The following is a 57010-nucleotide window of genomic DNA, read 5'->3' on the forward strand; positions in this document are numbered from 1 at the left end:
GGCCTCTCTCCACGCAAAGGCGCGGAAATCAGTTCTTCGCGTAGTATTCGACCACGAGGTTCGGTTCCATCTGCACCGGATAGGGCACATCGCCCAGGCTCGGGGTGCGGACGAATTTCACGATCATCTTGGAATGATCAACCTCAAGGTAATCCGGCACGTCCCGCTCGGTCAGGGCGACGGCTTCCAGAACCAGCGCCATCTGCTTGGACTTCTGCCGCACTTCGACGATATCGCCTTCCTTCACGCGGTAGGAGGCGATGTTCACGCGCTTGCCGTTCACGGTCACATGGCCGTGGTTCACGAACTGGCGGGCCGCGAAAATCGTCGGCACCAGCTTGGCGCGATAGACCACCGCATCCAGACGGCGCTCCAGCAGGCCGATCAGCATCTCGCCGGTATCGCCCTTCACCCGCTCCGCTTCCGCATAGATCTTGCGGAACTGCTTTTCGGTCAGGTCACCGTAGTAACCCTTCAGCTTCTGCTTGGCGCGCAGCTGCGTGCCGAAGTCCGACAGCTTGTTCTTGCGGCGCTGGCCGTGCTGGCCGGGGCCGTATTCGCGCTTGTTCACCGGGGATTTCGGACGGCCCCAGATGTTCTCGCCCATGCGGCGGTCGATCTTGTACTTGGCAGAGGTGCGTTTCGTCACCGCTGATCTCCTTCGATTGTTCGGCTTTCGGCTTGCCCGAAAACCGGTATCCACTTTTCGGGCCTCAGCCCGCCGAAGGGCGTTGTCCTTTGGTCCTTCGGACCCGACAGGCTTCCCCTTGCGGGGGCCACCAACACCAATGAAAAGCCCCGGCCTTTCAGCCGGGACCGGGGGCTTATACAGCCGCATCGGGCAGAGTCAACAGCCGCCTCACGCGGCGATGTCATGGCGCAGAAGCGCCGCCTCGCTGGCCGAAAGGTTGCGCCGCGCGTAATCGCCATAGGCTTCCGGCGTCCGCATCACGCCGGGCACCACGCGCAGCAGATCCTCGCGCTGGTCCGGTTCGATCATTTCCAGCGCCGTGTTCGACGGATGAAAACTCTCCGTCTCGATCCCATTGGCAAAGACGATGTTGTGCCGCTCCAGCAGGATATGGACATAGGTCACCTCCCGCAGCGCATGATCCACCATGATCGACGCGTCGTTGATCAGATCCTCCGCCCGCACCAGAACCTCGGACGTCCCGAACAGCGCCTGCGCCGCCGCCCCCTTCACCAGCATCCGATGCGCCGGCGACACGATCAGGTCCGGCTCCGGCAGATCAAGGCCCAGCGCCCCGGCACGAAACCGGATCGGCCGCAGATGCGGCATCGCATAAAGCCGTGCGCCCGTCATCCGGCGATGCCCCATCCACAGCACCTGCTGCGGCCCGTCATCCTTTGTCAGCACATGGTCGCCCGGCCGCAGCGCCTGGATCAGCTTCGGCCCCTCCGGCGTCGCGATCCGCGTGCCGGGGGTGAAGCAGATCACCCCGCCCCCCTCTCGCCCGCCCGCCGCCACGCGCGCCCGGTCGATCGAGGTCCGCACGACCCACAGGTCGCGATTGGCGGGCGGCACCTCGCCCAGCATCATCACCAGCCGCGTGCCGCTGTCCGGCACCGGAATGATGGTCAAAGGATAGCTCGCCACCCCATCGGTGACGATGAACCCCTGATCCGGCAGATCGTCCTCGATCTCGGCGGCAGAGGCTTCCTCTTCCTCCTCCGCCCGGCCGACTGCCGTGCCGATCAGGCGGCGCACCATGCGCGCCGCGCGTTTCCTGATTTCCGCCGCCCCCTCGGCCGCCTCAAGAAGCAGAAGGTCCGATGCGCCATCCACCCGCACCGCCTGCCCGGTCCAGCGCCACGCGGCACCGACCGACAGGAGGTCGATAGACGCCCCCGCCACACCATCCACTTCCGTCTGCGCCCAGGAAATGACGAACGTGCCCCGAGAGCCCGCGATCATGCCTGTTTTGCCTGCTCGTTTTAGTCTTTTTCTGGCGTCAAAGCTAACAGTGATACCAACCTTTGGCTATGGCCCCTGCGCAACACTCTGCGTTTTCGCACAGATCAGAAGCGCAACCGAAGGTTGACCGCACCCAGAACCTGCCCTTCCGGCTGTTCCTCGAACTCTTCGCTCAGCCAGGTCAGGCCATAGAACACCTCGTTCTGCCCGCCCTGCCAATGCACGCCCATCCGCGCCCGTGCCCGCGTGTCCGATGGCGTGATGGGGTCACCGGCCAGGAAGAATTCGCTGTCATAGACCTCGGCGAAATCCGCGCCCATCGTCAGGCTGAACCCGTCAGCGCCGCTGATCCCGGTGCCGCGATAGCGTTGTCCCGTCGTCGTGTCGCGGATCATCAGCGCATCCCCGCCGAAACTGCCGAAGGTCACATCCCCGCCGATCCGCAGCAGGGTCTCCGCCCCCGCCTGCATTTCGACAAAGGGGCGAAGCCGCGCATCCGCGCCCAGCGCGAAGGTCCGCCCGAATTCCGCCGTCACGGTCGGCAGAACGTCATTGCCGATCTGCGTGCCGAACACCGTCGGGGTCGCCAGACCCAGTAGGTCATGCAGATCGCCATGCAGGTCGCTGATCCCGTTCTGCGGCCCCACGATCACCGCATCAAGGCCAAGGCTCGACTCGATCCCGCGCGTCTCGAAATGCGTATGCACACCCAGCGTCAGCGCGCCCACATAGCGGCGGTCCCGCGCCGCCGGGGTAATCAGGTCTGCCGGGGCGATCGTTTCGGCCCGCAGGCGGAATTCCAGGATCGCGCCGGGCTGGCCGGGCAGCGCCCCGTCCCAGGCCGGGCCACGCACCCAGCTTACGACAAGGGACCCGGTCCGCCAGCGATCCTCGCCATCGCCAATAGCGTCATTCGTCAGCAGGCGCCCCCAGCCCAGCATCTCGCGCTCCTGCGCGGCAACGGGGGCGACAAGCGCGGCGGAAAGGAAAATCGCGGCCAGGGCCGATCTGGGCAAGGTCATCGGTCAATCCAGTCGTTAGCCCCCCCAGGCCGAACAAGATATTAACCTGTGTTCGCCCGCCGCGCCACCCCATCCGGCCCCGATGCCCGGCAGGCCGAAGGCCACTGTGTCAAAATGGCAATCTGTCGGGAATGACCATTCGCGACATGCGACCTGCATCCCCGCCAGAACGACCGATCCCGCCACACATACAAGGAGAAAAAGGGGGGCATTGGCAGGTGACCATTTTCATCCCGATAAAGCGGCGCGTTCGTCAAGCTCGTCAAATTCGCTGCGTGTTCATCCGGGAAAACCTTTCTATCCGGATGGTTTAGGGCGAAATCGTCCTTGGTCGCCGTCGGTTCGTGTAGATGGTGTTCGGTTAAGCGGCTTCGGCCGCCTGTAGGCCGGCGGCGATCAGACCCCGCCTTCCGCGCCGCGGGCCGGCCGTCCGCGCCACAGCCCGACCGCCGCTCCCAGAGGCAGGGCAAGCCCCGCCACAGGCCAGACCGGCGCGCCCGGGGCCACCGCAAGGCAGGTCGCCGCCACCCCCAGCGCCAGCCCCCAGGCCAGCCCCTTCCCCTGCGGCAGGATCAGCGCCACCTGCGCCAGAACCGCCGCCGCCACCAGCAGCCGCAACCGCAGCGCGTCCTCCCCCGCCCAGAGCACCAGCCCCGCCAGCACCGCAACAAGCAGCCCCGCCGCAGCCATCCGCGCAGCCGTCACGCCCCAGACCGTTCCCCGCCGCATCATCGGCAGCGCCAGCAGCAGCAGCGCCACCGCCCACAGAACCCAATTCCCGAAAACCCCGGCCACCGCCCCCGCCACAGCGCCCTGCGCCCGGTTCACCGCCGAAAAGGCAAAGACCAGCAGGATCAGCGCCAGCGCCCGCAACACCCCCTCCGCCCGGCTCGTCAAGGGCAACTCCACCGCGCCCCGCAACAGCATCAGCGCCCCCAGCAGCAGGATGAACGCCGCCCATTGCGCCCCCGCCAGCGACAGCCCCACCGCCACCGCCGCACAGCCGATCCCGAAGACCCGCGCCCAATCCCGCTGCCGCATCCCCCTCATCCGATCCACCGCCGTCCCCCCTTGGCCATCATCACGCTCAGCACGATCCGCGCCACGTGATGCACCGTCACATAGACCACGCTCATCTGAAGCGAGAGCGCGATCAGGCTCATCTCCGCCAATCCGCCCGGCGCGAAGGCCAGGAAGACCGCCGCCACCGGCTCCTCCACCCAACCCGCCAGCACCACGGCGAACCCATAGGCCAGGCCCAGCGCCAATATCGCATTCACCACCGCCAGCCGCGCCGCCCGCCACAGCAGCGCCCCCTCCGCCCCGGCGAATCGCGCGCCCAGCCCGCAGCCGATCACCACCTGCGTCACCCCCACCAGCCAGGCCGGCGGCACGCCCTGCACCAGCCCCGCCGCATGGGCCACGGCGGAAAACAGGATCGGCCCGGTCATTATCGCCGCGGGCAGCCGCAGCAACCGCCCCACCCAGACGCCCAATCCCCCCGCCGCCAGCAGCACCGCCACCTCATAGACCGTCAAAGGCACCGCCGCCGCCGGCAGTTCCGCCCCGCTGGCCGATCCCACCATGCCCCCGGTCAGCCCCATGAAGATCAGCGGCACGAAGATGATGGTCAGGATCAGCCGCAGGAATTGCAGCACCGTCATCAACTTGACGTCGCCGCCCGCCTCCTCGCCCATCTGCACCGTCTCGATCAACCCGCCCGGCACCGCGCCGAAGAAACTCTCCAGCTTCGGCAACCCGCCCAGGCGAAAGATGGCAAACCCCATCCCATGCGCCAGCGGCAGAAACAGCAGCAGCGCCAGCATCGAAGGCCACCACGCCCCCGCCTGCCCCAGAACCTCGGGCGTGAAGGCCCCGCCGATCGCCACGCCGATCACCGGCACAAAGGCCGTCCGCAGCGTCAGGGGCAGCGTGATCGCTCGCCCGAGGGGCCGCCAGCCCGCCGCCGCGATCACCCCCGTCACCACCAGCGACCCCAGCAGCAACGCCAGCGGCAGATGCAGCAGCAGCGCCACCCCGCCCCCCGCCGCGCCAAGGCCCAGCGTCATCAGGATCGCCAGCAGATCAGCGCGCGTCACGTGCCCTCCACAGCGCGAAGACCATCCCGCCCGACAGCGCCGCAGTCGTCCAGCGGCTGGCCGTCAGACGCCACTCCGCAAGGCTGCGCGGCTCGATCAGATCGCCATAGCGGATCACCAGCCCCTCCTCGACCACGATCACGGCCAGGGCCGCGCCCCCCGCCAGCAGCGCAGCCAGACACCAACCCCGGCGCGGCCCGGCGGCCAGCAGGACCAAGGCCCCCAGCAGGGCCGCCAGATGGCACCAGACCACGCCCAGGTCTCCATACCACCGCGCCCGCAGCATCGCCGTGTCGTAGATCGGATCGCCCCGCGTGCTCAAGGGCAGCACGACCGTCGCCGCGAAATAGCCCGCCGTCACCCCGGCCGACAGCACGGCCACCCTCCAGACCCAGCCCCGCCACATCACCAATGCGGCGGCTTCACATTGGCGGCAGGCCCCTCGCCCGCCATCGCCTCGCGCTCCGCCTCCCGCTCCACCAGCAGATGCACCAACCGCGTCAGCCGCTCCAACTCCTTCGCCTGCCCGGCCACCACATCCGACAGGTCATCCACCGCCCGCATCAGATGCGCGACCCGTTCCTCAAGCTCCACCATCGCGCCCTCCGCCGCTTGCCGCCTCTTGCCCCTTCCGTTACACGGGCGGCGACAGAAAGCGAAGGTCCGACCCATGGCACAGGACAAATCCACCCGCCGCCCCCGCGCCGAACCCCCCAAGGGGTTCCGCGACTATTTCGGGGCCGAGGTGACCGAGCGCAAGGCGATGCTCGACAAGGTGGCAGAGGTCTATCATCGCTACGGCTTCGACCCGCTGGAAACCAGCGCGGTGGAAACGGTGGAGGCGCTGGGTAAATTCCTCCCCGATGTGGACCGCCCCAATGAAGGCGTCTTCGCCTGGCAGGACGAGGATCAGGATTGGCTCGCCCTGCGCTATGACCTGACCGCCCCCCTCGCCCGCGTCGCCGCGCAGTTCAGGAACGACCTGCCAGCCCCCTATCGCCGCTATGCGATGGGCCCCGTCTGGCGCAACGAAAAGCCCGGGCCGGGCCGCTTCCGCCAGTTCTACCAATGCGATGCCGATACCGTCGGCGCGCCCTCCGTCGCCGCGGATGCGGAGATTTGCGCGATGCTCTCCGACGCGCTCGAAACCGTCGGCATCCCACGCGGCGATTACATCGTGCGCGTCAACAACCGCAAAGTCCTGAACGGCGTGATGGAGGTGGCGGGTGTCCTCGACCCCACCGATCCCGACCGCTTCGCCAATGAACGCGGCATCGTCCTGCGCGCGATCGACAAGATCGACCGTCTGGGAGAGGCGGGCGTCCGCGCCCTCCTCGGCGAAGGCCGCAAGGATGACAGCGGCGATTTCACCAAGGGCGCGGGGCTTTCCCGCCTCCAGATCGATACGATTATGCGTTTTGTGGACGCACCTTACGCGATCAAGAGTGACTTGAACCAAGCCGCAGCACTTGTTGCAAAAACTGGCGGTGACACTGACGTAGTGAACAAGCTCGCCGTTGCAGGAAGCACGCTTGCTGATCTTTTTGGCCCGCCATCACCTGAAACAAACCAACTGCGGAACTTCACCGCGCTCAAAGTGCTTCGCGACATAGTTCAATCTTCTCCGCAAGGTCTCGAAGGCGTGCAGGAACTCGAAACCATCGCAGACCTGCTCGACCGCCAAGGTTACGGCCCCGACCGCATCCTCATCGACCCCGGCGTTGTCCGTGGCCTCGGCTATTACACCGGCCCGGTCTTCGAGGCCGAACTGACCTTCGAAATCCTCGATGAAAAGGGCCGCAAGCGGCAATTCGGCTCCGTCGCGGGCGGCGGCCGGTATGATGACCTCGTGAAACGCTTCACCGGCCAATCCGTCCCCGCAACCGGCGTCTCCATCGGCGTGGACCGCCTTCTCGCCGCGCTCCGCGCCAAGGGACGCAGCAGCGCCGATACCCAAGGCCCCATCGTCGTCACCGTCATGGACCGCGACCGCATGGCCGATTACATGGGCATGGTGGCCGACCTGCGCAACGCGGGCCTGCGGGCCGAGGTCTACTTGGGCAACCCCAAGAACTTCGGCAACCAGCTCAAATATGCCGACAAGCGCCAATCCCCCATCGCCGTGATCCAGGGCGGGAACGAGGCCGAAAAGGGCAGCGTCATCCTCAAGGACCTCATCCTCGGCGCGCAGATCGCGCAGAACGCGACGCTGGAGGAATGGAAGGACCGCCCCGCACAGGTCGAGGTTCCGCGCAGCGACCTCGTTGCCGCCGCCCGCAAGATGCTGGGGAAATGACAGCCAAGGCCGCCATCCGACAAGAGGCCGAAAGCCTCTTCGCCGCCTTCCGCGCCGAAGGGGCCGTCCCGGTCGAGACGGATATCCTGCAAACCGCCGAAACCCTGCTCGACCTTTACGGCGAAGACATCCGCGCCCGCGCCTATGTCACGACCGATCCCCTGCGCGGCGAAATGATGCTGCGCCCCGATTTTACCGTCCCCGTGGTGCAGGCCCATATGGCCCATGGCGCGGAACCCGCGCGCTACTGCTATATGGGCGAAGTCTTCCGCAAACAGGACAGCCCCGGCACCCGCGCCAACGAATACCTGCAAGTCGGGTTCGAACTCTTCGACCGCACCGCGCCGGAACAGGCCGATGCGCAGGTCTTCGCCCTCTTCGCCCGGCTCCTCGCGCCGCTGTCCTTGCGCGCCGCCACGGGCGACATCGGCATCCTCATGGCCGCCGTGCGCGGCCTCTCCACCACCGACCGCCGCAAGGCGGCGCTCCTGCGCCACATCTGGCGCCCCAACCGCTTCCGCGCGCTGCTGGATCGCTTCTCCGGCCGCGCGCCCATGCCCGCCGCCCGCGCCGCGCTGCTCGACCACCTCCAGAAAGACAGCCCCGAAGCACTGACCCGCGCCGCCGGAACCCTCGTCGGCCTGCGCTCGCCCGAAGACATCGCCGCCCGCGCCCGCGCCCTGATCGACGATGCCGCCACGCCGCCCATCGCCGCGCCCGAGGCGGCGCTTCTCTACGATCTCCTTTCCCTGCAAGCCCCCGCCCGCGCCGCGCTCAACCATCTGCGCGGCATCACCCCCATGCTGCCCGCCATCGCCCCCGCCGTGGACCGCTTCGCCGCCCGCCTCGACGCGCTCGACAGGCTCGGCACAGACACCGAAACACTCCCCTTCGAGGCCAGCCATGGCCGCACCTCCCTCGAATATTACGACGGCTTCGTCTTCTCCTTCCACGCCGCCGACCCCAGCCTTCCCCCCGTCGCCTCCGGCGGCCGCTATGACGCGCTGACCGCCGTCCTCGGTCAGGGCCGCTCCATCCCCGCCGTGGGGGGCGTCATCCGCCCCGGCCTCGTCGCCCGGCTGAAAGGGTCCGTCTGATGCTCAAGATCGGCGTCCCCTCCAAAGGCCGGCTGATGGAGAAAACCTTTCAATGGTTCGGCGCGCGCGGCATCGCCATGCGCCAGACCGGGAATGACCGCGAGTATTCCGGCGCGGTCGAAGGCATCGACGGTGTCGAACTCGTCCTCCTCTCCGCTGGTGAAATCCCGCGCGAGCTTTCCGCCGGTCGCATCCACCTTGGCGTCACCGGATCGGACCTCGTCCGCGACAAGCTCGCCGACTGGCCCGCCCAGGTGGCCGAACTCGCCCCCCTCGGCTTCGGCCATGCCGACCTCGTCCTCGCCGTCCCCGTGGCCTGGATCGACGTCGATACGCTCGATGACCTCGACGCCGCCGCCGCCGCCTTCCGCGCGGCCCATGGCCACCGCCTGCGCATCGCCACGAAATACCACCGCCTCGTGCGCGAGTTCCTGACGAAAAACGGCGTGGCGGATTATCAACTGGTGGACAGTCAGGGCGCGACCGAAGGCACGGTGAAAAACCTCACCGCCGAGGCTATCGCCGATATCACCTCCACCGGCGAAACCCTGCGCGCCAACCACCTCAAGGTGCTCTCCGACGGGCTGATCCACCAGTCGCAGGCGGTGCTCTTCCTTGCCCGCGCCGCCGAATGGGGCGCAGGCGATCGCGCCACCCTCGCCACCCTCTGCGCCCGCCTCGGCGTCACGCCGCCGGCCGACCTCTGACCGACGCTTGACCCCGTTCCTGCCGGACTACCTCCCTTCTGGTTAACAAAAGGGAAACCCCACATGCATCTCCGCCTCACCGCCGCCGCCCTCCTCTTCGCCCTGCCCGCCTTTGCGCAGGACCTCGCCACGGGCGAGGCGATCACCGCCGCCATCTCTGGCAACACGGTCCAAGGCTCCATGGTAGCCTCGGGTGCCTATACCGAGTTCTACGCCGAAGACGGCACCATCAAGGGCGACGGCTATACCGGCACCTGGAAGGTCGAGGGCGATACGATGTGCTTCGACTATGGCGAAGGCGCGAATTGCTGGGGCGTGCGGATCAATGGCGATCAGGTCGCCTGGATCAAGGACGGGGCGGAAGACGGCACCGGCACGTTGGTCAAAGGCAATCCGAACAATTTCTGATCCGTCGCGGATCGGCCACAAGGTGAACGCCCCCCGAACGGGGCGTTCGCGGCGTGGCCACAGTTTGCGGCACAGTTTGCGGCACAGGATCCGGCACAGCCGGGGCCCGACCCAGAAGCCGCAGCCGCAACCCGTGCCACCACCGCCCGCCGCGTTAACGCGGCCCCGGAATTTGCGTCAAATTCCACCGCGATTTCTGCGTCAGAAATCGCTACCGCAGCCCGATCTCCGCCAGGGCCTGCGCCAGTTCAGGCGGCAGCGCCTCCTCGCGCGCCCGCCCCTTGGGCAGGTCGCGCGGGCTCTCCTCCGGGTCCAGATAGCGCCAGCCCTGAAACGGCCGGCGCGGCGCGGCCTCGGTGCGGATCACCTCGGCATCCAGCACCAGCGCACAGCGCAGGATACCATCCGCGCCCTCCACTTTCTCAAGCCCGACAAGGCGTTGCCGCGCCAGGATCACCCCCTTGATGACCCAGTAGAGCGACCCGCCCGCCAGAACCTCCGCCTCGCGCTTGGGCCACATCCGCGTCACATGCACGGCACAGCCCTTGGGCCAGCGATGCCGCTGGCTCTCCTGCCAATCGGTCAGGTCCTCGACACTGTCCGCCCCGACGCAAAGCTTCAGAATATTGACGTGACCCACGATTCCCCCGGCGCTTCCGCCCTGAAGGATAGCTGTGGTTAACGTGCCTGCAAGGTTTGACGCATGCCGCCAATGCGCCTATCTTGTGCGTTCCGCCGAAAGAACCGCAAAACCAAGGAAAATCGCATGTCCCGATTCGCCGCCCCCATCGCCGAGCAGATCTGGGATATGAAATACCGCTTCAAGGAAGCCGACGGCACGCCCCTCGACGGCACGGTAGAGGATACATGGCGCCGCATCGCCCGCGCCTTGGCCGAGGTGGAGGCCGATCCCGCCCATTGGGAGGCGGAATTCTACGCCGCGCTTGAGGATTTCAAATACCTCCCCGCGGGCCGCATCACGGCGGGCGCAGGCACCGGCCGCTCCGTCACGCTCTTCAACTGCTTCGTCATGGGCACGATCCCCGACAATATGGGCGGCATCTTCGACGGGCTGAAAGAGGCTGCGCTGACGATGCAGCAGGGCGGCGGAATCGGCTATGATTTCAGCACCATCCGGCCAAGGGGGGCCGAGGTGAAGGGCGTCGCCGCTGATGCCTCCGGTCCCCTCTCCTTCATGGATGTCTGGGATGCGATGTGCCGCACCATCATGTCCGCAGGCAGCCGCCGGGGCGCGATGATGGCCACCATGCGCTGCGATCACCCCGATATCGAAAGCTTCATCGAAGCGAAGAAAGACCCCGCCCGTTTACGGATGTTCAACCTCTCCGTGCTAGTGACGGATCCCTTCATGGCGGCGGTCAAGGCGGATGGTCCTTGGGAACTCGTCTTCGACGGCAAGGTGTACAAGACGGTGCAGGCGCGCGATCTGTGGAACCGGATCATGCGCAACACCTTCGATTTCGCCGAACCCGGCGTGATCTTCATCGACCGCATCAATGCGATGAACAACCTCGCCTATTGCGAAACCATCGCCGCCACCAATCCCTGCGGCGAACAGCCCCTGCCGCCCTATGGCGCCTGCCTTCTGGGCTCCATCAACCTGGCCACACTGGTTAAGGATGCGTTTACCAAGGACGCCGCGATGGACATGGCGGCGCTCGACCGCCTGACCCGCACCGCCGTCCGCATGATGGACAACGTGGTCGATGCCAGCCGCTTCCCCCTCCCCCAGCAGGCGGCCGAGGCGCAGGCGAAACGCCGCATCGGCCTTGGCGTCACCGGTCTGGCCGATGCGCTCCTGATGATCGGCCAACGCTATGGCTCTGAAAAAGCGGCAGAAATCACCGAAGGCTGGATGCATGCCATCGCCCGCGCCGCCTATCTCGCCTCCGCCGATCTGGCCCGCGAGAAGGGGGCCTTCCCGCTGTTTGACGCCGACAAGTTCCTCTCCTCCGGCGCGCTGGCCCATATGGATGACGACGTGAAGGCCGCCATCCGCCAGCACGGCATCCGCAACGCGCTCCTCACCTCCATCGCTCCCACCGGCACGATCAGCCTCTATGCCGGCAACGTCTCCTCCGGCATCGAACCCGTCTTCGCCTATGCCTATACCCGCAAGGTCCTGCAAAAGGACGGCTCCCGCACGGAAGAAGAGGTCGTCGATTACGCCGTCCGCCTCTGGCGCGAAAAGCACGGCGACGCGCCCCTGCCGGAGTACTTCGTCAACGCCCAGACCCTGCCCCCGCTGGACCATGTCCGCATGCAGGCCGCCGCGCAGAAATGGGTGGACAGCTCCATCTCCAAGACGATCAACTGCCCTGAAGACATCAGCTTTGACGATTTCAAGGAGGTCTACATGGCCGCCTGGGATCAGGGCTGCAAGGGCTGCACCACCTACCGCCCGAACGATGTGACAGGCTCTGTCCTGACCGTCTCGGAAAGCTCCGAGAAAACCCCCGCCGAAGCCCCCGCCGCCGTCCGCCAGTCGCAGGACGGGGCCGAGGTCGTCTATCTCTCCGAACCGCTCGACCGGCCCGCCGCCCTCGAAGGCCAGACCTACAAGCTGAAATGGCCGGGCAGCGAACATGCGCTCTACATCACCATCAACGACATCGTCATCGCCGGCCACCGCCGCCCCTTCGAGGTTTTCATCAACTCCAAGAACATGGAGCATTTCGCCTGGACCGTCGCCCTGACCCGCATGGTCAGCGCCGTCTTCCGGCGCGGTGGCGACATTTCCTTCGTGGTGGAAGAGCTTAAGGCCGTCTTCGATCCGCGCGGCGGGGCCTGGATGGACGGGCGCTACATTCCCTCCATCCTCGCGGCCATCGGCGGCGTCATCGAACGCCACCTGATCGACATCGGCTTCATCGCGGGCGAAGGGCTGGGCCTGAAATCCGACCCGCAGGCCCAGGTCGTGGCGCTCACCGCCCCCAAGGGCAAGGCCTGCTCCTCCTGCGGCAGCTATGACATGCGCATGGTCGAAGGCTGCATGACCTGCGCCTCCTGCGGCTATTCCAAATGCGGCTGAGGGGGCACCCCCTCAGGCCCGCCGCGCCATCAGCCACAGGAAGAACAGCCCCCCGCACAGGCCGGTGACCACCCCGATGGGCAGGTCCTCCGGCGCCAGCGCCACCCGCGCCGCCGCATCCGCCCAGATCAGGAACACCGCCCCGGCCAGCGCCGAGGCCGGCAGGACGCGCAGATTGTCGCCCCCCACCACCAGCCGCACCAGATGCGGCATCATCAGCCCGACAAAGCCGATCAGCCCGGAAAAGGCGACCATCACCCCCGTCACCAGCGCGGCCATCACAAAGACCGCCAGCCGGAACCGCCCCACCTCGATGCCGAGGCTCGCCGCCGTCTCATCCCCCAGCGCCAGCGCATTCAACCGCCCCGCCTGCGCCCAAAGCCACAGCCCGCAGGGCAGCAGCACCGCCAGCGGCCAGATCAGGTGATCCCATTGCGCCAGCCCCAGCCCGCCCAGCATCCAGAACACCACCGTATGCGTGGCCCGCGGATCGCCCAGGAAAATCAGGATATTGGCCCCCGCCATGATGACGAAGCTGACCGCCACCCCCGCCAGCACCAGCCGGTCCGCGCTCGTGGCCTGCGCCACCCGCGCCACGCCCAGCACCAGCAGCGTCGCTACCAGCGCGCCCCCGAAGGCCATCAGCGGCACGGTCAGAAGGCCCAGGAACATCCCCGTATGCAGCAGCGCCGCGATGGCCCCGAAGGCCCCGCCCGAGGAAATCCCCAAGAGATGCGGGTCGGCCAGCGGGTTGCGCGTCACCGCCTGCAACGCCGCACCCACCAGCCCCAGCCCCGCCCCCACCAGCCCCGCCAGCACCACGCGGGGAAAGCGGATGTCCCAGACGATCGCCGCCTGACCCGCGCTCCACTCCCCCGCCCCGGCCCCCGGCAGCACCCGCTCCAGCGCCACGCCCCAGACAGTGGCCAAGGGCACCGACACCGCCCCCACCGACACGGCCATTGCCACCGAAAGCAGCAGCACAGCCGCCACGACCCCGGCCAGACCGGTCCCCAGACCGATCCGCCGCAGCCGCCCCGCCGACTGTGCCGCCTCCATCATCGGTCAGTTCCCGGCAAATCCGGCGACCAGCTTTTCCACCGCCTTGATGTTGCGCGGCCCCGGCGTCGCCTCGACATAATCCAGCACGACGAAACGGTCATTCTTCACCGCGTCGATGCTGGCAAAGGCCGGGTTCCCTTTCAGGAAGGCGATCTTCTGCTCTGCCGTCACGTCGCCATAGTTCACGATGACGATGACTTCCGGGTTCCGCTCGATCACCGGCTCCCAGGCCACCTCGGCCCAGCTCTTTTCCAGATCGTCGAGGATGTTCTTCCCCCCCGCCGCCTCGATCAGCGCAGTGGGCATCGCATAGGCCCCGGCGGTGAAGGGGGCCTCTTCCCCGCTGTCATAGACGAAGACGCGCAGCGGATTGCTCCGGTCCACCCCCGCCGTCGCCGCCTCCAGCCGCGCCGTCCATTCCGCGATCAGGGCCTCGGCCCGGTCCGAAACACCGAAGATCGCGCCCAGATTGCGGATATCGGCATACATGTCCTCCATCGAAGACCGCGCCTTCGGCCCGATATGGATGCAGCTTTCGGTCAGTTCATAGACCTTGATCCCCAAGGGCTCCAAAGTCTCGGGCGTCACCTCGCCGCCGACCTTCATCCCGTAATTCCAGCCCGCGAAGAAGAAATCCGCCTCCGCCCCGGCCAGCACCTCCTTGGTGGGATATTTGGCCGAAAGCTCCGGCAGTTCGGCCACGCCCGCGCGCATCTCCTCATCCAGAGTCTTCCAGCCGGAAATGCCGGTATAACCCGCCATCCGGTCGCGCAGGCCAAGGACCAGCATCATCTCGGTCAGGTTCACATCATTGGAAATCGCCCGCTCCGGCGCGGCGTCGAAGGTCACGCTGCGGGCGCAGCTTTCCACCGTCACCGGATAGGCCAACGCGGGCGCGGCGATCATCAGGGCAGGCATCATCAGGGCAGGCAGGGCAAGGGCGGCCAGACGGCCAGCAAAACGGCTCATGGGTCGTGTCTCACGTCTTGAGGATTACAGATGAAAGGAAAAGCGCGGGCGCGGACCGCTGCGGTCCACCACCGCCCGCACGCGGAAGGCCTCTGCCAGCACCGCCTCGTCCAGGGCGGCGGCCGGCGGGCCATCGGCAAACAGCCGCCCGCCATGCAGCACCAGCACCCGGTCGGCAAAGCCCGCCGCCAGCGTCAGGTCATGCAGCGAGGCGATCACCGTCAGGCCAAGACCCCGCAGCAGATGCAGAAGGTCAAGCTGATGCCGGATATCCAGATGGTTGGTCGGCTCGTCCAGCACGATCACGCGCGGCTCCTGCGCCAGCGCACGCGCCACCATGGCCCGCTGCCGCTCGCCCCCCGACAGGGTGGCGAAACGCCGCTCGGCCAGCCGTGCAAGGTCCATCCGCTCCAGCGCCGCCTCCACCGCCGCACCCGCCTCGGGCCGGGCAAAGCCCGCGCCCCAGCCGCGCCGATGCGGCAGGCGGCCCAGCGCCACGATCTGCCGCACGGTCAGGTCCAGCTCGCCCGGCGTATCCTGCAACACCGCCGCCACCTGCCGCGCGGCGGCATCCGCGCCCATCCGCCACAGGTCCTGCCCCATCAGCCGCACCTCGCCCCGGCGCGGCGCGTGGTGGCGATAGATCAGCCGCAGAAGCGAGGATTTCCCCGCCCCATTCGCCCCGCAGACGGCCACGACCTGCCCCTCGGGCACGGCAAAGCTCACATCCGTCAGGATATCTTCCTGCCCCTTCGGCCCCCAACTCACGCCCTGCAAAGCCACCGCCGGCACGGCATCCGGCCCAAGCGCACGCAGCACGAGTCCAGCGCCGGGATCGGCGCCGATAGGGGAAACTGGCGCGGCAAGGGGCTGCCGCAATGACGCATCCATCAGACACTCCTTCCGGGGCACCCCGCCCGGTGGTTATCGGGTCTTGATGGCAGGTCTCCTGACTCGCGGGTCTCGGCTCGCCCCGCCTTCCCGTGCCGGACCTGGCACAGTGGCTTCGGGGGTCGCTCGCCGCCTACAGTTGCGGGGGCAGTCACGGCTTGGGCGGCTGATGCCTACACCCGACCCGTGTTCCCTTTTCACCCGGCCACGCCTTTGGCCTGCCGGGAACCATCCCACACAGCATCGCCCGCGCCCTGCCCGCTGTCAAATCCGAAAGCGGCATCCAGCCGCCGCTTTGCGCCGCAGCCGCCCCATCTTGCCCGCCCCCTGCCCGACAGGCTATCCCTGCCCCGTCTGGTGCCTGCCCCAGGGCAGGAGAATCGGGAACGCGGTGCAAATCCGCGACGTGCCCAACGCTGTAAGGTGGATGGGGCGGCAACAGGCCACCGGGCAACCGGGAAGGCGCCGCACCCGCGCGAAGCCAAGTCAGAAGACCGGCCAGACGAAACCGGGGCGCCGAAGGCCGGCGGCAGCCCAGTTTCGCACCGGGATGCCCGCCGATGACTCATGCCGACCCCGCCCTCGCCCCCGCCGGCCCCTTTTCCGAATCCGAACAGGCCGCGCTCTACCGCGCCATCTTCACCCGGCGCGACGTCCGCAGCCAGTTCACCCCCCGCCCGATCGAGGATGCCACCCTCCGCCGCCTGCTGACCGCCGCGCATCACGCGCCCTCGGTCGGCCTCTCGCAGCCCTGGAATTTCCTCGTCCTGCGCTGCCCCGACCTGCGCGCCCGCATCGCCGCCGCCTTCCACCGCGCCAATGCCGAAGCCTCGGCCCTGTTCCCCGCCGACCGCCGCCCGCTCTATGACAGCCTGAAACTCCAGGGCATCACCGAGGCCCCGCTCAACCTCTGCATCACCTGCGACCGCAGCCGGGGCGGCCCGGTTGTCCTCGGCCGCACCCATGCCCCGCAGATGGATCTCTTCTCCACCGTCTGCGCGGTGCAGAATCTCTGGCTCGCCGCCCGCGCCGAAGGGATAGGGGTCGGCTGGGTGTCGATTTTCCACGAAGAGGACCTGCGCCACCTGCTCGGCCTGCCCGATCACGTCGTCCCCGTCGCCTATCTCTGCCTCGGCCATGTCGAGGAATTGCACAAGGAACCCGAATTGCAGACGCGCGGCTGGGCGCGGCGGCTGCCGCTCGACGATCTGATCTTCGCCGATGGCTGGGGCCGACGCCCCGCTCAGCCCGCGCCCTGATCCAGCCCGGCCACCCGCAGGAGCCCCGGCACATCCAGATGCGCCTCCACGTGATCGGCCAGCGCCTCCAGCGCGGCCTCCACCTCCGCCGCATGGCGGCGCGGTGCGGCGGCAATGCCCAGCCGCGCCAGATAACCCGCGCGGAAATCATCCGACGCAAACAGCCCGTGCAGGTAACTCCCCACGATCCGCCCATCCGCGCTCATCGCGCCCTCGGCCCGGCCTTCGACAAAGGCGAAGGGCCGCGCGCAATCCGCCCCCGACGTCCGCCCGATATGGATCTCATATCCCTCGACCGGCAGGCCGCTGCCCGCCTCCACCGCCCGCACCCGCTCCAGCCGCTTGTCGGGCGTCATCACCGTTTCCACCTCCAGCAGTCCCAGCCCCGCCGTCACCCCCGCCGGCCCCTCGATCCCCTCCGGATCGGCGACCGAGGCACCCAGCATCTGATACCCGCCGCAGATGCCCAGCACATGCCCCCCCCGCCGCACATGGGCGGCAAGGTCCACATCCCAGCCCTGCGCCCGCAGAAAGGCCAGATCGCCCCGCGTCGATTTGCTGCCCGGCAGGATCACCAGCCGCGCCTCGGCCGGGATCGGATCACCCGCCCGCACCATCACCAGCTTCACCCCCGGTTCGGCCTTCAACGGGTCCAGATCGTCGAAGTTCGCGATCCGCGACAGGGTCAGGCAGGCGATCACCACCCCCTCGCCCACCGGCCGCGCCAGAATGTCCTGCGCATCCTCGGCCGGCAGAAGATGCGCCTGCCCGAACCAAGGCACCACGCCGAACCCCTTCCAGCCCGTGCGTTCCTCGATGAAGGCATAGCCGTCATCGAACAGGCGCGGGTCGCCCCGGAACTTGTTGATCAGGAACCCCGCCACCATCGCGGCATCCTCAGGGTCGATCACCGCCTGCGTCCCCACGATCTGCGCGATCACCCCGCCCCGGTCGATATCCCCGGTCAGGATCACCGGCACGCCCGCCGCGCGGGCAAACCCCATATTGGCAATGTCGCCCGCCCGCAGGTTCACCTCTGCCGGGCTGCCCGCGCCTTCCACGATCACCAGATCATGGCGCGCCCGCAGCCGCCCGAAACTCTCCAGCACCGCGCCCATCAACTGCGGCTTCAGCGCCGCATAATCCCGCGCCCGCGCCGTCGTCAGCCGCTTGCCCTGCACGATGACCTGCGATCCCGTCTCGCTTTCGGGCTTCAGCAGCACAGGGTTCATGTCCACCACCGGCTCCAGCCCAGAGGCCAAGGCCTGCAAGGCCTGCGCCCGCCCGATCTCGCCCCCGTCCGCCGTCACCGCGGCATTGTTCGACATGTTCTGCGGCTTGAAGGGCGCGACGGAAAACCCCCGCCGCCGCGCCGCACGGCACAGGCCCGCCACCAGCATGGATTTGCCGACATTCGACCCGCAGCCCTGGATCATCAGCGCAGGCATGGCGGCCTCAGAACTCCACCCCCGGCTGTCCCTTGATGCCTGACCGGAACGGATGCTTCACCAGCGTCATCTCCGTCACCAGATCGGCCATCTCGATCAACTCTTCCTTCGCATTCCGCCCCGTCAGGCAGACATGCGTCATCGGCGGCTTTTCGTCGCGCAGGAAGGCCAGCACCTCGGCGATATCCAGATAGTCATAGCGCAGCGCGATGTTGATCTCGTCCAGCAGCACGAATCGGATATCCGGATCGCGGATCAATTCCTTCGCCTTCTCCCATCCCGCCCGCGCTGCGGCGATGTCCCGCGCCTTGTCCTGCGTCTCCCAGGTGAACCCCTCGCCCATCGCGTGGAACTCGCAGAGATCGCCGAAATTCCCCTCGATCAGGCGGCGTTCGCCCGTATCCCAGGCCCCCTTGATGAACTGCACCACGGCGCAGGGCATCCCATGCGCGATGCAACGCAGGATCATCCCGAACCCGGACGAGGATTTCCCCTTCCCCGCCCCCGTATGCACGATGACCAGCCCCTTGCCGTCGGTCTTCTGCGCCATCATCCGGTCGCGCGCGGCCTTCTTCTTCGCCATCTTCGCCGCGTGCCGCGCCAGTTCCGCCGCATCGTCAAGCAGGGGCATGTCGTTCCCGTCATTCATGGTGCCGTTCCTTTTCCTTGACAGTCCCGCCCCGTGTGGCAGAGGAGGACAGATAAAGGCGCTGGTGCCTGTCCATAAGGCAGGCCAAGAGGGAATGCGACCGGTTTTGCGACCCATCAGGTCACGGCACCGAAAGCAGCCGCCCCCGCGACCGTGACCGGAAAGGTCTGCCCCAAGCCACTGGCCGCAAGGTTCGGGAAGGCGGGCAGAGCGCCGGGGCGACCCCGCCCCGATATCCGCAAGCCGGGAGACCTGCCAGCGCCAGACTGAAACGCGCGGGCGGGGTGTTCCGCGACCTTCGGATGCGGGCAGCGGCAACGCGCGCCCGCCCGCAGGCCATCCCCGTCGGCACCAAGAACTCTGGGGGGTGGGATGACCACCATTCTGCACGTCTGCACCACCTGCCGCGCGGGCCTTCCCGTGCCCGAGGGCGAGGTCTGCCCCGGCCGGCGCCTGCATGACGCCCTCACCGCCGCCAATGAGGGCGGAACCGTCACCATCCGCGCCGTCGAATGCCTCTCCGGCTGCGACAATGGCTGTGCCGTCGCGCTGTCGAAACCCGGCGCCTGGTCTTACGTCTATGGCCGGATGACCACGGATGACGTGGCCGAAATCCTGCGCGGCGCCGCGCTCTATGACCAGTCCGACAACGGTGTCGTGCCGTGGCGCGACCGCCCCGCCATCTTCCGCAAGCAAAGCCTTGCCCGCATTCCCCCGCTGGAGTCCTGACATGACCGACCTGACCAAGATCCCCGTCACCGTGATCACCGGCTTTCTGGGGGCGGGAAAGACCACCCTCATCCGCCACCTGATGCAGAACCCGCAGGGCCGCCGCCTTGCCATCCTCGTCAACGAATTCGGCACTGTGGGCGTGGATGGCGACATCCTCAAATCCTGCGCCGATGAAAGCTGCCCGGTCGAAAACATTGTCGAACTCGCCAATGGCTGCATCTGCTGCACCGTGGCCGACGATTTCATCCCCACGATCGAGGCGCTGATGGCCCTCCCCCAGCGCCCCGACCACATCCTCATCGAAACCTCCGGTCTGGCCCTGCCCAAGCCGCTGCTCAAGGCCTTCGACTGGCCCGCGATCCGCTCGCGCATCACCGTGGATGGCGTCGTGGCGCTGGCCGATGCCGAAGCCGTCGCCGCTGGCCGCTTTGCCCCCGATCCGGTCGCCGTGGATGCCCAGCGCGCCGCCGATGACAGCCTCGATCATGAAACGCCGCTCTCCGAGGTGTTCGAGGATCAGATCGCCTGCGCCGATATCATCCTCCTGACCAAGGCCGATCTCGCGGGCGAAGACGGCCTCGCCGCCGCCCGCGCGGTGATCGAGGCGGAAACGCCCCGCCGCCTGCCCATCCTCCACGTCACCGATGGCAGCATCGACCCGCGCGTCATCCTCGGCCTCAACGCCGCCGCCGAAGATGACCTCGCCGCCCGCCCCTCGCACCATGACGGCCATGACGACCACGAACATGATGATTTCGATAGCGTCGTGATCGACCTGCCGGAAATCACCGATATCGAAGACCTCGTCGCCCGTGTCCAAACCCTCGCCCGCGACCAGAACATCCTGCGGGTGAAGGGCTATCTCGCCGTCGAAGGCCGCCCGATGCGCCTTCTCTTGCAGGCCGTCGGCGAACGCGTCCGGCACCAGTTCGACCGTCCCTGGGGCACCGCCCCGCGCCAGTCGCGCCTCGTCGTCATCGCCGAACATGATGACATCGACGAAGCGGCGATCCGCCGCCAATTGGGGGTCTGATCCCGCGCCATGCACGTCGTCTTCCGCGAAAGCCACGGTCTGGAAACAGCCGACACACCCTATGATCCGGGCCAGGACCCCGCCGATCTGGTGGTGCTGTCCTTTTCCGACAGCGACCTCGGCGCCTTCGCGGCAGGCTGGCACCGGGCGGGGGGAACCCTCCCCCCGACGCGGCTGCAAAACATCGTGGCGCTCCGCCATCCCGTCTCGGTCGATACCTATCTCGACCGCACGCTCTCCGGCGCCCGCGCCATCCTCATCCGCCTGATCGGGGGCGAGGCGTACTGGCCCTACGGCATCGCCTCCATCCGTGACCTTGCCCAGCGCAAGGGTCTGGCGCTGGCCATCCTGCCCGCCGATGGCCGCCCCGACCCGGCGCTGGATGCCGCCTCCACCCTGCCCGTCTCCACCCTCCGCCGCCTTCAGGCCCTCTGCGATGCCGGGGGCGCGGTGGCCGCACAGGCGGCACTGGCGCAACTGGCGCTGGCCGCAGGCCTCTATGCCCCCCCCGTTCCGGGCGACAAGCGGATGCCCGATTTCGGCTTCTACGATCCCGACCGGGGCGTTGTCCCGCCGCCCGAACCCAACGACCAACCCGCCGTCCTCGTCAGCTTCTACCGCAGCTACCTGACCGCCGCCGATACCGACACCATAGACGCGCTGATCCGGTCGCTCCGCGCCGCAGGCTTCGCCGCCACGGGCGTCTTCGCCCCCTCGCTCAAGGTGCCGGGCTTTGCCGACTGGCTCGCCCCGCACCTCGCCCGCCTGCGCCCTGCCGCCGTGGTGAACGCCACCGCCTTCTCCGCCCGCGGCGATGACGGCTCCACACCCTTCGACACGGGCGATTTCCCGGTCTTCCAGATCGCCCTGTCCACCGCCCGCCGCCGCGACTGGGCGTCGTCCGACCGGGGCCTGTCGCCCGCCGACCTCGCCATGCATGTCGTCCTGCCCGAAGTTGACGGCCGCCTCTTCGCGGGCCTCGCCTCGTTCAAGTCCCCCGGCAAACGCGACCCCGATCTGCAATTCTCCCGCTTCGCCCATCGCGCCGATCCCGCAGGAATCGCTGCCGTGACCGCCCGCGTCACCGCCTGGCACCGCCTCGCCGCCACGCCCGCCCCCGACCGCCGTCTTGCCGTGGTCCTCTCCACCTATCCCGGCCGCGCGCATCAACTGGCCCATGCCGTGGGTCTCGACGCGCTCGCCTCGACAGAGGCGCTTCTGCAAGACCTCGCCGCCGCCGACCACAGCGTCACCCCCGGCACCGCCCTCGGCGCGGCGCTGATGACCGAAACCCTGTCCTGGCCGCTGGCCGAGTACCGCGCCGCCCTCGCCACCCTGCCCCCGGACCTGCAACAGGCCCTCGCCTCCGCTTGGGGCGCCCCAGACCAAGACCCCGCCTGCGACGGCACCACCTTCCGCTTCGCAGCCCTGCGCCGTGGCAACGCCCTCATCGCCCTGCAACCCGAACGGGGCGAGGTCGCGCTGCGCGACGGCGAATATCACGACCTCTCGCGCACCCCGCGCCATGCCTATGTCGCCTTCTACCTCTGGCTCCGGTCGCAAGGCCTGCACGCCCTCATCCACATGGGCGCGCATGGCACGCTGGAATGGCTTCCCGGCAAATCCGTCGCCCTCTCCGCCACCTGCTGGCCGCGGGCGCTGATCGGCCCCCTGCCCGTCATCTATCCCTTCATCGTCAACGACCCGGGTGAGGCCGCACAGGCCAAGCGCCGCATCGGCGCGCTCACCCTCGGCCACCTGCCGCCACCGCTCCGCGCCGCCGCCCTGCCGGAAGGGATGCATCACCTCGAACGGCTGCTGGATGAATATTCCACAGCCGATGGTCTCGATCCCGCCCGCCGTGACAGGCTGATCGCCTCCATTCGAACCGAAGCACAGGCCCTTGGGGTAGAGTCCGATCTCGGCCTTCCGGCCACCGCATCCCCCGCCGAGGCCATCACCCGGATCGACCGTTTCGTCTGCGACATCAAGGAAAGCCAATATGGCGAGGGGCTCCACATCCTCGGCCGCGGCCAATGCGGCGCGGCAGAGCGTGACGGCCTCCTCCGCGCCCTTTCCGGCCGCCGCGTCGCCCCCGGCCCCTCCGGCTCACCCGCCCGTGGTCGCGCCGATGTCCTGCCCACGGGCCGCAACCTTTACGCCGTCGATCCCCGCGCCGTGCCCAGCCGCGCCGCGCAGGCGCAGGGCGTGAAACTCGCCGAAGAACTCCTCCGCCGCCACTTGCAGGATCATGGCGACTGGCCAAAGGGCCTTGTCGTCGATCTCTGGGGCAGCGCCACCATGCGCACGGCGGGCGAGGAATTCGCCATGGCCCTTCACCTCGCCGGCCTTGCCCCCGTCTGGGATGCCGGATCGGGCCGCGTCTCGGGGGTGGAGATCATCCCCCTCGCCCTCCTGAACCGCCCCCGGATCGACGTCACCCTCCGCGTCTCCGGCCTTTTCCGCGACGTCTTCCCCGGCCTTGCCACGCTCTTCGAAACCGGCGCGCAGGCCCTCGCCGAACGGGACGAGGCCCCCGAGGACAACCCTTACCGCGCCCGCGCCGCCCGCGTCTTCGGCCCCAAGCCCGGCCAATACGGCCTTGGCATGATGGCACAACTCGACGACTTCACCCCCGAGGCCCGCGCCGCGGCGGGTGAGGCATGGATTGCCGCCTCCTCATGGTCCATCGGCATCGACGGGCAATCCACGAACGACCGCGCCGCCCTCGAAACCCGCCTCCGCGCCGCCGACAGCTTCGTCCACGCGCAGGACCTGCCCGAAAGCGACCTTCTTCTTGCCGCCGATTACGCCGCGCATGAGGCAGGCTTCGCCGCCGCCCTCTCGCGCCTCGGCGCCGCCCAACCCGCGCTCTATCACCTCGACGCGACCCAACCCGACCGTCCCCGCGCCCGCAGCCTGACCGAAGAAATCGCCCGCGTCGTCCGCGCCCGCGCCGCCGATCCGGCATGGGCCGATGGCATGGCCGCCCATGGCTTCCGTGGTGCCGCCGAGATTGCCGCCACGCTCGACCACATGGCCGCCTTCGCCCATCTCGCGGGTGTTGTGCCGCCCCATCTCTTCGACCTCTACCACGAGGCGACCCTGGGCCGCGACGAGATCACCGAATTCATGGAGCGGGAAAACCCCGCCGCCCTCGCCGCCCTGCGCGACATGTTCCACCGTCTGGCCGAGGCCGGGCTCTGGGTCACCCGCCGCAATTCCATCGCCGCCACGCTGGAGGCCGCGCCATGACCCCCGCCTTCACCGTGCAAGGCTGGTGCCCCGGCGCGCTGCGCCCGATGGAGTCGGGCGACGGCCTCGTGGTCCGCGTCCGCCCCACGAATGGCCGCCTGACTACCGCGCAGGCCGCAGGGCTGGCACAGGCCGCCGCCCTCCACGGCAACGGGCTGATCGACCTGTCGGCGCGCGGCAATGTGCAACTGCGCGGCGTCACCCCATCAACCCACCCCGCCCTGATCGACGACCTCCGCGCCCTTGGCCTGATCGACCCTGACATCCTGTCGGAAACCCGCCGCAACATCCTTGTCACCCCCTTCGCCGATCCTGCCACAGATGCGCTGGCCGCCGCGCTGGCACAGGCATTGGCCGATGCGCCCCTGCTGCCCGGCAAATTCGGCTTCGTCATCGACACCGGCCCCGCCCCGATCCTGACCGCGACCGCAGGCGACATCCGCCTTGAACGCGGCACCGACGGCACCCTGATCCTGCGCCCCGACGGCCTGCCCCACGGCACCCCCGTCACCGCCGAAACCGCTGCCACCCAGGCCATCGCCCTCGCCCGCTGGTTCACCGAAACCGGCGGCGTCACCGATGGCCGGGGCCGCATGGCCGCCCATGTCGCACGCGGCCACCGCCCCGCCCTTCCCCTCACCGCGACCCCGGCCCCCGCAGCATCCCCCCCCGGCCCCGGCCTTGTGCAGCAAGGCGCCCTCGTCGCCCTCGACTTCGGCCAGATGACCGCCGCCACCCTAACCCAGCTTGCCGCCCTCGGCCCTCTCCGCATCACCCCCTGGCGCATGGTCCTGATCGAAGGCGCAACCGCCCTCCCCACCCTTCCCGGCCTGATCCTTTCCCCCGATGATCCCCTCCGCAGGGTAGAGGCCTGCACCGGCGCCCCCGGCTGCCTTCAGGCCCATGCCGAAACCCGCCCCCTCGCCCGCCGCCTTGCCGCGCAGGTGCCGCCGGGCCGGACCCTCCACATCTCCGGCTGCGCCAAGGGCTGCGCCCATCCCGGCCCCGCCGACCTCACCCTCGTCGCCACCCCGTCAGGCTTTGACCTGATCCAGGGCGGCACTGCGCAGGGCGCCCCCCGCGCCCGCGCCCTCGATGCCTCAGGCATCGACCTGAAAGGACTGTTCTGATGCCCCATATCTACGAAACCGACGGCGCGAAGATTTACGAACAGTCCTTCGCCACCATCCGGGCCGAGGCCGATCTCGCCCGCTTCTCCCCGGAAGAAGAGATCGTCGTCGTCCGCATGATCCACGCCGCCGGGATGGTGGGGCTGGAACAGCATGTCCACTTCACCCAAGGTATGGCCATCGCCGCCCGCGCCGCACTGGAATCCGGCGCGCCCATCCTCTGCGACGCGCGCATGGTCTCCGAAGGCATCACCCGCCCCCGTCTGCCCGCAAAGAACGAGGTGATCTGCACCCTGCATGATCCCGCCGTCCCCCCGCTGGCGGCACAAATGAAAACCACCCGCTCCGCCGCCGCCCTCGAACTCTGGCGCCCGCACCTTCAGGGCGCGGTCGTCGCCATCGGCAATGCGCCCACCGCCCTCTTCCACCTCCTGAACATGCTGGAAGACCCCACCTGCCCCCGCCCCGCCGCCATCATCGGCTGCCCCGTCGGCTTCATCGGCGCGGCGGAATCGAAGGACGCGCTGATGGCCGCCCCGCCCGCCCCCAGCGTGATCGTCAAGGGCCGTCTCGGCGGATCGGCGATCACCGTCGCCGCCGTCAACGCTCTGGCCAGCCGCAAGGAATGACGATGGGCCGCATCATCTGCGCCGGGCTTGGCCCCGGCGACCCGGACCTGATCTCCGTCCGCTCCGACCGCGCGATCCGCGCCGCGCGCCACGTGGCCTATTTCCGCAAGCCGGGCCGTCAGGGACAGGCGCGCCGCATCGTGGAGGGGATGCTGCATCCGCAGGCCGTCGAACTGGCGATGGAATATCCCGTCACCACCGAAATCCCCTTCGACAGCCCCGATTACAACCGCCTTCTGGCCGATTTCTACGATGACTGGGCCGACCGCCTCGCCACCCTCGCGCAAGACGGCCACGACATCGTCGTCCTCTGCGAAGGCGACCCTTTCCTCTACGGCTCCTTCATGCACCTGCATATCCGCCTGCGCGACCGCGTCCCGGTCGAGGTGATCCCCGGCATCCCCGGCATGGTCGGCTGCTGGAACGCCACGGGCGAACCGATCACCTGGGGCGATGACGTGCTCTCGGTCCTCATGGGCACCCTGCCAGAGGAAGACCTGATCCGCCACATCCGCGCCGCCGATGCACTCGCCATCATGAAGACAGGCCGCAACCTGCCCCGCGTCCGCCGCGCGCTGGAACAGGCAGGCCGGCTGGACGACGCCTGGCTCGTCGAACGCGGCACCATGCCCAACCAGCGCATCGCCCGACTGGCCGAGGTGGACGCCACCGACTGCCCCTATTTCGCGATCGTCCTCGTCCACGGCCACGGCCGCCGCCCACTGACGGAGGCCGACGAATGACCGCCCCAAATTCTTCGGGCCGCGTCACCGTCGCGGGTCTCGGTCCGGGGAACGACTCTCTCGTCACCCCCGAAGTCACCGCCGCACTGGCCGAGGCGACCGATGTCGTGGGCTACATTCCCTACGTCGCGCGCATCGCCCCGCGCCCCGGCCTGACCCTCCACCCCTCCGACAACCGGGTGGAGCTTGACCGCGCCACAGCCGCCCTCGACATGGCCGCCGAAGGCCGCCGCGTCGTCATCGTCTCTTCCGGCGATCCCGGCGTCTTTGCCATGGCCTCGGCCTTGTTCGAGGCGCTGGAAACCCGCCCCGACCGGGCCGAGACGGACATCCGCATCCTCCCCGGCATCACCGCCATGCTCGCCGCCGCCGCCCGCGCCGGTGCGCCTTTGGGTCATGACTTCTGCGCCATCAACCTCTCCGACAACCTCAAACCCTTCGCCGAGGTCGAACGCCGCCTGCGCCACGCCGCGCAGGGCGGCTTTGCCATGGCCTTCTACAACCCCCGTTCGAAATCCCGCCCCCACCAGTTCGCCCGCGTGCTGGAGATCCTGCGCGAGGAATGCGAACCCGCCCGCCTCATCACCTTCGCCCGCGCCGTCTCCACCCCCGAGGAATGCCTCTCCACCGTCACCCTCGCCGAGGCGACGCCCGACATGGCCGACATGCGCACCGTCGTCATCGTCGGCAACGCCGCCACCCGCCGCGTGGGGCGCTGGGTCTATACCCCCCGCTCGGTGCCTGCCGAAACGGTGCCGGAATGAACGATCCAGTCCAGCACCGCACCAATCTCCCCCACCACCCGCCGCGCGGGCAGGGCGGGCCGGTCGATCATCACCACGCGCAGGCCCAACGCCCGCGCCGCCGCAAGCTTCGCCTCCGCCCCGGCACCCCCAGCATTCTTGGCCACGACATGGGTGATCCCCCGCGCCCGCATCAGCGCCACATCCCCCTCCTCCGTGAAGGGCCCCCGCGCGATCACGGCCTCCGCATCGGCCAAGGGCAGCGCCCCCTCCGGCGGATCGACCAGCCGCAGCAGGTAGAAATTCCCCGGCTTCGCGGCAAAGGGCTCCAGCGTCTGCTTGCCGATGGCCAGAAACACCCGCGCCCCCCTATCAGGCAGCGCCGCCACCGCCCCCGCCACATCGGCCACAGCCACCCAGTCATCCCCCGGCCCCGCCTGCCAGGCAGGCCGCTCCAGCGCGATCAAGGGAACCCCCGCCTCCGCGCAGGCCGCCACGGCATTCCGGCTCATCTGCGCAGCGAAAGGATGCGTCGCATCCACCACATGGGTAAAGCGCCCCTCGCGCAGATAGGCCACCAGCCCCGCCACCCCGCCAAATCCCCCCACCCGCTGCGGCAGGGGCTGGGCCTTGGGCGCCTCCGTCCGGCCCGCATAGGAAAAGACCGCCTCCACCCCCCTTGCCGCCAACACCTCGGCCAGACGGCTGGCCTCGGTCGTGCCACCCAGCAAAAGAACGCGCGTCATGGCTGATCCCTGGCTTTCCATCATCGGTCTGGGCGAAGATGGACCGGCGGGCCTGTCCGAGGCAAGCCGCCGCGCCCTCGCCACCGCCACCCGCGTCTTCGGCGCACCCCGCCACCTGTCGCTTGCAGGGATAGACCCCGCACGCGCGGCGGAATGGCCCATCCCCTTCGACCTCGCCCCCCTTCTCGCCCGGCGCGGCGAACCCACTGCCATGCTCGTCTCAGGCGATCCCTTCTGGTTCGGCGCGGGCGGCTCCGTCGCCGCCCATCTGAACCCTTCCGAATGGCAGGCCCACCCCGTCGCAGGCACCTTCTCCCTCTTCGCCGCCCGCATGGGCTGGCGGCTGGAGGAGACACTCTGCCTCGGCCTCCACGCCGCGCCCTTCGCCCGGCTGCGGCCCGTCCTGACACGCGGCACCCGCGCGCTCTGCACCCTGCGCGACCCCGCGGCCCTGCCCGCCCTGCAAGCATGGCTCCGCGACAACGGCTTCGCCGCCGCCCGCCTGACCGTGGGCGAATGCCTTGGCGGGCCGCGCGAACGCCTCCGCACCGCCGCTGACGTCACGCCAGACCTCACAGCCCCCCTCGCCGTCGCCATCGACGGCACCGACCTCCCCCCCTCCGCTGGCCTCCCCCGCGCATCTGGCCTTCCCGACGCGTTGTTCGCAAATGACGGCCAGATCACCCGCCGCCCCGTCCGCGCCCTCACCCTCTCCGCCCTCGCCCCCCGGCCGGGCGAAAGGCTCTGGGACATCGGCGCAGGCTCCGGCTCCATCTCCGTCGAATGGTGCCTTGCAGGTGGCACCGCCATCGCCATCGAACCCCGCCCCGACCGCGCCGCCAATATCCGCGCCAATGCCGCGGCCTTCGGCATCGAACACCGCCTGACCGTCACCGAAGGCAGCGCCCCCACTGCCCTCGCCACCCTCCCCATCCCCGATGCCGTTTTCATTGGCGGCGGTGGCGATGCCGCCCTTCACGCCCATCTCTGGGAAACCCTCCCCCCCGGCACCCGCCTTGTCGCCAATGGCGTCACGCTGGAAACCGAAGCCACCCTCGCTGCCCGGCACGCCGCCCATGGCGGCCACCTCCTCCGCATCGACCTGGCCGAAGCCACGCCCTTGGGCCGCTTCCACGGCTGGACCGCCGCCCGCCCGGTGGTGCAATGGAGCGTCACGCGATGATCGTCGCCGGCATCGGCCTGCGCGCCGCCACCACCCTTGCCACCCTGACGGCCCTTCTCCAGAGCGCCGAGGAAACCACCGGCCACCCCGTCCAGGCCCTCGCCACCGCGACGGAAAAGGCCACCCACCCGGCGCTGACGGCCCTCGCCCGATCCCGCGCCCTGCCGCTGCATCCCGTCGCCATCGACGGCATCGCCACCCCGACCCACTCGCCCCGCATCACCGCCCGCTTCCGCACCGGATCCGTCGCCGAAGCCGCCGCGCTCGCCGCCGCAGGCCCCGGCGCGACCCTCACCCTCGCGCGGATCACCGCGCCCGACGGCATGGCCACACTCGCCATCGCCACCAGCCAAGGACCACACCCATGACCGTCCATTTCATCGGCGCAGGCCCCGGCGCGGCCGATCTCATCACGCTGCGTGGCCGCGACCTCATCGCCGCCTGCCCCGTCTGCCTCTATGCCGGCAGCCTCGTGCCCGAGGCACTCCTCTCCCACTGCCCCTCCGGCGCGCGGATCGTGAACACCGCGCCCCTCTCGCTGGACGAGATCATGGCGGAAATCCAATCCGCCCATGCCGCAGGCCATGACGTCGCCCGCCTCCATTCCGGCGACCTTTCGGTCTGGTCCGCGATGGGCGAACAGCTCCGCCGCCTGCGCGACCTCGGCATCCCCTATGACGTCACCCCCGGCGTGCCCTCCTTCGCCGCCGCCGCCGCCGCGCTGGGTGCCGAACTCACCCTGCCCGGCGTCGCGCAATCGGTGATCCTCACCCGCACCTCGGGCCGCGCCTCCGCCATGCCCGATGGTGAAACGCTGGAGAATTTCGCCAAGACGGGCGCCACCCTCGCCATCCACCTCTCCGTCCATGTCCTGGCCGATGTGCAGGAACGGCTCACCCCGCATTACGGCCCCGATTGCCCCGTCGCCGTGGTCTTCCGCGCCTCCTGGCCCGATCAGCGCATCCACCGCGCCACGCTTTCGACCATCGACCCCAGGATCGGCGACGGCGAACGCACCGCCCTCATCCTCGTGGGCCACGCCCTCGGGGCCGAAGACTTCGACGAAAGCCGCCTCTACGCAGGCGATTACGACCGCCGCTATCGCCCCGTCGGCACCTCCCCCCGCTTCCCCGAATCCGCATGATCCCGCCCGGCCTCCTCATCTCGGCCCCCGCCTCGGGCACCGGCAAGACGACCGTCGCGCTGGGCCTGATCGCCGCCTTCCGCGCGCAGGGCCTGTCCGTGCAACCGTTCAAGAGCGGGCCTGACTACATCGACCCCGCCTTCCATACCGCCGCCGCCCAATCCCGCGCCTCGGCCAATCTCGACAGTTGGGCGATGGGGCCGGACCGCCTCGCCACCCTCGCGGCCACCGCCAGCGGCGCGGATATCGTGGTGGCCGAAGGCTCCATGGGCCTTTTCGACGGCACCGCCACGCCGGGCGAAACCGGAAACGGCGCCAGCGCCGACATCGCCGCCCGCATGGGCTGGCCCGTGCTTCTGGTCCTTGACGTGGGCGGCCAGGCCCAGACCGCCGCAGCCGTGGCCATGGGCCTTGCCCGCTTCGATCCCGCCGTCCGCCTCTGCGGCGTGATCCTGAACCGCGTCTCCTCCCCCCGCCACGAATCCCTCCTCCGCGCCGGATTCGACCGCGCGGGCCTCCCCGTCCTCGGCGCGCTGCCGAAGCGGACCGACATCGCCCTCCCCGCCCGCCATCTCGGCCTCGTCCAGGCCGAGGAACTGCCCGAACTGGCCGCCCAACTCGCCGCCTTGGGAGACCTCGTCGCCACCCATTGCGACCTCGCCGCGATCCGCGCCGCCGCCACCCCCTCGCGCGCACCCTCCAGCCCGGCCAAACCCATCCCCGCCCCCGGCGAACGCATCGCGCTGGCCCGCGACGCGGCCTTCTCCTTCGTCTATCCCCACCTCATCGCCGACTGGCGCGCCCAAGGGGCCACCATCCTCCCCTTCTCCCCCCTCGCCGATCAGGCCCCCGAACCCAGCGCCACCGTCGCCTGGCTCCCCGGCGGCTACCCGGAACTTCACGCCCCCCGCCTCGCCGCCGCCGATACCTTCCGCGATGGCCTGAAAGCCTTCGCCGAAACCCGCCCCGTCCATGGCGAATGCGGGGGCTACATGGCGCTTGGTGCGGGGCTGGTGGCCGCCGATGGCACGCGCCACCGCATGGCGGGCCTTCTGGGCCTTGAAACCAGCTTCGAGAAACGCCGCATGCATCTCGGCTACCGCCTCGCCCGCCCGCATGTCGCCCTGCCCGGCCTCGCCGATGCCCCCGCGCTCCGCGGCCACGAATTCCACTACGCCACGATCCTGTCGCAGCCCGACGCCCCCCTCGCCCAAGTCACCGATGCGAACGGGGTTGCAGTCGCCGAAACCGGCTCCTACCAACACCAGCCAAAGGGCGGCCTCACCAGCGGCACCTTCTTCCACCTCATCGCCCCCGCCAAGGCCACCCCATGACCCCCGGTTTCGTCTCCTTCGTCTCCTCCGGCCCCGGCGACCCGGAGCTTCTGACCCTCAAGGCCGCCCGCCGTCTGGCCGAGGCAGATGTCATCCTCTTCGACGACCTCGCCTCCGGCCCCCTCCTGACCCATGCCGCCCCTTCGGCGGAACTGGTGGCAGTGGGCAAACGCGCAGGCCGCCCCTCGCCCAAGCAGGACCATGTCAGCCGCCTTCTCGTCGATCACGCCACAACCGGCGCGCGGGTGGTGCGGCTCAAATCCGGCGATGGCGGCCTTTTCGGGCGGCTGGAGGAGGAACTCGTCGCCCTCCGCGCCGCCGGCATCGGGTATGAGATCATCCCCGGCGTCCCCTCCGCCTGCGCCGCCGCCGCCGCCGCAGGCATCCCCCTCACCCGCCGCCTGACCGCCCGCCGCGTGCAATTCGTCACCGGCGCCGATGTCACCGGCGGCCTGCCCGAAGACCTCAACTGGCCCGCGCTGGCGGATGCCGAGGCGACGACCGTCGTCTTCATGGGCAAGCGCACCTTCCCCACCCTCGCCGCCCATCTCATCGCCCACGGCCTGCCCCCCGACACCCCCGCCCTGCTGGCCGAGGCCGTCACCCATCCGGAACAATCGCTCACCCGCCTGACCGTCGCCACCCTCGCCGCCCAACTGGCAGAGGCGCGCAGCGACCAACCCGCCCTCATCCTCTACGGCCCGCTGGCTGATCCCTGACGCCTGCGACGCTTTCGCCCCCGCCCCTGTCGCCTTCACGCTTGCCTGCACCGCGCCATGGGCGCAGAACGGCAGGGCAAGGTGCCCCGCGCGTCACGGCAAGGGGCTCAAACGGGAATGGGGAAGGGCGGACCCAATCGCGGCGCCCCCACCCCAGCCGCCCCCGCGACTGTCAGCGGCGAGCGGCCATCCTTCACGCCACTGGCCTTCGGGCCGGGAAGGCGGATGGCCGCACCGACCCGCCAGCCAGGAGACCGGCCTCGCATCAGCGCAACCATCCGCCGTCGGGTGTGACGGCAAGGAGAACGACATGCATATCGAACCCGGCCTCGTCGATGGGGCCAAATTGCTGCTGGGCTATGCCACGGCCTCGGCCGCCGCCGCCACGGGCGCCATGATCCTCACCCGCGATCTGCGCGCACAGGGGCTGTCTTCCGTCGCGGCCCGCAGTGCCATCGCCACCGTGGCGACCTTCGTCTTCTTCGAGATTCTCCCCCATGCCCCCGTCGGCATCAGCGAGGTGCATCTCATCCTCGGCTCCAGCCTCTTCCTGATCCTCGGCGCAGGCCCCGCCGCGCTGGGCCTCGCGCTGGGCCTGCTGATCCAGGGCCTCTTCTTCGCCCCGATCGACCTGCCGCAATACGGCATGAACGTCACCACGCTGCTCGTGCCCCTCTTCGCCATCGCGGTGATCGCCCGGCGCATCATCCCCGCAGGCACGGCCTATGTGGACCTGCGCTACATGGATGTGCTGAAACTTTCGGCCACCTATCAGGGCGGCGTCGTGGCCTGGGTCGCCTTCTGGGCCTTCTGGGGGCAGGGCGCATCCGCCCTGTCCGACGTGGCCCTCTTCGGCGCGGCCTACATGACCGTCGTGCTGCTGGAGCCGCTGGTGGATCTCGCCCTTCTGGCTGGTGCGCGGGCGCTGAAGGGCCGCGCCCCGCTTGCGCTGGTCACGCCGCGCCTCTACGCCTGAGGCGCAAAGGGCGTGGGGCCGATCCCGGCCCCGCGCCCCGCAACAGGACGACAGATGATCCACCTCACCCTCATCGGCATCGGCACCGGCAATCCCGATCATGTCACGGGGCAGGCGATCCGCGCCATGAACACGGCCGACCTGATCCTCATTCCGCTCAAGGGCGACGACAAGGCCGATCTCGCCGGGTTGCGCCTCGAAATCTGCCGCGCGAACCTGACGAACCCCGCCACCCGCATCGCCCCCTTCGACCTGCCGACGCGCGACCCCGCCACGCCCGATTACCTCAACCGCGTGAACGACTGGCACGACGCCATCGCCGCGCTCTGGCAGGCCGAGATCGAGAAGCACCTCGCCCAAGGCGGCGGCCCCAACGTCGCCCTCCTCGTCTGGGGCGACCCCTCGCTCTATGACAGCACGCTGCGCATCGCCGACCGCGTCGCCCGCCACCTGCCCCTCACGCTGCAAGTCATCCCCGGCATCACGGCAATTCAGGCGCTCTGCGCCGCCCATGCCATCCCGCTCAACGATCTGGCGAAACCCTTCGTCATCACCACTGGCCGCCAGTTGCGCGCCCATGGCTGGCCGCCCGCCGCCGATACGGTCGTCGTCATGCTGGACAGCGGCGCGGCCTTCGACGCCCTGCCGCAAGACGGCCTCCACATCTGGTGGGGCGCCTATGTCGGGATGACCGAACAGATCATCATCCAAGGCCCGCTGTCAGAGGTCGCGGAAACCATCCGCACCACCCGCGCCAAGGCCCGCGCCGATCACGGCTGGATCATGGACATCTACCTGATGCGCCGCAGCGCTCAGCCCAGCGCGTAGCCCGATCCCCGCACCGTGCGGATCGGGTCCTCATCGCCATGTACGCACAGCGCCTTGCGCAGCCGGCCCACATGCACATCCACTGTCCGCGTATCGACATAGATGTCGCGCCCCCAGACCCGGTCCAGGAGCTGCTCGCGCGACCACACCCGCCCCGGTTTTTCCATGAAGGCCGTCAACAGGCGGAACTCCGTCGGACCCAGCTTCAGCACCTTCTCGCCCCGGAACACCCGATGCGTCTCCGTATCCAGCCGGATGCCGTCGAACTCCAGCACCACACCCATGGTCGAAGGCCGCACACGCCGGATCTGCGCCCGCGCCCGCGCCATCAATTCCACCATCGAATAGGGCTTGATGACATAGTCATCCGCCCCCGTCTCCAGCCCCCGCACGCGGTCCACCTCATCGGCCCGCGCCGACAGCATGATGACGGGTATCCCCCGCGTCTCGGGTCGCATCTTCAACCGGCGGCAGACCTCGATCCCCGAAACCTTGGGCATCATCCAGTCCAGGATGATCATGTCGGGATGATCCTCGTCCACCAGCAGAAGCGCATCCTCGCCATTGTCGGCCTGGATCACGTCAAACCCTTCGGCCTCCAGATTATAGGCCAGCACCTCGCGCTGCGCGAACTCGTCCTCCACCAGCAGAACCTTGGGCTGCTGCACCATGATGCGCTCCATCCGTTCCTACCCTTCGGCCGCCGAAACATCCGGCACGATATCGGCCTTAGGCCGCTCGTCCCCCGGCACCGTCCCGGTCGCCAGATAGATCACCTGCTCGGCAATCGCCGTGGCGTGGTCGCCCACCCGTTCGATGTTCTTGGCGATGAAATGCAGATGCATCGCCGCGCTGATATTGCGCGGGTCTTCCATCATATGGGTCAGCAACTCGCGGAACAGCGAGTTGTACATCTGGTCCACCTCGCGGTCGCGGTCGCGGATATCGGCGGCCACCGCCACATCCTGCGCGATATAGGCGTCCAGCGCCTCCTTCAGGCGCAACACCACCGTCCGCGCCATCCGCTGCACCGTGGCCGTGGTGCCGTCCAAAGGCGCCATGTTCGACAGGACCAAGGCCCGCTTGGCAAGGTTCTTGGCATAATCCCCCGCCCGTTCCAGTGCGGCGGCAATCCGCATCACCGACAGCACCACCCGCAGGTCGCCCGCCGTCGGGGCCCGCAGCGCCAGAAGCCGCGCACATTCCGACTGGATCTGCATCTCCAGCGCGTCGATGGCGGCATCGCCCGAACGCACCTTCTGCGCCAGCGCCTCGTCGCGCTTCTCCAGCGCTTCGGCGGCATCCAGCAGCGCCTGTTCCACCAGCCCGCCCATCCGCAGCACATGGGCCTGCACGGCCTCCAGATCGCGGTCGAATGCGGTGTGGATATGGGGTTCCTTCATCGCGCGTCCTCCCTCAGCCGATCCGGCCGGTGATATAGGCCTCGGTCCGGGGGTCCTGCGGGGTGGTGAAGATCTGCCCCGTCTCGCCATATTCGACGAGGCTTCCCAGATGGAAGAAGGCCGTCTTCTGGCTGACCCGCGCCGCCTGCTGCATCGAATGCGTCACGATCACGACCGAGAACTGGCTCCGGAGTTCGTCAATCAACTCCTCCACCTGCGCCGTGGCGATGGGGTCAAGCGCCGAACAGGGCTCGTCCATCAACAGCACTTCCGGCGCCGTCGCCACCGCCCGCGCGATGCACAGCCGCTGCTGCTGCCCGCCGGAAAGGCCGGTGCCCGGGGCCGCCAGACGATCCTTCACCTCGTTCCACAGCGCCGCCTTCTTCAGCGACGTCTCCACGATCTCGTCCAGTTCCGCCTTGCTGCGCGCCAGCCCGTGGATCTTCGGCCCATAGGCCACATTCTCATAGATCGACTTCGGAAAGGGGTTCGGCTTCTGGAACACCATCCCCACCTTCGCGCGCAACTGCACCGGGTCGATGCGCGGATCATAGATGTCCTGCCCGTCCAGCGTGATGCGCCCCGCCACCTTCGCGCTCGCCACCGTGTCGTTCATCCGGTTCAGACAGCGCAGGAAGGTGGACTTGCCGCATCCCGACGGCCCGATAAAGGCCGTCACCGTCCGGTCAAGGATCGCCACATCCACATCCTTCAGCGCGTGCTTCTCGCCGTAATGCACCTGCACCCCGCGCGCCTCGATCTTGGCCTGCCTGTTGCTCACGTCCCGCTCCACCAACCGCATGTCGTTCATCGTCAGATACCCCTCACCACCGCCGCTCGAACCGCCGCCGCAGCAGGATCGCCGCCACGTTCATGATCACGAGGAAGACCAGAAGCACGATGATCGCGCCCGAAGACCGCTCGATGAAGGCCGGGTCAGACCGCGACGCCCAGGAATAGACCTGCACCGGAAGCGCCGTCGCCGGGTCCATCACGCCGCCCTCGAAGGGCCCCGCCGGATAGTTCGTGACGAAAGCCACCATCCCGATCAGCAAGAGCGGCGCCGTCTCGCCAAGCGCCGAGGCAAGGCCCAGGATCGTCCCCGTCATGATCCCCGGCATGGCCAGAGGCAGCACATGGTGGAACACAAGCTGCATCTTCGACGCCCCGATCCCCAGCGCCGCCTCGCGGATCGACGGCGGCACCGCCCGGATCGCCGCCCGCGTGGCGATGATGATCGTGGGCAGGGTCATCAACGAGATGACAAGGGCCCCCACCAGGCTCGATGATTGCGGCAGCCCCATGAAGTTGATGAAGATCGCAAGGCCAAGGATGCCGAAGACGATCGACGGCACGGCGGCCAGGTTCGAGATATTCACCTCGATCAGGTCGGTCAGCCGGTTCTTCGGCGCGAATTCCTCAAGATAGATCGACGCCGCCACCCCCACCGGCACGGTGAAGATCGCCACCAGCACCATCATGTAGAGCGACCCGATGATCGCCACGCCCAGGCCCGAAGCCTCGGGCCGCAGGTCCGATGCATCCGGCCCGGTCAGGAAACCCCAGTTGAACGGCATGGTCAGGATGCCCGCCGCCACCAGATTGTCGGCAAGGTCCAACTGCTCGGGCGTCACATTGGTATCCCGCTCCGCCGTCGCGCGCGTCACCCGGCCCTTCAGATAGCCGTCGATCCGCCCCGTGGCATAGACCGACACCTCCACCACCTGCCCCACCAGCGACGGATCGGCCAGCACCCGGTCGCGCAGCCGCGCCGGGCCGTCATCCGACAGCATGTCGCCAAGGTCCTTCTCCGGCACCCCGGCCGTGTCGATCCCTTCCGCCGCCAGATGCGCGACAAAGGCCTGCGACAGCAGCCGCTTGTACCCGATGGTCGTGACCTTCGCCATTTCCTCGGGGTTGCGGTTGCCCGCCTTGTCCACAATCACCGCATCCACCGTCACCGGGAAGGTGATCGTCGCCTGCCGGAAGGCCGACACGCCATCCATCAGGATCGTCGCCAGCATGACGAACAGCGTCGCAAGGCTTAGAACGATGGCCCCGATGCCATAGGCCTTCATCCGCCATTCCCGCGCCCGCCGCCGCTTCGTCCGCGCGCTTCCTTCCAGAAGCGACCCGCCGCGCGCCCGCTCGGGCGCCCCCGCCGTCACATCGGTCATTCGTATTGCTCCCGGTACTTCCGCACGATCCACAGCGCAAAGACGTTCAGACACAGCGTGATCACGAAGAGCGAAATCCCAAGCGCAAAGGCCACCAGCGTCTCGGGCGAGTTGAACTCGGTATCCCCCGTCAACTGGCTCACGATCTTCACCGTGATCGTGGTCATCGCCTCGAACGGGTTCAGGTTCAGCTGCGCCGCAGCCCCCGCCCCCATCGTCACGATCATCGTCTCGCCAATCGCCCGGCTCGTCGCCATCAGCACCGCGCCCACGATGCCGGGCAGCGCGGCAGGCAGCACCACCTGCGTCACCGTCTCGGCCTTGGTGGCACCCAGCCCCAAAGATCCGTCGCGCAGCGATTGCGGCACCGCCGTGATGATGTCATCCGACAGCGACGAGATGAACGGTATGTTCAGGATGCCGATCACGATCCCCGCCGTCACGACCGACGATCCCGAATTGCCCAGCCCCGTCGGCATGGCAATCCAGTCGCGCACCAAAGGCCCCACCGTCACCAGCGCGAACAGGCCGAAGACCACGGTCGGTATCCCCGCGATCACCTCGATCAGCGGCTTGACCACCGCCCGCACCCGCGCATCCGCGAATTCCGCCAGATAGATCGCGGCAAACAGGCCCACCGGCACCGCCACCAGCATCGAGATCAGGGTGATATACAGCGTCCCCCAGAGCAGCGGCAGCAGGCCAAGCTGCGAATTGCCCTGAAAGGCAGGCGACCAGGTCAGCCCGAAGAAGAAATCCTGAATGGGATACATCCCGAAGAACCGGATGCTTTCCGACAGCATCGACAGCACGATCCCCACCGTCGTCAGGATCGCGATGGTCGAGGCCAGCATCAGCAGCGCCAGCACGACGCCTTCCACCCGGTTGCGCGCCCGGAACTCCGGCCCCGTCAGCTTGATCGCATAGGCAAGCCCCGCCACCGCCAGCGCCAGAACCAGCACCGTCCGCCACAGCCCGCCGACCGTCGCCAGCCCCCGGTATTCCTGCGCCGCGGCCAGCGTCTCGGGCTGCACATCGGCCCCCAGCGCCACGCCCGTCGCGGCCAGCCGGTCGCGCACCGCGCCCGCATCCAGCGCCGACGCTTCATCGGCACTCATCGCGCCAGAAGCAATCGCCGATTCAAGCCCGGCAGCGATCCGCCGCACATCGGCAAACAGCAGCGTCCGCGCACTGTCATCCTGCACCATCTCGGGAGGGAACATTCCCGACAGACGGCTCTCGATCACCATCGGCTGCACGATCTGCCAGACCGCCAGAAACAGCATCGCAGGCACCGCGGCCATGATCGACCCGTGCCAGCCATAATAGTTGGGCCGCGAATGCAGCCGCCTTGCATCACCACCCGCAAGGGCCATGGCCCGTTGCCGGGCCAGAACAAATCCGGCAAGGGCCAGAACGCCCAGCACGGTAAGGATCAGGAATACCGACATGCCGCCCCCCGGCTGGCAAAGGGAAACGGGGCGGCACCCTGCGGTGCCGCCCCCTTGGTCCGCCTCAGTTCAGCGGGCCCATCACTTCTTCGGCCGCCACGGCCGCCTGCGTCGCCGCAAGCTCCGGGTCCGACACCAGGCCATAGGCCGCCAGCGGGCCATCCGGGCCGGCCATGTCATCCGACACGAAGAATTCGACGAATTCCTTCAGGCCGGGGATCACGCCGATATGCTGCTTCTTGACGTAGAAATACAGCGGACGCGACACCGGGTACTCGCCCGTGGCAATCGACTCGACCGACGGCACCACGCCCGACATCGTCGCCACGCGCAGCTTGTCGGTGTTGTTCTGATAGAAGCTCAGGCCGAACACGCCGATCGAGGTCGGGTTGGCATCCAGACGGGCCAGCGTCTCGGTATAGTCGCCATCGATATCGACGGAAACGCCATCCGTGCGCAGCGCCATGCACTGCTCTTCCGCCGCATCCTCGTCACCGCCAGCAGCGGCCTTGAAGGCCTCGAAAGCACCGGTTTCCTCGCAGCCCGCCACGATCACCTTGGTGTCGAACACTTCGCGCGTGCCGTGCTTGGTGCCGGGGATGAAGGCCAGGATGTCCTGCGCGGGCAGCGCGGCATCCACCTCGTTCCACGCCTTGTGCGGGTTGGCGACCAGGGCGCCATCCTTCATCACCTGCGCGGCCAGCGCATTGTACCAATGCGCGGGCGTGAAGGCGAATTCCGGGCCGTCCACCTTCGACGCGAAGACGATCCCGTCATATCCGATGCGGACTTCCATGATGTCGGTCACGCCATTCGCGGCGCAAAGCTCGATATCCGACTGGCTGATCCGGCTGGACGAGTTGGCGATGTCGATGGTGTTCTCGCCCACGCCTTCGCACATCTTCTTGCGGCCGGCACCCGACCCGCCGCCTTCCACGACCGGGGTCGGGAAGTCGAAGTTTTCGCCGAAGGCTTCGGCGACGATGGTCGCATAGGGCAGCACGGTCGAGGAACCGGAGATCTGCACGTTGTCGCGCGCCAGCGCCAGGCCGGTCGATCCGGCCAGCACCGCGACGGCGGAAAGGGTAAGCTTCAGGGAGGTCATGTCTCTCTCCATCGGTGATCCGCGACCCCCCGCACGGGCGCCGCTTCACCGATGCTGCTACCGCCCCAGCGTGACGACTCTGCAAAGATCATGTGACAGTTCTGTAACGGCCCTTGCAAAGGCACCGCTCCCGACAGGGCTTAACCAATCCCGACTCCACCGCGCGTGGCCACAGTTTGCTGCACAGAATGCGGCACAGGATACGGCACGGCCGAAATCCCCTCCGAAAAAGGTAAATGCCTGACAGGATTGAAGATTGCGGCGATGCGAAAACCGCCCGGCGCTACAGGTCCTCGACCAGCACCACCCCCTGCATCGCCTTGATCGCCCCCTTGATCTGGGGCGTCACGGGATAGGGCTGGGGCAATGTCACATCAATCTCGCGCCCCGTTTCATCCGGCACGCAGATCGTCACCTGCGCCTTAGACCGCCCCTCCACCTTGGCCAGCAGCGCCGCCACCGACGCCGCCGCCTCCGCCCGGTTCAGATGGATGCGCAGCGCCGTGGCCCCCGCCTCGGCAGCAACGGAATCAATGGGTTGCACCCCGTTGGCCAGCAGTTTCACCGAATCGCCATCCGGGTCCGCGCGCACCGTCAGCACCACGTTCCGCCCCGGTTCCAGATGATCCCGCGCCGCTTCCAGCACGTCGGAAAACACCGTCACCTCATAAAGCCCCGTCGGATCGGACAGCGACACGAAGGCGAAACGGTTCCCCTTCGCCGACTTCCGCTCCTGCCTTGCCGACACGGACCCTGCCATCTTCACCACACAGGTTCCGCGCTGCTCCGCAAGCCGCGTCACCTCGGTCAAGGTCTTGATTTCCTTGCGCTTCAGCGCTGCCATATAGTCATCCAGCGGATGCCCCGACAGATAGAATCCGATCGCCATATGCTCCTGCGCCAGCCGCTCCGTCGGCAGCCAGTCGCCCCGATTGGCCAGCCGCGGCTCGGGGATATCCGCCCCGGCCTCGCCGAACAAAGACACCTGCGAAGACCCCTTCGCCTCATGCACCGCCGCCGAATAGGCCACCAGCGAATCAAGTCCCTCGAACACCCGCGCCCGATTCGCATCCAGAATGTCAAAGGCCCCCGCCCGCGCCAGCATCTCCAAGGGCCGCTTGCCGATCTTCTTCAGGTCGACACGGCGGGCAAAATCGAAAAGGGAAACAAAGGCTTGGCCACCCCGTGCCTCGACGATCATCTTCATCGCCTCGACACCCACATTCTTCAACGCACCCAGCCCATAGACCACTTGCCCCTCGACAACCGTAAAGGTCGCCAGCGACCGGTTCACACAAGGCGGCACCGTCTTGATGCCCAGCTTGTCCACCTCGCGCTTGTAGACGGCCAGCTTGTCGGTCAGGTGGATATCGCAATTCATGACCGCCGCCATGAACTCCACCGGGTAATTGGCCTTGAGGTAAGCCGTCTGATAGCTCACCACCGCATAGGCGGCGGCATGCGACTTGTTGAAGCCGTAATTGGCGAATTTCTCCAGCAGGTCAAAGACTTCACCCGCCTTCTTGGCGTCGATGTTATGGGTCTTCTTGGCCCCCTCGATGAACTTGGGCCGCTCCTTCGCCATCTCCTCGGCGATCTTCTTGCCCATCGCCCGACGCAGCAGGTCCGCCCCGCCCAGCGAATATCCCGCCATGACCTGCGCGATCTGCATCACCTGTTCCTGATAGACGATGATGCCCTGCGTTTCCTTCAGGATATGGTCGATGGTGGGATGGATGGACTCCAACTCCCGCAGCCCGTTCTTCACCTCGCAATAGACGGGGATATTCTCCATCGGGCCGGGCCGATACAGCGCCACCAGCGCCACGATATCCTCGATGCAGGTGGGCTTCATCCGCCGCAGCGCATCCATCATGCCGCTGGATTCCACCTGGAACACCGCCACCGTCTTGGCCGCGGCGTAAAGCTCGTAGGTCGGTTTATCATCCAATGGAATCAAGCTGATATCCAGCGTGACCCCGCGCAGTTTCAGCAGGTCCAGCGCGTTCTGGATCACCGTCAGCGTCTTCAGACCCAGAAAGTCGAACTTCACCAGACCCGCCGCTTCCACCCATTTCATGTTGAACTGCGTGGCCGGCATGTCCGACCGCGGGTCCTGATAAAGCGGCACCAGCTCATCCAGCGGCCGGTCCCCGATCACCACCCCCGCGGCATGGGTGGAGGCGTTGCGATACAGCCCCTCGATCTGCTCCGCGTAATCCAGAAGCCGGCCCACCACCTCTTCCTTCGCCGCCTCGCGCAGACGCGGCTCATCCGCCAGCGCCTTGGTGATGGAAACCGGCTTCACACCCTCCAGCGGGATCATCTTCGACAGCCGGTCCACCTGCCCATAGGGCATCTGCAACACCCGCCCCACATCCCGCACCGCCGCCTTGGACAAGAGCGCGCCGAAGGTGATGATCTGCCCCACCTTCTCGCGCCCGTAATGCTCCTGCACATAGCGGATCACCTCTTCCCGGCGGTCCATGCAGAAGTCGATGTCGAAGTCCGGCATCGACACCCGCTCCGGGTTCAGGAACCGTTCGAAAAGAAGGGCATAGCGCAGCGGATCAAGGTCCGTGATCGTCAGAGCATAGGCCACAAGCGACCCGGCCCCCGACCCCCGCCCCGGCCCCACGGGGATGTCATGCGCCTTGGCCCATTTGATGAAGTCCGACACGATCAGGAAATAACCGGGGAACCCCATCTTCTCGATGATGTCCAACTCGAAATCCAGCCGCGCCTGATACTCCTCCACGCTCGCCGCATGCGGAATGACGGCCAGCCGGTTCTGCAACCCTTCATTCGCCTGACGGCGCAGTTCCTGCACCTCGTCATCGGCGAATTTCGGCAGGATCGGCTTGCGCTTCGCCGCCATGAAGGCACAGCGCCGCGCGATCTCCACCGTGTTTTCAAGGGCTTCGGGAAGGTCCGCGAAGAGCGCGCACATCTCCGCCTCGGACTTCAGGTAATGCTGCGGCGTCAGGCGGCGGCGCGGCTGGCTCTGGTCCACATAGGCCCCTTCCGCAATGCAAATCAGCGCATCATGCGCCTCATACATGTCGGATTTCGGGAAATAGACGTCATTGGTGGCCACCAGCGGCAGGCCCATCTCATAGGCCATCTCGACGAAACCCCGCTCCGTCGCGGCCTCGGCCTCCGTCAGCCGCCCGCCCTCGCCCGGATGACGCTGCAACTCCACATAGAGCCGATCCCCGAAACAAGCCGCCAGCCGCTCCATCAAGGCCCGCGCCTTTGCCCCCTGCCCCTGTTGCAGGAACCGCCCCACCGGCCCCTCCGCCCCGCCCGTGAGGCAGATCAGCCCCGCCGAATACCGCTCCAACTCTTCCAGCGTCACCTGATTAAGCTGCCCTGCCTTGTCCAGATACAGGCAGGAATTCAGCTTCATCAGGTTCATGTAACCCGCTTCGGACTGCGCCAGCAGGACCACCGGCGCAGGCAGGCGCAGCTTTTCCCCCGGGTGGGCCGGATCATGCGCGACGGCGACCTGACAGCCCACGATGGGTTGCACCCCCGCATCCTTGGCCAGAACCGAAAACTCCAGCGCGCAGAACATGTTGTTCGTATCCGTCACGGCGACGGCGGGCATTTCGGCCGCCGCGACCAGCTTGACCAGCTTCTTCACCGGGATCGCGCCTTCCAGCAGCGAATGTTCGGTATGGACGCGCAGATGGATGAATCGGGGATTGTTTGCCATGACCTCAGCCTAGCGAAGCGTCACAGGCGGGGAAAGACCGCCCTGTCTTTCGGCAAAACGGGAAACTGCTTCGCGGGATTTCAGAAAGGTTCCGCTTGCCATGTGGCAGGGGCGCGCGCTTCACTGCTAGGAAGATAGAAGGCCCGAACCGGCAAACGGGGGGCATGGGGCGCGTGGCCCGCTTTACGCCGCATCGGGCGGCCACGCACATCGCCTCGAACGGGGAGAAGGCGGCGGGTTGGACGATGACAGGGATCGCGTTTCTCCTGAACGGAACGCCTGTCCGCGTGGAAGGCGAAGGCCCCACGCGCACACTTCTTGATTTCCTGCGCGAAACGCGCGGGCTCTGTGGCACCAAGGAAGGCTGCAACGAAGGCGATTGCGGCGCCTGCACCGTGATGGTCACGGATGACAAAGGCAGCCGCGCGCTCAACGCCTGCATCCTCTTCCTGCCCCAGCTTCACGGCAAGGCCGTCCGCACCGTCGAAGGCCTTTCCGGCCCCAAGGGCGAGATGCACCCTGTGCAAGAGGCGATGGTCACGCATCACGGCTCCCAATGCGGCTTCTGCACCCCCGGTTTCGTCGTCTCCATGGCCGTGGCCCAGATGAACGGACGGCGCGACCATGACGATGTGCTGGCAGGCAACCTCTGCCGCTGTACGGGTTATGCCCCGATCATCCGCGCCGCCGAAGCCGCTGCCGCGGCCCCCGTCCCCGACTGGATGCAAGCCGACCGAAAGGCCTTGGCGTCCTTCGCGGCCGATGCGGGGCAGGACGATACCGCCTTCCGCCCCAGCAATTCGGACGACCTTGCCGACTGGTATCTCGCCCATCCCGACGCCACCCTCATCGCCGGGGCCACCGACGTAGGCCTCTGGGTAACGAAACAGCTCCGCGACCTCGCGCTCGTCGCCTTCCTCAATGGCGTTTCCGACCTGCAACAGATCGAACGGCAAGGCGGGATGCTGCATGTCGGCGCCGGTGTCACCATCGCCGCCCTGCGGACGGCGGTGCAGGACCGCCTGCCCTCCTTCGCGGAACTCCTGCGCCGCTACGCCAGCGAACAGGTCCGCAACGCCGCCACCATCGGCGGCAATATCGCCAACGGCTCTCCCATCGGCGATGGCCCGCCCGCGCTGATCGCGCTTGGCGCGACCCTGCACCTGCGCCGGGGCGATGACCTGCGGTCGATCCCGCTCGAATCCTTCTTCCTCGACTACCGCAAACAGGACCGCCGCCCGGGCGAATTCGTGGCCGGGATCAGCTTCCCCGAACAGGCCCCCGGCTTGCGCTGCTACAAGATTTCCAAGCGCTTCGATCAGGACATATCCGCCGTCTGCGGCTGCTTCAACGTCACGGTCGATGCCGGCCGGATCACCGCCGCCCGCATCGCCTTCGGCGGCATGGCGGGCATCCCCAAACGCGCCGCCCATGTCGAACAGGCCCTGATCGGACAGCCGTGGTCTGAAGCGACCATCGCCGTCGCCCTTCCCGCCTTCGCACAGGATTTCACGCCCCTCACCGACATGCGCGCCAGCGCCGCTTATCGCCTCGAAACCGCGGCCAACCTCCTCCGCCGCTATGTCCACGACCTGAACGGCAGCCCCGTCTCGGTGCTGGAGGTCGCGCCATGACCATGGGCAAACCCCTCCCCCACGATGCCGCGCCGCTCCATGTCACCGGACAGGCGCGCTATATCGACGATATCCCCCTGCCCGGCACCGCGCTGCACCTCGCCTTCGGCCTCTCCACCATCGCGCATGGCGAGATCGCGTCGATGGACCTCTCCGCCGTCCGCGCCGCCCCCGGCGTGGTGACGGTCCTCTCCGCCGAAGACTTCGCCGAGATGCCCGATTGCAGCCCCTCGGTGCATGACGAACCGCTGCTTTCCACGGGAATGGTCCATTACCTCGGCCAGCCGATCTTCCTTGTCGCTGCCGACAGCCACCTCGCCGCCCGCCGTGCCGCGCGTCTGGCCAAGGTCACATATCGCGAACGCCCCGCCCTCCTGACAGTGGATGACGCGCTGGCCGCCAACAGCCGCTTTGAACAGGGCCCCGTGATCTGGACGAAGGGCGACCCCGCCGCCGCCATCGCCAAGGCCCCCCACAGCATCGAAGGCACATTCGAGGTCGGCGGGCAGGAGCATTTCTACCTCGAAGGCCAGGTCGCCGCCTGCCTGCCGCAGGAAGGGGGCGATGTGACCATCCTCTCCTCCACCCAGCACCCGACCGAAATCCAGCACAAGGTCGCCCACGCCCTCCATCTGCCGATGAGTTCCGTCCGCGTCGAAGTCCGTCGCATGGGCGGCGGCTTCGGCGGCAAGGAAAGCCAGGGCAACGCGCTCGCCATCGCCTGCGCCGTGGTGGCCACCCGCACCGGGCGGCCCTGCAAGATGCGCTATGACCGCGACGACGACATGATGATCACGGGCAAGCGGCACGATCTGCGCATCGTCTACCGCGCCGGGTTCGATGACGCGGGCCGCGTGACGGGGATTGAATTCACCCATCTCTTCCGCTGCGGCTGGGCGCAGGACCTGTCCTTGCCCGTGGCCGACCGGGCGATGCTCCATGCCGACAACTGCTATCATCTGCCCGACATCCGCATCGAAAGCCACCGCCTGAAGACCCATACGCAAAGCGCCACCGCCTTCCGCGGCTTCGGCGGCCCGCAGGGAATGGTCGGGGTGGAACGGGTGATGGACCACATCGCCCATACGCTGGGCAAGGACCCGCTGGCGGTGCGCCGCGCCAATTTCTACCGCGCGGCAGAGGTGGCGGGGCCGGTGCAGACCACGCCCTATCACATGGCGGTGGAGGATTTCATCGGCCATGACCTCGTCGCCGAACTGGAACGCAGCAGCGACTTCCAAAAGCGCCGGGCCGAGATCGCCGCATGGAACGCCACATCGCCCATCCTGAAGCGTGGCATCGCCCTGACACCGGTGAAATTCGGCATCTCCTTCACCCTGACCCACCTCAATCAGGCCGGGGCCCTGGTCCATGTCTATCAGGACGGCTCCATCCAGTTGAACCACGGCGGCACGGAAATGGGCCAGGGCCTGTTCCAGAAGGTCGCGCAAGTCGTGGCAGGCGTCTTCGGCGTCGATGCCGGGGCGGTGAAGATCACCGCCACCGATACGGGCAAGGTCCCCAACACCTCGGCCACCGCCGCCTCCTCCGGGTCGGACCTGAACGGGATGGCGGCCAAGGCGGCGGCCGAGACGATCCGCGCCCGCCTTGCCACCTTCCTCGCCGAAAAGCACCAGACGCAGCCGGACTCCGTCCGCTTCGCCGATGGCCTGGTCCATGTCGCGGGCGAGGCCTATGATTTCGCCCGTGTCGCAGGCTGGGCCTATCAGGCGCGCGTCTCGCTCTCCTCAACCGGGTTCTACGCCACGCCCAAGATCGTCTGGGACAGGATGCGCGGCACGGGCCGCCCCTTCCTCTACTTCGCCTATGGCGCGGCGGTGACCGAAGTGGTGATCGACACGCTGACGGGCGAGAACCGCATCCTGCGGGCCGACCTACTGCATGACACCGGCACCAGCCTGAACCCAGCGCTGGATATCGGGCAGGTGGAAGGCGCCTATGTGCAGGGCGCGGGTTGGCTGACGACGGAGGAACTGGTCTGGGACGCGAAGGGGCGGCTGACCACCCACGCCCCCAGCACCTACAAGATCCCCGCCTGTTCCGACCGGCCCCGCATCTTCAATGTCGCGCTCTGGGGCCGCGCCAACCGGGAAGAGACGGTGGGCAAGTCCAAGGCGGTGGGGGAACCCCCCTTCATGCTGGGCATCTCGGCGCTGATGGCTTTGTCCGATGCCGTGTCAGCCTGCGGTGACGGAACCATCTACCCCGCGCTCGACGCGCCCGCCACGGCAGAGCGGGTGCTGGCAGCGGTGAAGCGGGTGCGCGGCCATGCATGACATCCCGCCCCCCGACCAACGGAATTTGACACAAATTCCGCCCCGAAATCTGCGCGCAGATTTCACCGCGATGTCTGCCTGCAGAAATCGCCTCCCGGCAGGGGCGCCCCATGTTTGACCTGGCATCCCTCCACACCGCGGTCACCGACCACGGCCCCACCGCCCGGGTGGTGATCGCCGCCCATGACGGGTCCAGCCCGCGCGAAGTGGGGGCGTCCATGCTGGTCTGGGCCACCGGCCAGTCCGGCACCATCGGCGGCGGCGCGCTGGAGCATGAGGCGACAACCCGCGCCCGTGCCCATCTGGATGCAACCCGCCCTCTCCTGACGCGCGAGGCCCTGGGTCCCAGGCTCGGCCAATGCTGCGGCGGGGCGGTCACCCTGCTGACCGAGGTCTTCACACCCGACACCCTGCCGCAGGCAGAGGCGGGCGTGATCGCCCGTCCCATCGACGGCCGCCCGATGCCGCTGGCGGTGAAACGCCTTCTGGCGCGGGCGCGTGGCGAAGGCGTCCTGCCCCGCCCCGCCCTGCTGCAAGGCTGGATGGTGGAACCCGTCGCACGCCCCGACCGCCACCTCTGGATCTGGGGCGCGGGCCATGTGGGCCGTGCGCTGACCGCCGTCATCGCCCCCCTGCCCGGCGTGGCGATCACCTGGATAGACATCGCCGCCGACCGTTTCCCCGAAACGGTCCCCGGCACTGTCACGGTCCGCGTCGAAGCAGACCCCGCGGGAGCCGTGACCACCGCCCCGCAGGATGCCGAACATCTGATCGTCACCTTCTCCCACGCGCTCGACCTGGACCTCTGCCACCGGCTGCTGACCCATGGCTTCGCCACCTGCGGCCTGATCGGATCGGCAACCAAATGGGCACGCTTCCGGTCGCGGCTTGCCGCCTTGGGCCATGCCCCCGGCACCATCGCCCGCATCGACAGCCCCATAGGCGACCCCGCGCTAGGCAAGCACCCGCAGGCCATCGCACTGGGCGTCGCCACCGACTTCCTTCGCAGGAAACACCAAAACGCGTCACGACAGGAGAGCGCGGGATGACAGGGACAGCCACCACCGCAAGGCCCGAACTACTGGCCGTGCAGGGCGTGACCAAGGCCTATCCGGGCGTCGTCGCCAACAGCGACGTGTCCTTTTCCATCGCCGAGGGCGAGGTTCATGCCCTTCTGGGCGAGAACGGCGCAGGCAAGTCCACGCTGGTCAAAATGATCTACGGCCTCGTAAAACCTGACAGCGGCACGATGCGGTTCCGCGGCCAGCCCTACCAGCCCGCCGAACCCCGCGCCGCCCGCGCCACGGGCGTTGCCATGGTCTTCCAGCATTTCAGCCTGTTCGAGGCGCTGAATGTCGCCGAAAATGTCGCGCTCGGCATGGAAAACCCGCCCCCGATGCGCGAACTCGCCACCCGCATCCGCGCGGTGTCCGAAGACTATGGCCTCCCCCTCGATCCCTCCCGCATGGTGGGCGACCTCTCGGCCGGCGAACGGCAACGGGTCGAAATCATCCGCTGCCTCCTTCAGGACCCCAAACTCCTGATCATGGACGAGCCGACCAGCGTCCTCACCCCGCAGGAGGTGGAGATCCTCTTCAAGACCCTTCGCCAACTCTCGTCCGAAGGCACCGCGATCCTCTATATCAGCCACAAGCTGGAAGAAATCCGCACCCTCTGTGACGAGGCGACGATCCTGCGGCGGGGCAAGGTCGTGGCCACCTGCACGCCACGCGACCGGTCCGCGCGCGAGATGGCCGAACTCATGGTCGGCGCGACCCTCACGCCCCCGGCCCGCGCAACCCAGGCCAAAGGGGCCACGGCGCTGGAGGTGGCGGGCCTTTCCGTGGCCTCCCCCATCCCCTTCGGCACCAGCCTCAAGGACATCTCCTTCCGCGTGGCAACGGGCGAGGTTCTGGGCATCGCGGGCGTCGCCGGGAACGGGCAGGACGAGCTTCTTCTCGCCTTGTCCGGTGAACTCCGGTCAGCACCCGATGCGGTCAGGATCGACGGCAAACCGATGGGGGAAGCCGGGCCGAATGCCCGCCGCGCCGCCGGATTGGTCGCCGCGCCAGAGGAACGCCTCGGCCATGCCGCTGCCCCCGACATGTCGCTGGTGGAGAATGCGCTGCTTTCCGGCGCGATCCGCAAGGGTCTGGTCAAGGGTGGCTTCATCGACTGGGCCGCCACAGGCGCCTTCGCCGAAGGGATCGTAAAGGATTTCGATGTCCGCACCCCCGGCACCCATGTCGCCGCCCGCGCCCTTTCGGGGGGCAACCTCCAGAAATTCGTGGTCGGCCGCGAACTCTCGCAATCCCCCGGCATCATCGTCATCAACCAGCCGACATGGGGCGTCGATGCCGCCGCCGCCGCCGCGATCCGGCAGGCGATCCTGGACCGTGCCGCCGCCGGTGCGGCCGTGGTCGTCATCAGCCAGGACCTCGATGAATTGCTGGAGATTGCCGACAATTTCGCCGCGCTCAACGAAGGGCGGCTGACAAAGCCGCGCCCGGTCGAGGGGCTGACCATCGACGAGATCGGCCTGATGATGGGCGGTGCCCACGGGATGGAGGTTGCGCATCATGCAGGCTGATCCGACCGTGGCGCGGGGCGGATGCCCCGGGGGGCTGTCTGCCCCCCGGCCCCCCCGAGGATACTTGCAGACAGAAAGTGCAGGGGAAGCAAAGTCATGATCCGGCTTGAGAAACGCCCCTCGCCTAGCGCCTTCTGGCAATGGGCCACCCCCATCCTCGCCGTGATCCTGACCATGATCGCCGGCGGGATCATGTTCGCGCTTCTCGGCAAGAACCCGGTGGAGGCGATCCGCACGATCTTCTGGGACCCGCTCTTCAACGAACAGTTCGCCGCCTATTCCCGACCGCAGCTTCTGGTGAAGGCGGGGCCGCTGATCCTGATCGCCGTCGGCCTCTCGCTGGGGTTCCGGGCGGGCATCTGGAACATCGGGGCCGAAGGCCAGTACATCATGGGCGCGATCTTCGGCGCGGGCGTGGGGCTTGCGCTCTACCCGGTCGAAACGCGCTGGGTCTTCCCGCTCATGGTGGTGGCGGGCATCTTCGGGGGCTGGCTCTGGGCGATGATCCCCGCGATCCTGAAGACGCGCTTCAACACGAATGAAATCCTCGTCTCGCTGCTCCTGGTCTATGTGGCGCAGAACATCCTCGCCTCCATGTCCATCGGCCTGCTCAGGAACCCCGAAGGCGGCGGCTTCCCCGGCAGCCGCAACCTCAGCCAGATCCCGGCCATGGCCAACCCCGAACTCATCCCCGGCACGGGGATGCACTGGGGCGTGGTCGCGGCCTTCATCGTGGTGATCGCCGCCTATATCCTGTTGCAGCGCCATATCCTCGGCTATCAGATCAAGCTGGCCGGTCAGGCCCCCAAGGCCGCCCGTTTCGCGGGGGTCAGCCCCGGTCGCCTCGTCCTTCTCTGCATGGGGCTTTCGGGCGCGCTGGCCGGGATGGCGGGTCTGTTCGAAGTGGCCGGCCCCTCGGGCCAGATCAGCATCGACTTCAACGTGGGCTATGGCTTCACCGCCATCATCGTGGCCTTCCTCGGCCGCCTGAACCCCATCGGCATCCTGCTGGCGGGTCTGCTCATGGCGCTCACCTATATCGGCGGCGAACTGGCCAGCTTCATGCTCGCCCTGCCTGCCGCCGCGATCCAGGCCTTCCAGGGGATGCTCCTGTTCTTTCTGCTGGCCGTGGATCTGCTCACCAATTACCGCGTCCGCTTCGGCTCGAAGAAGGAGATGGCCTGATGGATATCGGCGGCATCAATCCGGCGATCCTGATCGCCTCGCTGATGGTGGCCTCGGTCCCCATCATGCTCGCCGCGATCGGCGAACTGGTCGTCGAAAAGGCGGGGGTCCTCAACCTCGGGGTCGAGGGCATGATGATCATGGGCGCCATCTGCGGCTTCGCCACCGCCGTGGCGACCGGCAACCCCTATCTGGGCTTCATCGGTGGCGCCCTGGGCGCGGCAGGGCTCAGCCTTATCTTCGCGGTCTTGACGCAGGTCTTCCTGGCCAATCAGGTTGCCACGGGCCTTGCCCTCACGCTGTTCGGCCTGGGCCTGTCCTCCATGATCGGGCAGGGCTATGTGGGGATCAAGCCGCCCGCGACCGGCACGGTCCCCTTCGGCCCACTGGCCGACATTCCCTTCCTCGGCACGGTCCTCTTCCGCCATGACTGGATGGTCTATGTCTCCATCGGCATCGTCGCCGCCGTCTGGGCGGTGCTGAAATACACCCGCACCGGCCTGATCCTGCGCGCCGTCGGGGAAAGCCACGACGCCGCCCACGCGCTTGGCTACAAGGTCACCCGCATCCGCGTTCTGGCCATCCTCTTCGGTGGCGCCCTGGCCGGGATGGGCGGGGCCTATGTCAGCCTGATCCGCGTCCCGCAATGGACCGACGGCATCACCGCCGGCGCGGGCTGGATCGCGCTTGCCATCGTCGTCTTCGCCAGTTGGAAACCCTGGAGAGTCCTGCTTGGTGCCTATCTTTTTGGCGGTATCACCGTGCTACAGCTTAATCTGCAGGCGGCTGGGGCCCGAATCCCGGTCGAATACTTGTCGATGAGTCCGTATCTGATAACCATCCTCGTGCTGGTCATCATGTCCTCTGGCAAGGGCAAGGCGGCGCTGAACGCCCCCGCCGCTCTGGGCCAGAACTTCCACGCCTCGCGCTGAGGCACACACAACCCGGGGTCGGCTGCCGACCCCCAACCGGGAGCAAGAAATGAAGAGAAGAACGATCCTGAAAGGCGGCGCCGCGCTGGGCCTCGCCTCGATGATGGGGGGGAAGATGGCCCTGGCACAGGGGCTGGAGAAGGCGAAGGTCGGCTTCGTCTATGTCGGTCCCATCGGTGACGGCGGCTGGACCTTCCAGCACCATCAGGGCGCGCTGGCCGTGCAGGAGGCCTATGGCGACAAGGTCGAGATCGTGTGGCAGGAAAACGTGCCCGAGGGCGCGGATGCCGAACGCGTGCTGACGCAGATGGCGCTGTCGGGCTGCAACATCATCTTCACCACCTCCTTCGGCTTCATGGACCCGACCAATGCGGTCGCCGCCAAGTTCCCGGACATCAAGTTCGAACATGCCACCGGCTACAAGCGCGACCACGCCAACGTGTCCACCTACAACGCGCGCTTCTACGAAGGCCGCGCCGTGCAGGGCCACATCGCAGGCAAGATGACCAAGTCGAACAAGATCGGCTACATCGCCTCCTTCCCGATCCCCGAAGTCATCATGGGGATCAACAGCTACTACCTGCACGCCAAGAAGGTGAACCCGGATGTGGAGCTTTCCATCGTCTGGGCCTTCACCTGGTTCGACCCGGCGAAAGAGGCCGATGCCGCCAAGGCCCTGATCGACCAGGGCGTGGACGTGATCGCCTCGCACACCGACTCCACCGCCCCGCTGGCCGAAGCGGCCAAGACGAACGGCGCGGTCATCGGCTTCGGTCAGGCCTCCGACATGTCGGAATACAAGCCGACGCCGCGCGTCTCGTCCATCATCGACAACTGGGCACCCTATTACGTGAAGCGCGTGGGTCAGTTGCTTGATGGCACCTATGCCCAGATCGACGCCTGGGAAGGCATCGCCGGCGGCGAAGTGGAGATCGGCGAGATCACCGACGCCGTCCCCGCCGATGTGAAGGCCGAGGCCGAGGCGATGCGCGACGCCATCGCCGCGGGCACCTACCACCCCTTCACCGGCCCGATCAACAAGCAGGACGGCAGCGCATGGCTGGCCGAAGGCGCCACCGCACCGGATGGCGATCTGCTGGGCATGATGTTCTATGTCGAAGGCATCACGGGCGAGATTCCGTCCTGATCCGACCCGGCAGAGGAACCGCTAAAGGCCCGCTTCGGCGGGCCTTTTCTCTGCGTTCCGTGTGCAATGGTCGCAGGGCAAAAGATCCCTAACACATTCAAGCATTCGAATGTATAATACCTCCTGCGACTCAGAGAGGGAGGATGTCGGATGGCGCATGTCGTCGTGTTGGGGGCCGGGCTTGGCGGGGCCATCATGGCCTATGAACTCAAGGATCAGTTGCGGAAAGAAGACACGGTCACCGTGGTCACCAAGGACCCGACCTATCACTTCGTCCCCTCCAACCCCTGGATCGCGGTGGGCTGGCGGGCGCGCGACGAAATCACCGTCGATCTCGCGCCGACCATGGCGAAGAAGAAGATCAACTTCATCCCCGTCGCCGCCGAAAAGCTGCATCCCGAAGAGAACCGTATCGCCCTGGCGAATGGCACCTCCGTCTCCTACGACTACCTCGTGATCGCCACCGGCCCGGAACTGGCCTTCGATGAGATCGAGGGCTTCGGTCCGCATGGCGGCTTCACCCAGTCCGTCTGCCATATCGACCATGCCGAAAAGGCCAAGCTTGTCTTCGACGAATTGGTGAAAAACCCCGGCCCCGTCATCATCGGCGCGGCCCAGGGGGCAAGCTGCTTCGGCCCGGCCTATGAATTCCTCTTCATCCTCGAAACCGCGCTGCGCAAGGCCAAGGTGCGGGATCGCGTGCCGATGACCTTTGTCACCTCCGAACCCTATATCGGCCATCTCGGCCTCGACGGCGTGGGCGATACCAAGGGGCTTCTGGAATCCGAGATGCGCGCCAAGCACATCAAGTGGATGACCTCGACCAAGGTCAAGAAGGTCGAACCCGGCAAGATGACGGTGGAAGAGATCGCCGATGACGGCACCTCGAAGGGCGAAAAGGAACTGCCCTTCGCCTTCTCGATGATGCTGCCCGCCTTCCGGGGGATCAAGCCGGTCTCTGGCATCGAAGGCCTCTCCAACCCGCGCGGCTTCACCATCGTGGACAAGCACCAGCAGAATCCGAAATATCCCAATGTCTTCGCCGTCGGCGTCTGCGTCGCCATCCCCCCGATGGGGCCGACTCCGGTGCCCGTGGGCGTGCCGAAAACGGGCTTCATGATCGAATCCATGGTCACCGCCACCGCTCACAACATCGGCAACCTCGTGCGCGGCAAGGACCCCGATCAGGTCGGCACATGGAACGCGGTCTGTCTGGCCGATTTCGGCGACGGGGGCATCGCCTTCGTGGCCCAGCCGCAGATCCCGCCGCGCAACGTGAACTGGTCCTCATCCGGCAAATGGGTCCACATGGCCAAGATCGGCTTCGAGAAATACTTCCTGCGCAAGCTGCGGAAGGGCGTCTCGGAACCCTTCTACGAAACCCTCGCGCTCAAGACGCTGGGGATCGACAAGCTTAAGGAAACCCATCAGGGCTGACCCAGTCGGGGACCGCCGCAAAAGCGGCGATCCCCGGCTTTCCTTCCTGCGCGCGCCATGGCAGTTTCCGCGCCATGACCAGACCCTTCCCCCTCGCCTTCGGCTGCATGCAATTCGGCGGCCGCGCCGATCCCGCCGCATCCCGCGCGCTCTATGACGCCTGCCGCGCGGCCGGGATCACCCATTTCGACACGGCCCATGTCTATACCGACGGGCATTCCGAACGCCTGCTCGGCCAATTCGCCAAAGGCGACGCCATCTCCATCGCCACCAAGGTTGGCTATGACGGCGGCGCGGGTCGCGCCAACCTGACCCGCCAGTTCGACGAAAGCCTCCGCCGCCTGGCCGTCGATGCCGTCGATCTGCTCTACCTCCACCGCTTCGACGCCGAAACCTCGCTGGAAGAGACCCTTTCCCTCTTCGTCGAATGGCAGCAATCGGGCCGCATCTCCCGCATCGGCCTGTCGAATTTCGCCGCCTGGCAGGTGATGAAGGCGCAAGCCGTCCTCGCCCGCTTCGGCAGCCGGGTGGACGTGATCCAACCCATGTTCAACCTTGTGAAGCGTCAGGCCGAGGTGGAACTTCTGCCGATGTGCGCCGATCAGAAGATCGCGGTGCATGCCTATTCGCCCCTGGGCGGTGGCCTTCTTACCGGGAAATACATCGCGGGCGGCGCGGGCCGTCTGGCCGAAGATCACCGTTACGCCGCCCGCTACGCCCCCGACGCGATGCACGCGGCCGCAAAGGGCCTTGCCGATACTGCTGCCGAACTGGGCACCCACCCCGCCACCCTCGCCGTGGCCTGGGTCATGTCCTGCCCGATCACGCCCGTTATCCCGCTGATCTCGGCCCGCAGCGCGGACCAGATTGCCCCCTCCCTCGCGGCGGCGGATGTCCCGATGACCCCCGACCTGCGCGCCCGCCTCTCGGCCCTCTACCCCGCCCCGCCCCCGGCCACCGACCGACTGGAAGAAGCATGACCGATTTCCTCATCATCGGCGGTGGCATCGCCGGTATCTCCGCCGCTGCCCGGCTGTCCGAACTCGGCTCCGTCACCGTGCTGGAGGCGGAAGCGGCCCTCGCCCATCACGCCTCGGGCCGCTCTGCCGCCCTCTACGAACCGCGCTACGGCGCGCCTGCCGTTGTCGAACTCTCGCTCGCTTCCGAAGACCATTTCCGTGCCGCCGAAAACGTCCTGTCCCCGCGCGGCCTGATGATCGTGGCCAAGCCCGACCAGAAGGACGACTTCGACGCCGAAGTCCGCGACATGCAGATGACCCGCTGCACGCTCGACGAAGCGCGCGCCATCATCCCGATCCTCAACCCCGATACGGTGGCGATGGCCGCCTATGCCGATCACGCCTGGGACATCGACACCGATCTCCTCCTGCAAGGCTTCGCGCGCGAGGCAAAGTCGCGCGGCGCGCAGATCGTCACCGGCGCACGCGTCACCGCTATCGCCAAGGGGGGCGACGGATGGACCGTCACCACTGCTGCGGGGGAGTTCACTGGCGCACTCCTCATCAACGCCGCCGGCGCCTGGGTCGATGAGGTCGCCGCGATGGCCGGCATCCGCCCCCTTGGTTTCACCCCCAACCGCCGCTCCATGGCCCGCATCCCGGCCCCCGGCGGCCATGACATCAGCCGCTGGCCCATGCTCTTCGGCGCGGGCGAGGCCTGGTATGCCAAGCCCGACGCCGGTGCCCTGATCGTCTCGCCCGCCGAGGAAGACCCGCAGGTCCCGCATGACGCCTGGGCCGATGACATGGTCCTGGCAGAAGGGCTGGCACGTTACGAAGAGATGGTCACCGAACCCGTCACCCGCCTGATGTCCAACTGGGCAG

At 67.7% G+C, this 57010-nt stretch carries 51 protein-coding genes and 4 riboswitches (1 of these 55 running past the window's edge); of the genes, 30 read left to right on the top strand and 21 right to left on the bottom strand.

Going from position 1 to position 57010, the window contains the following annotated elements; all coding sequences use genetic code 11:
• Positions 1 to 28: 28 nt before the first annotated feature.
• The 7 genes from rpsD to C0V75_RS01435 all read right to left on the bottom strand — a co-directional run bounded on the left by rpsD (position 29) and on the right by C0V75_RS01435 (position 5654).
• Positions 29 to 649: a 30S ribosomal protein S4 gene (gene rpsD, locus C0V75_RS01405; protein WP_101919115.1), complete on the bottom strand. Its 621-nt coding sequence runs from the start codon at positions 647 to 649 to the stop codon at positions 29 to 31.
• A 210-nt stretch (positions 650 to 859) separates the two neighbouring features.
• Positions 860 to 1936 carry a Hint domain-containing protein gene (locus C0V75_RS01410; protein WP_101919116.1) on the bottom strand — a complete coding sequence of 359 codons (1077 nt, stop codon included), beginning with the start codon at positions 1934 to 1936 and terminating at the stop codon, positions 860 to 862.
• A 104-nt stretch (positions 1937 to 2040) separates the two neighbouring features.
• Positions 2041 to 2958, bottom strand: a complete 918-nt coding sequence (locus C0V75_RS01415; protein WP_101919117.1) for a lipid A-modifier LpxR family protein — start codon at positions 2956 to 2958, stop codon at positions 2041 to 2043.
• A 396-nt stretch (positions 2959 to 3354) separates the two neighbouring features.
• A complete protein-coding gene (locus C0V75_RS01420) occupies positions 3355 to 4017 on the bottom strand; it encodes a hypothetical protein (RefSeq protein ID WP_143710367.1) in 663 nt (220 codons plus the stop codon).
• A complete protein-coding gene (locus tag C0V75_RS01425) occupies positions 4005 to 5057 on the bottom strand; it encodes an AbrB family transcriptional regulator (protein WP_101919119.1) in 1053 nt (350 codons plus the stop codon). The genes C0V75_RS01420 and C0V75_RS01425 overlap by 13 nt, the downstream gene beginning before the upstream one ends.
• Positions 5044 to 5463 (bottom strand): hypothetical protein, encoded by a 420-nt coding sequence (locus tag C0V75_RS01430; protein WP_101919120.1) that lies wholly within the window; start codon positions 5461 to 5463, stop codon positions 5044 to 5046. The genes C0V75_RS01425 and C0V75_RS01430 overlap by 14 nt, the downstream gene beginning before the upstream one ends.
• Positions 5463 to 5654, bottom strand: a complete 192-nt coding sequence (locus C0V75_RS01435) for a SlyX family protein (protein WP_101919121.1) — start codon at positions 5652 to 5654, stop codon at positions 5463 to 5465. Before C0V75_RS01435 ends, C0V75_RS01430 begins: the two co-directional genes overlap by 1 nt.
• A 73-nt stretch (positions 5655 to 5727) precedes the next feature.
• On the opposite strand from C0V75_RS01435, the gene hisS reads away from it, so the two are divergent.
• From hisS to C0V75_RS01455, 4 genes are all read left to right on the top strand, one after another.
• Positions 5728 to 7353 carry a histidine--tRNA ligase gene (gene hisS / locus C0V75_RS01440; RefSeq protein ID WP_101919122.1) on the top strand — a complete coding sequence of 542 codons (1626 nt, stop codon included), beginning with the start codon at positions 5728 to 5730 and terminating at the stop codon, positions 7351 to 7353.
• A complete protein-coding gene (locus C0V75_RS01445) occupies positions 7350 to 8450 on the top strand; it encodes an ATP phosphoribosyltransferase regulatory subunit (protein ID WP_101919123.1) in 1101 nt (366 codons plus the stop codon). Before hisS ends, C0V75_RS01445 begins: the two co-directional genes overlap by 4 nt.
• The gene (gene hisG / locus C0V75_RS01450) at positions 8447 to 9157 is read left to right on the top strand and encodes an ATP phosphoribosyltransferase (RefSeq protein WP_101919124.1); all 711 of its coding nucleotides are present in this window, start codon (positions 8447 to 8449) and stop codon (positions 9155 to 9157) included. Before C0V75_RS01445 ends, hisG begins: the two co-directional genes overlap by 4 nt.
• A gap of 63 nt (positions 9158 to 9220) precedes the next feature.
• On the top strand, positions 9221 to 9565 hold the full coding sequence (locus C0V75_RS01455) for a hypothetical protein (RefSeq protein WP_101919125.1): 345 nt from the start codon (positions 9221 to 9223) through the stop codon (positions 9563 to 9565).
• A 211-nt stretch (positions 9566 to 9776) separates the two neighbouring features.
• On the opposite strand, the gene C0V75_RS01460 is transcribed toward C0V75_RS01455, so the two are convergent.
• Positions 9777 to 10208: a DUF1489 family protein gene (locus C0V75_RS01460; RefSeq protein ID WP_101919126.1), complete on the bottom strand. Its 432-nt coding sequence runs from the start codon at positions 10206 to 10208 to the stop codon at positions 9777 to 9779.
• 123 nt (positions 10209 to 10331) lie between these two features.
• Here C0V75_RS01460 and C0V75_RS01465 point away from each other — a divergent pair, with 123 nt between their 5' ends.
• The gene (locus C0V75_RS01465; RefSeq protein WP_101919127.1) at positions 10332 to 12617 is read left to right on the top strand and encodes an adenosylcobalamin-dependent ribonucleoside-diphosphate reductase; all 2286 of its coding nucleotides are present in this window, start codon (positions 10332 to 10334) and stop codon (positions 12615 to 12617) included.
• 12 nt (positions 12618 to 12629) lie between these two features.
• Here the strand turns inward: C0V75_RS01465 and C0V75_RS01470 are convergent, their stop codons facing one another.
• The 3 genes from C0V75_RS01470 to C0V75_RS01480 all read right to left on the bottom strand — a co-directional run bounded on the left by C0V75_RS01470 (position 12630) and on the right by C0V75_RS01480 (position 15539).
• Positions 12630 to 13679 carry an iron ABC transporter permease gene (locus C0V75_RS01470; RefSeq protein WP_254216342.1) on the bottom strand — a complete coding sequence of 350 codons (1050 nt, stop codon included), beginning with the start codon at positions 13677 to 13679 and terminating at the stop codon, positions 12630 to 12632.
• 3 nt (positions 13680 to 13682) lie between these two features.
• Positions 13683 to 14600 carry an ABC transporter substrate-binding protein gene (locus C0V75_RS01475; protein WP_101919851.1) on the bottom strand — a complete coding sequence of 306 codons (918 nt, stop codon included), beginning with the start codon at positions 14598 to 14600 and terminating at the stop codon, positions 13683 to 13685.
• A gap of 72 nt (positions 14601 to 14672) precedes the next feature.
• Positions 14673 to 15539 carry an ABC transporter ATP-binding protein gene (locus C0V75_RS01480; protein ID WP_101919128.1) on the bottom strand — a complete coding sequence of 289 codons (867 nt, stop codon included), beginning with the start codon at positions 15537 to 15539 and terminating at the stop codon, positions 14673 to 14675.
• Between the two features lie 30 nt (positions 15540 to 15569).
• Positions 15570 to 15787, bottom strand: a riboswitch (cobalamin riboswitch).
• A gap of 90 nt (positions 15788 to 15877) precedes the next feature.
• Positions 15878 to 16057: riboswitch (cobalamin riboswitch) on the top strand.
• A 42-nt stretch (positions 16058 to 16099) separates the two neighbouring features.
• Here C0V75_RS01480 and bluB point away from each other — a divergent pair.
• Complete coding sequence (gene bluB, locus C0V75_RS01485) at positions 16100 to 16798, top strand: 5,6-dimethylbenzimidazole synthase (protein ID WP_101919129.1); 699 nt, start codon at positions 16100 to 16102, stop codon at positions 16796 to 16798.
• Here the strand turns inward: bluB and C0V75_RS01490 are convergent.
• Together C0V75_RS01490 and cobO are read right to left on the bottom strand one after the other, a co-directional pair.
• On the bottom strand, positions 16783 to 18246 hold the full coding sequence (locus C0V75_RS01490; RefSeq protein WP_101919130.1) for a cobyric acid synthase: 1464 nt from the start codon (positions 18244 to 18246) through the stop codon (positions 16783 to 16785). The genes bluB and C0V75_RS01490 overlap by 16 nt on opposite strands.
• Positions 18247 to 18253: 7 nt before the next feature.
• Positions 18254 to 18895, bottom strand: coding sequence for a cob(I)yrinic acid a,c-diamide adenosyltransferase (gene cobO, locus C0V75_RS01495; protein WP_216821386.1), 642 nt, complete (start codon positions 18893 to 18895; stop codon positions 18254 to 18256).
• 45 nt (positions 18896 to 18940) lie between these two features.
• Positions 18941 to 19170, top strand: a riboswitch (cobalamin riboswitch).
• Positions 19171 to 19267: 97 nt separating this feature from the next.
• On the opposite strand from cobO, the gene C0V75_RS01500 reads away from it, so the two are divergent.
• The 7 genes from C0V75_RS01500 to cobJ are packed head-to-tail and all read left to right on the top strand — an operon-like array spanning position 19268 to position 27181.
• Positions 19268 to 19624, top strand: a complete 357-nt coding sequence (locus C0V75_RS01500) for a DUF1636 domain-containing protein (protein WP_101919131.1) — start codon at positions 19268 to 19270, stop codon at positions 19622 to 19624.
• Between the two features lies 1 nt (position 19625).
• Positions 19626 to 20660 carry a cobalamin biosynthesis protein CobW gene (gene cobW, locus C0V75_RS01505; RefSeq protein WP_101919132.1) on the top strand — a complete coding sequence of 345 codons (1035 nt, stop codon included), beginning with the start codon at positions 19626 to 19628 and terminating at the stop codon, positions 20658 to 20660.
• A 9-nt stretch (positions 20661 to 20669) separates the two neighbouring features.
• Complete coding sequence (gene cobN / locus C0V75_RS01510; RefSeq protein WP_101919133.1) at positions 20670 to 23915, top strand: cobaltochelatase subunit CobN; 3246 nt, start codon at positions 20670 to 20672, stop codon at positions 23913 to 23915.
• Positions 23912 to 25045 carry a precorrin-3B synthase gene (gene cobG / locus C0V75_RS01515; protein ID WP_101919134.1) on the top strand — a complete coding sequence of 378 codons (1134 nt, stop codon included), beginning with the start codon at positions 23912 to 23914 and terminating at the stop codon, positions 25043 to 25045. The genes cobN and cobG overlap by 4 nt, the downstream gene beginning before the upstream one ends.
• On the top strand, positions 25045 to 25674 hold the full coding sequence (locus tag C0V75_RS01520; protein WP_101919135.1) for a precorrin-8X methylmutase: 630 nt from the start codon (positions 25045 to 25047) through the stop codon (positions 25672 to 25674). The genes cobG and C0V75_RS01520 overlap by 1 nt, the downstream gene beginning before the upstream one ends.
• A 2-nt stretch (positions 25675 to 25676) precedes the next feature.
• Positions 25677 to 26417: a precorrin-2 C(20)-methyltransferase gene (locus C0V75_RS01525; RefSeq protein WP_101919136.1), complete on the top strand. Its 741-nt coding sequence runs from the start codon at positions 25677 to 25679 to the stop codon at positions 26415 to 26417.
• Positions 26414 to 27181 (top strand): precorrin-3B C(17)-methyltransferase, encoded by a 768-nt coding sequence (gene cobJ, locus C0V75_RS01530; protein ID WP_101919137.1) that lies wholly within the window; start codon positions 26414 to 26416, stop codon positions 27179 to 27181. The genes C0V75_RS01525 and cobJ overlap by 4 nt, the downstream gene beginning before the upstream one ends.
• On the opposite strand, the gene C0V75_RS01535 is transcribed toward cobJ, so the two are convergent.
• A complete protein-coding gene (locus C0V75_RS01535; RefSeq protein WP_101919138.1) occupies positions 27139 to 27906 on the bottom strand; it encodes a cobalt-precorrin-6A reductase in 768 nt (255 codons plus the stop codon). The two genes, cobJ and C0V75_RS01535, sit on opposite strands and share 43 nt — an antisense overlap.
• Here C0V75_RS01535 and cbiT point away from each other — a divergent pair.
• The 7 genes from cbiT to cobF all read left to right on the top strand — a co-directional run bounded on the left by cbiT (position 27905) and on the right by cobF (position 34090).
• On the top strand, positions 27905 to 29089 hold the full coding sequence (gene cbiT / locus C0V75_RS01540) for a precorrin-6Y C5,15-methyltransferase (decarboxylating) subunit CbiT (RefSeq protein WP_101919139.1): 1185 nt from the start codon (positions 27905 to 27907) through the stop codon (positions 29087 to 29089). The genes C0V75_RS01535 and cbiT overlap by 2 nt on opposite strands.
• A complete protein-coding gene (locus tag C0V75_RS01545; protein ID WP_101919140.1) occupies positions 29086 to 29457 on the top strand; it encodes a cobalamin biosynthesis protein in 372 nt (123 codons plus the stop codon). Before cbiT ends, C0V75_RS01545 begins: the two co-directional genes overlap by 4 nt.
• Complete coding sequence (cobM, locus tag C0V75_RS01550; protein WP_101919141.1) at positions 29454 to 30233, top strand: precorrin-4 C(11)-methyltransferase; 780 nt, start codon at positions 29454 to 29456, stop codon at positions 30231 to 30233. Before C0V75_RS01545 ends, cobM begins: the two co-directional genes overlap by 4 nt.
• Entirely contained in the window at positions 30230 to 31567 is a 1338-nt protein-coding gene (locus tag C0V75_RS01555; protein WP_101919142.1) for a cobyrinate a,c-diamide synthase, read from the top strand. The genes cobM and C0V75_RS01555 overlap by 4 nt, the downstream gene beginning before the upstream one ends.
• Complete coding sequence (gene cobA / locus C0V75_RS01560) at positions 31564 to 32286, top strand: uroporphyrinogen-III C-methyltransferase (protein WP_101919143.1); 723 nt, start codon at positions 31564 to 31566, stop codon at positions 32284 to 32286. The genes C0V75_RS01555 and cobA overlap by 4 nt, the downstream gene beginning before the upstream one ends.
• 62 nt (positions 32287 to 32348) lie before the next feature.
• Positions 32349 to 32564: riboswitch (cobalamin riboswitch) on the top strand.
• 32 nt (positions 32565 to 32596) lie between these two features.
• Positions 32597 to 33262, top strand: coding sequence for an energy-coupling factor ABC transporter permease (locus C0V75_RS01565; RefSeq protein WP_101919144.1), 666 nt, complete (start codon positions 32597 to 32599; stop codon positions 33260 to 33262).
• Between the two features lie 54 nt (positions 33263 to 33316).
• On the top strand, positions 33317 to 34090 hold the full coding sequence (gene cobF, locus C0V75_RS01570; protein WP_101919145.1) for a precorrin-6A synthase (deacetylating): 774 nt from the start codon (positions 33317 to 33319) through the stop codon (positions 34088 to 34090).
• Here cobF and phoB read toward each other — a convergent pair.
• The 7 genes from phoB to dnaE all read right to left on the bottom strand — a co-directional run bounded on the left by phoB (position 34075) and on the right by dnaE (position 43944).
• On the bottom strand, positions 34075 to 34773 hold the full coding sequence (gene phoB, locus C0V75_RS01575; RefSeq protein WP_371410648.1) for a phosphate regulon transcriptional regulator PhoB: 699 nt from the start codon (positions 34771 to 34773) through the stop codon (positions 34075 to 34077). The genes cobF and phoB overlap by 16 nt on opposite strands.
• A 6-nt stretch (positions 34774 to 34779) precedes the next feature.
• The gene (phoU, locus tag C0V75_RS01580) at positions 34780 to 35493 is read right to left on the bottom strand and encodes a phosphate signaling complex protein PhoU (protein WP_101919146.1); all 714 of its coding nucleotides are present in this window, start codon (positions 35491 to 35493) and stop codon (positions 34780 to 34782) included.
• 13 nt (positions 35494 to 35506) lie between these two features.
• Positions 35507 to 36304: a phosphate ABC transporter ATP-binding protein PstB gene (gene pstB / locus C0V75_RS01585; RefSeq protein WP_101919147.1), complete on the bottom strand. Its 798-nt coding sequence runs from the start codon at positions 36302 to 36304 to the stop codon at positions 35507 to 35509.
• Between the two features lie 13 nt (positions 36305 to 36317).
• A complete protein-coding gene (gene pstA / locus C0V75_RS01590; protein WP_101919148.1) occupies positions 36318 to 37670 on the bottom strand; it encodes a phosphate ABC transporter permease PstA in 1353 nt (450 codons plus the stop codon).
• Positions 37667 to 39121, bottom strand: coding sequence for a phosphate ABC transporter permease subunit PstC (gene pstC / locus C0V75_RS01595; RefSeq protein WP_101919149.1), 1455 nt, complete (start codon positions 39119 to 39121; stop codon positions 37667 to 37669). The genes pstA and pstC overlap by 4 nt, the downstream gene beginning before the upstream one ends.
• A 64-nt stretch (positions 39122 to 39185) precedes the next feature.
• Entirely contained in the window at positions 39186 to 40226 is a 1041-nt protein-coding gene (locus tag C0V75_RS01600; RefSeq protein ID WP_101919150.1) for a PstS family phosphate ABC transporter substrate-binding protein, read from the bottom strand.
• A gap of 283 nt (positions 40227 to 40509) precedes the next feature.
• The gene (gene dnaE, locus C0V75_RS01605) at positions 40510 to 43944 is read right to left on the bottom strand and encodes a DNA polymerase III subunit alpha (RefSeq protein WP_101919151.1); all 3435 of its coding nucleotides are present in this window, start codon (positions 43942 to 43944) and stop codon (positions 40510 to 40512) included.
• Between the two features lie 245 nt (positions 43945 to 44189).
• Between dnaE and xdhA the strand changes: the two genes are divergently transcribed.
• The 10 genes from xdhA to C0V75_RS01655 all read left to right on the top strand — a co-directional run.
• A complete protein-coding gene (xdhA, locus tag C0V75_RS01610) occupies positions 44190 to 45578 on the top strand; it encodes a xanthine dehydrogenase small subunit (RefSeq protein ID WP_101919854.1) in 1389 nt (462 codons plus the stop codon).
• Positions 45575 to 47875: a xanthine dehydrogenase molybdopterin binding subunit gene (gene xdhB / locus C0V75_RS01615; RefSeq protein WP_101919152.1), complete on the top strand. Its 2301-nt coding sequence runs from the start codon at positions 45575 to 45577 to the stop codon at positions 47873 to 47875. Before xdhA ends, xdhB begins: the two co-directional genes overlap by 4 nt.
• A 110-nt stretch (positions 47876 to 47985) precedes the next feature.
• On the top strand, positions 47986 to 48924 hold the full coding sequence (xdhC, locus tag C0V75_RS01620; RefSeq protein ID WP_101919153.1) for a xanthine dehydrogenase accessory protein XdhC: 939 nt from the start codon (positions 47986 to 47988) through the stop codon (positions 48922 to 48924).
• Positions 48921 to 50465, top strand: coding sequence for an ABC transporter ATP-binding protein (locus tag C0V75_RS01625; RefSeq protein ID WP_101919154.1), 1545 nt, complete (start codon positions 48921 to 48923; stop codon positions 50463 to 50465). The genes xdhC and C0V75_RS01625 overlap by 4 nt, the downstream gene beginning before the upstream one ends.
• 96 nt (positions 50466 to 50561) lie before the next feature.
• Positions 50562 to 51650, top strand: coding sequence for an ABC transporter permease (locus C0V75_RS01630; RefSeq protein WP_101919155.1), 1089 nt, complete (start codon positions 50562 to 50564; stop codon positions 51648 to 51650).
• Positions 51650 to 52582: an ABC transporter permease gene (locus C0V75_RS01635; RefSeq protein WP_101919156.1), complete on the top strand. Its 933-nt coding sequence runs from the start codon at positions 51650 to 51652 to the stop codon at positions 52580 to 52582. The genes C0V75_RS01630 and C0V75_RS01635 overlap by 1 nt, the downstream gene beginning before the upstream one ends.
• 49 nt (positions 52583 to 52631) lie before the next feature.
• Positions 52632 to 53729 carry a BMP family ABC transporter substrate-binding protein gene (locus tag C0V75_RS01640; RefSeq protein WP_101919157.1) on the top strand — a complete coding sequence of 366 codons (1098 nt, stop codon included), beginning with the start codon at positions 52632 to 52634 and terminating at the stop codon, positions 53727 to 53729.
• 150 nt (positions 53730 to 53879) lie between these two features.
• On the top strand, positions 53880 to 55166 hold the full coding sequence (locus C0V75_RS01645; RefSeq protein WP_101919158.1) for an NAD(P)/FAD-dependent oxidoreductase: 1287 nt from the start codon (positions 53880 to 53882) through the stop codon (positions 55164 to 55166).
• A gap of 74 nt (positions 55167 to 55240) precedes the next feature.
• Positions 55241 to 56146, top strand: a complete 906-nt coding sequence (locus C0V75_RS01650) for an aldo/keto reductase (protein WP_101919159.1) — start codon at positions 55241 to 55243, stop codon at positions 56144 to 56146.
• Positions 56143 to 57010, top strand: the 5' portion of a protein-coding gene (locus C0V75_RS01655; RefSeq protein ID WP_101919160.1) for an FAD-binding oxidoreductase. 206 nt of this gene lie beyond the right edge of the window; 868 of the gene's 1074 nt are visible here — the first part of the coding sequence; the start codon lies at positions 56143 to 56145; its stop codon lies off the right edge, out of view. The genes C0V75_RS01650 and C0V75_RS01655 overlap by 4 nt, the downstream gene beginning before the upstream one ends.

The sequence above is a fragment of the Tabrizicola sp. TH137 genome (assembly GCF_002855575.1).
Lineage (GTDB): Bacteria > Pseudomonadota > Alphaproteobacteria > Rhodobacterales > Rhodobacteraceae > Paragemmobacter.

Coding starts and splice junctions, on each gene's coding strand:
- C0V75_RS01410 (WP_101919116.1), bottom strand. CDS start 1,936: ATGATCGCGGGCTCTCGGGGCACGTTCGTCATTTCCTGGGCGCAGACG.
- C0V75_RS01415 (WP_101919117.1), bottom strand. CDS start 2,958: ATGACCTTGCCCAGATCGGCCCTGGCCGCGATTTTCCTTTCCGCCGCG.
- C0V75_RS01430 (WP_101919120.1), bottom strand. CDS start 5,463: ATGTGGCGGGGCTGGGTCTGGAGGGTGGCCGTGCTGTCGGCCGGGGTG.
- C0V75_RS01435 (WP_101919121.1), bottom strand. CDS start 5,654: ATGGTGGAGCTTGAGGAACGGGTCGCGCATCTGATGCGGGCGGTGGAT.
- hisS (WP_101919122.1), top strand. CDS start 5,728: ATGGCACAGGACAAATCCACCCGCCGCCCCCGCGCCGAACCCCCCAAG.
- C0V75_RS01445 (WP_101919123.1), top strand. CDS start 7,350: ATGACAGCCAAGGCCGCCATCCGACAAGAGGCCGAAAGCCTCTTCGCC.
- C0V75_RS01455 (WP_101919125.1), top strand. CDS start 9,221: ATGCATCTCCGCCTCACCGCCGCCGCCCTCCTCTTCGCCCTGCCCGCC.
- C0V75_RS01465 (WP_101919127.1), top strand. CDS start 10,332: ATGTCCCGATTCGCCGCCCCCATCGCCGAGCAGATCTGGGATATGAAA.
- C0V75_RS01470 (WP_254216342.1), bottom strand. CDS start 13,679: ATGATGGAGGCGGCACAGTCGGCGGGGCGGCTGCGGCGGATCGGTCTG.
- C0V75_RS01475 (WP_101919851.1), bottom strand. CDS start 14,600: ATGATGCCTGCCCTGATGATCGCCGCGCCCGCGTTGGCCTATCCGGTG.
- C0V75_RS01480 (WP_101919128.1), bottom strand. CDS start 15,539: ATGGATGCGTCATTGCGGCAGCCCCTTGCCGCGCCAGTTTCCCCTATC.
- bluB (WP_101919129.1), top strand. CDS start 16,100: ATGACTCATGCCGACCCCGCCCTCGCCCCCGCCGGCCCCTTTTCCGAA.
- C0V75_RS01490 (WP_101919130.1), bottom strand. CDS start 18,246: ATGCCTGCGCTGATGATCCAGGGCTGCGGGTCGAATGTCGGCAAATCC.
- cobO (WP_216821386.1), bottom strand. CDS start 18,895: ATGAATGACGGGAACGACATGCCCCTGCTTGACGATGCGGCGGAACTG.
- C0V75_RS01500 (WP_101919131.1), top strand. CDS start 19,268: ATGACCACCATTCTGCACGTCTGCACCACCTGCCGCGCGGGCCTTCCC.
- cobW (WP_101919132.1), top strand. CDS start 19,626: ATGACCGACCTGACCAAGATCCCCGTCACCGTGATCACCGGCTTTCTG.
- cobN (WP_101919133.1), top strand. CDS start 20,670: ATGCACGTCGTCTTCCGCGAAAGCCACGGTCTGGAAACAGCCGACACA.
- cobG (WP_101919134.1), top strand. CDS start 23,912: ATGACCCCCGCCTTCACCGTGCAAGGCTGGTGCCCCGGCGCGCTGCGC.
- C0V75_RS01520 (WP_101919135.1), top strand. CDS start 25,045: ATGCCCCATATCTACGAAACCGACGGCGCGAAGATTTACGAACAGTCC.
- C0V75_RS01525 (WP_101919136.1), top strand. CDS start 25,677: ATGGGCCGCATCATCTGCGCCGGGCTTGGCCCCGGCGACCCGGACCTG.
- cobJ (WP_101919137.1), top strand. CDS start 26,414: ATGACCGCCCCAAATTCTTCGGGCCGCGTCACCGTCGCGGGTCTCGGT.
- cbiT (WP_101919139.1), top strand. CDS start 27,905: ATGGCTGATCCCTGGCTTTCCATCATCGGTCTGGGCGAAGATGGACCG.
- C0V75_RS01535 (WP_101919138.1), bottom strand. CDS start 27,906: ATGACGCGCGTTCTTTTGCTGGGTGGCACGACCGAGGCCAGCCGTCTG.
- C0V75_RS01545 (WP_101919140.1), top strand. CDS start 29,086: ATGATCGTCGCCGGCATCGGCCTGCGCGCCGCCACCACCCTTGCCACC.
- cobM (WP_101919141.1), top strand. CDS start 29,454: ATGACCGTCCATTTCATCGGCGCAGGCCCCGGCGCGGCCGATCTCATC.
- C0V75_RS01555 (WP_101919142.1), top strand. CDS start 30,230: ATGATCCCGCCCGGCCTCCTCATCTCGGCCCCCGCCTCGGGCACCGGC.
- cobA (WP_101919143.1), top strand. CDS start 31,564: ATGACCCCCGGTTTCGTCTCCTTCGTCTCCTCCGGCCCCGGCGACCCG.
- C0V75_RS01565 (WP_101919144.1), top strand. CDS start 32,597: ATGCATATCGAACCCGGCCTCGTCGATGGGGCCAAATTGCTGCTGGGC.
- cobF (WP_101919145.1), top strand. CDS start 33,317: ATGATCCACCTCACCCTCATCGGCATCGGCACCGGCAATCCCGATCAT.
- phoB (WP_371410648.1), bottom strand. CDS start 34,773: ATGGAGCGCATCATGGTGCAGCAGCCCAAGGTTCTGCTGGTGGAGGAC.
- phoU (WP_101919146.1), bottom strand. CDS start 35,493: ATGAAGGAACCCCATATCCACACCGCATTCGACCGCGATCTGGAGGCC.
- pstB (WP_101919147.1), bottom strand. CDS start 36,304: ATGAACGACATGCGGTTGGTGGAGCGGGACGTGAGCAACAGGCAGGCC.
- pstA (WP_101919148.1), bottom strand. CDS start 37,670: ATGACCGATGTGACGGCGGGGGCGCCCGAGCGGGCGCGCGGCGGGTCG.
- pstC (WP_101919149.1), bottom strand. CDS start 39,121: ATGTCGGTATTCCTGATCCTTACCGTGCTGGGCGTTCTGGCCCTTGCC.
- C0V75_RS01600 (WP_101919150.1), bottom strand. CDS start 40,226: ATGACCTCCCTGAAGCTTACCCTTTCCGCCGTCGCGGTGCTGGCCGGA.
- dnaE (WP_101919151.1), bottom strand. CDS start 43,944: ATGGCAAACAATCCCCGATTCATCCATCTGCGCGTCCATACCGAACAT.
- xdhA (WP_101919854.1), top strand. CDS start 44,190: ATGACAGGGATCGCGTTTCTCCTGAACGGAACGCCTGTCCGCGTGGAA.
- xdhB (WP_101919152.1), top strand. CDS start 45,575: ATGACCATGGGCAAACCCCTCCCCCACGATGCCGCGCCGCTCCATGTC.
- xdhC (WP_101919153.1), top strand. CDS start 47,986: ATGTTTGACCTGGCATCCCTCCACACCGCGGTCACCGACCACGGCCCC.
- C0V75_RS01625 (WP_101919154.1), top strand. CDS start 48,921: ATGACAGGGACAGCCACCACCGCAAGGCCCGAACTACTGGCCGTGCAG.
- C0V75_RS01630 (WP_101919155.1), top strand. CDS start 50,562: ATGATCCGGCTTGAGAAACGCCCCTCGCCTAGCGCCTTCTGGCAATGG.
- C0V75_RS01635 (WP_101919156.1), top strand. CDS start 51,650: ATGGATATCGGCGGCATCAATCCGGCGATCCTGATCGCCTCGCTGATG.
- C0V75_RS01640 (WP_101919157.1), top strand. CDS start 52,632: ATGAAGAGAAGAACGATCCTGAAAGGCGGCGCCGCGCTGGGCCTCGCC.
- C0V75_RS01645 (WP_101919158.1), top strand. CDS start 53,880: ATGGCGCATGTCGTCGTGTTGGGGGCCGGGCTTGGCGGGGCCATCATG.
- C0V75_RS01650 (WP_101919159.1), top strand. CDS start 55,241: ATGACCAGACCCTTCCCCCTCGCCTTCGGCTGCATGCAATTCGGCGGC.